Source organism: Mucilaginibacter sp. dw_454 (genome assembly GCF_018449775.1).
Classification (GTDB): Bacteria; Bacteroidota; Bacteroidia; order Sphingobacteriales; family Sphingobacteriaceae; genus Mucilaginibacter.
In genome coordinates, this window is the sequence record NZ_JAAVVB010000008.1 from 1 (window position 1) to 57,671 (window position 57,671).

46 protein-coding genes, 1 pseudogene and 1 riboswitch are annotated in these 57,671 nt (G+C 40.2%); of the genes and pseudogenes, 1 reads left to right on the forward strand and 46 read right to left on the reverse strand.

Annotated elements, in window-relative coordinates; genetic code table 11:
* From HB679_RS19165 to HB679_RS19200, 8 genes and pseudogenes are all read right to left on the reverse strand, one after another.
* Positions 1 to 252: pseudogene (locus HB679_RS19165) on the reverse strand (DUF5008 domain-containing protein); the annotation flags it as partial.
* A 54-nt stretch (positions 253 to 306) separates the two neighbouring features.
* Positions 307 to 1,128: a fasciclin domain-containing protein gene (locus tag HB679_RS19170; protein WP_214073644.1), complete on the reverse strand. Its 822-nt coding sequence runs from the start codon at positions 1,126 to 1,128 to the stop codon at positions 307 to 309.
* Between the two features lie 13 nt (positions 1,129 to 1,141).
* Positions 1,142 to 2,776, reverse strand: a complete 1,635-nt coding sequence (locus tag HB679_RS19175; protein ID WP_214073645.1) for a RagB/SusD family nutrient uptake outer membrane protein — start codon at positions 2,774 to 2,776, stop codon at positions 1,142 to 1,144.
* An 18-nt stretch (positions 2,777 to 2,794) separates the two neighbouring features.
* Positions 2,795 to 6,034: a SusC/RagA family TonB-linked outer membrane protein gene (locus tag HB679_RS19180; RefSeq protein WP_214073646.1), complete on the reverse strand. Its 3,240-nt coding sequence runs from the start codon at positions 6,032 to 6,034 to the stop codon at positions 2,795 to 2,797.
* Between the two features lie 28 nt (positions 6,035 to 6,062).
* Entirely contained in the window at positions 6,063 to 7,229 is a 1,167-nt protein-coding gene (locus tag HB679_RS19185) for a DUF5007 domain-containing protein (RefSeq protein WP_214073647.1), read from the reverse strand.
* 32 nt (positions 7,230 to 7,261) lie between these two features.
* The gene (locus HB679_RS19190) at positions 7,262 to 8,539 is read right to left on the reverse strand and encodes a hypothetical protein (protein WP_214073648.1); all 1,278 of its coding nucleotides are present in this window, start codon (positions 8,537 to 8,539) and stop codon (positions 7,262 to 7,264) included.
* 21 nt (positions 8,540 to 8,560) lie between these two features.
* Entirely contained in the window at positions 8,561 to 10,150 is a 1,590-nt protein-coding gene (locus HB679_RS19195; RefSeq protein ID WP_214073649.1) for a RagB/SusD family nutrient uptake outer membrane protein, read from the reverse strand.
* Positions 10,151 to 10,199: 49 nt separating this feature from the next.
* Positions 10,200 to 13,229: a SusC/RagA family TonB-linked outer membrane protein gene (locus HB679_RS19200; RefSeq protein WP_214073650.1), complete on the reverse strand. Its 3,030-nt coding sequence runs from the start codon at positions 13,227 to 13,229 to the stop codon at positions 10,200 to 10,202.
* Between the two features lie 873 nt (positions 13,230 to 14,102).
* On the opposite strand from HB679_RS19200, the gene HB679_RS19205 reads away from it, so the two are divergent.
* Positions 14,103 to 16,850: a carboxypeptidase regulatory-like domain-containing protein gene (locus HB679_RS19205; protein WP_214073651.1), complete on the forward strand. Its 2,748-nt coding sequence runs from the start codon at positions 14,103 to 14,105 to the stop codon at positions 16,848 to 16,850.
* 55 nt (positions 16,851 to 16,905) lie between these two features.
* Here HB679_RS19205 and HB679_RS19210 read toward each other — a convergent pair whose 3' ends face one another.
* The 38 genes from HB679_RS19210 to HB679_RS19395 form a co-directional block, all read right to left on the reverse strand.
* The gene (locus HB679_RS19210) at positions 16,906 to 17,412 is read right to left on the reverse strand and encodes a hypothetical protein (protein WP_214073652.1); all 507 of its coding nucleotides are present in this window, start codon (positions 17,410 to 17,412) and stop codon (positions 16,906 to 16,908) included.
* 64 nt (positions 17,413 to 17,476) lie between these two features.
* Positions 17,477 to 18,889 (reverse strand): glycoside hydrolase family 125 protein, encoded by a 1,413-nt coding sequence (locus HB679_RS19215; RefSeq protein WP_214073653.1) that lies wholly within the window; start codon positions 18,887 to 18,889, stop codon positions 17,477 to 17,479.
* A gap of 264 nt (positions 18,890 to 19,153) precedes the next feature.
* Entirely contained in the window at positions 19,154 to 21,088 is a 1,935-nt protein-coding gene (locus HB679_RS19220; protein WP_214073654.1) for a nucleoside-diphosphate sugar epimerase/dehydratase, read from the reverse strand.
* A gap of 156 nt (positions 21,089 to 21,244) precedes the next feature.
* A complete protein-coding gene (locus HB679_RS19225; RefSeq protein ID WP_214073655.1) occupies positions 21,245 to 22,378 on the reverse strand; it encodes a DegT/DnrJ/EryC1/StrS family aminotransferase in 1,134 nt (377 codons plus the stop codon).
* A gap of 1 nt (position 22,379) precedes the next feature.
* Positions 22,380 to 23,363, reverse strand: a complete 984-nt coding sequence (locus HB679_RS19230; RefSeq protein ID WP_214073656.1) for a ketoacyl-ACP synthase III — start codon at positions 23,361 to 23,363, stop codon at positions 22,380 to 22,382.
* 13 nt (positions 23,364 to 23,376) lie between these two features.
* Positions 23,377 to 24,114 carry an SDR family oxidoreductase gene (locus tag HB679_RS19235; RefSeq protein WP_214073657.1) on the reverse strand — a complete coding sequence of 246 codons (738 nt, stop codon included), beginning with the start codon at positions 24,112 to 24,114 and terminating at the stop codon, positions 23,377 to 23,379.
* Between the two features lie 12 nt (positions 24,115 to 24,126).
* Positions 24,127 to 24,357 (reverse strand): hypothetical protein, encoded by a 231-nt coding sequence (locus HB679_RS19240; RefSeq protein WP_214073658.1) that lies wholly within the window; start codon positions 24,355 to 24,357, stop codon positions 24,127 to 24,129.
* Between the two features lie 9 nt (positions 24,358 to 24,366).
* On the reverse strand, positions 24,367 to 25,011 hold the full coding sequence (locus HB679_RS19245) for a hypothetical protein (protein ID WP_214073659.1): 645 nt from the start codon (positions 25,009 to 25,011) through the stop codon (positions 24,367 to 24,369).
* 12 nt (positions 25,012 to 25,023) lie between these two features.
* On the reverse strand, positions 25,024 to 25,629 hold the full coding sequence (locus HB679_RS19250; RefSeq protein ID WP_214073660.1) for a sugar transferase: 606 nt from the start codon (positions 25,627 to 25,629) through the stop codon (positions 25,024 to 25,026).
* Complete coding sequence (locus HB679_RS19255; RefSeq protein WP_255547671.1) at positions 25,616 to 26,710, reverse strand: glycosyltransferase family 4 protein; 1,095 nt, start codon at positions 26,708 to 26,710, stop codon at positions 25,616 to 25,618. Before HB679_RS19255 ends, HB679_RS19250 begins: the two co-directional genes overlap by 14 nt.
* Before the next feature lie 92 nt (positions 26,711 to 26,802).
* On the reverse strand, positions 26,803 to 27,546 hold the full coding sequence (locus tag HB679_RS19260) for an SDR family oxidoreductase (protein ID WP_214073662.1): 744 nt from the start codon (positions 27,544 to 27,546) through the stop codon (positions 26,803 to 26,805).
* Positions 27,547 to 27,570: 24 nt separating this feature from the next.
* Complete coding sequence (locus HB679_RS19265; protein ID WP_214073663.1) at positions 27,571 to 27,801, reverse strand: acyl carrier protein; 231 nt, start codon at positions 27,799 to 27,801, stop codon at positions 27,571 to 27,573.
* Between the two features lie 3 nt (positions 27,802 to 27,804).
* A complete protein-coding gene (locus HB679_RS19270) occupies positions 27,805 to 28,812 on the reverse strand; it encodes a ketoacyl-ACP synthase III (protein WP_214073664.1) in 1,008 nt (335 codons plus the stop codon).
* Positions 28,813 to 28,853: 41 nt separating this feature from the next.
* Entirely contained in the window at positions 28,854 to 29,894 is a 1,041-nt protein-coding gene (locus HB679_RS19275; protein ID WP_214073665.1) for a GNAT family N-acetyltransferase, read from the reverse strand.
* 29 nt (positions 29,895 to 29,923) lie between these two features.
* Complete coding sequence (locus tag HB679_RS19280; RefSeq protein WP_214073666.1) at positions 29,924 to 31,291, reverse strand: right-handed parallel beta-helix repeat-containing protein; 1,368 nt, start codon at positions 31,289 to 31,291, stop codon at positions 29,924 to 29,926.
* A 7-nt stretch (positions 31,292 to 31,298) separates the two neighbouring features.
* Positions 31,299 to 32,270: a polysaccharide deacetylase family protein gene (locus HB679_RS19285; protein WP_214073667.1), complete on the reverse strand. Its 972-nt coding sequence runs from the start codon at positions 32,268 to 32,270 to the stop codon at positions 31,299 to 31,301.
* A gap of 7 nt (positions 32,271 to 32,277) precedes the next feature.
* Positions 32,278 to 33,306, reverse strand: coding sequence for a hypothetical protein (locus HB679_RS19290; protein ID WP_214073668.1), 1,029 nt, complete (start codon positions 33,304 to 33,306; stop codon positions 32,278 to 32,280).
* A gap of 146 nt (positions 33,307 to 33,452) precedes the next feature.
* Positions 33,453 to 34,556 carry a glycosyltransferase gene (locus tag HB679_RS19295; RefSeq protein ID WP_214073669.1) on the reverse strand — a complete coding sequence of 368 codons (1,104 nt, stop codon included), beginning with the start codon at positions 34,554 to 34,556 and terminating at the stop codon, positions 33,453 to 33,455.
* A gap of 109 nt (positions 34,557 to 34,665) precedes the next feature.
* Positions 34,666 to 35,397 (reverse strand): DUF2334 domain-containing protein, encoded by a 732-nt coding sequence (locus HB679_RS19300; RefSeq protein WP_214073670.1) that lies wholly within the window; start codon positions 35,395 to 35,397, stop codon positions 34,666 to 34,668.
* Between the two features lie 27 nt (positions 35,398 to 35,424).
* On the reverse strand, positions 35,425 to 36,735 hold the full coding sequence (locus HB679_RS19305; protein ID WP_214073671.1) for a polysaccharide biosynthesis C-terminal domain-containing protein: 1,311 nt from the start codon (positions 36,733 to 36,735) through the stop codon (positions 35,425 to 35,427).
* Entirely contained in the window at positions 36,732 to 37,256 is a 525-nt protein-coding gene (locus tag HB679_RS19310) for a hypothetical protein (RefSeq protein ID WP_214073672.1), read from the reverse strand. The genes HB679_RS19305 and HB679_RS19310 overlap by 4 nt, the downstream gene beginning before the upstream one ends.
* Positions 37,257 to 37,259: 3 nt before the next feature.
* On the reverse strand, positions 37,260 to 38,240 hold the full coding sequence (locus HB679_RS19315) for an SDR family oxidoreductase (RefSeq protein WP_214073673.1): 981 nt from the start codon (positions 38,238 to 38,240) through the stop codon (positions 37,260 to 37,262).
* Between the two features lie 14 nt (positions 38,241 to 38,254).
* On the reverse strand, positions 38,255 to 39,553 hold the full coding sequence (locus tag HB679_RS19320; RefSeq protein ID WP_214073674.1) for a nucleotide sugar dehydrogenase: 1,299 nt from the start codon (positions 39,551 to 39,553) through the stop codon (positions 38,255 to 38,257).
* 1 nt (position 39,554) lies between these two features.
* Positions 39,555 to 41,936, reverse strand: a complete 2,382-nt coding sequence (locus tag HB679_RS19325) for a polysaccharide biosynthesis tyrosine autokinase (RefSeq protein ID WP_214073675.1) — start codon at positions 41,934 to 41,936, stop codon at positions 39,555 to 39,557.
* A gap of 8 nt (positions 41,937 to 41,944) precedes the next feature.
* Entirely contained in the window at positions 41,945 to 42,763 is an 819-nt protein-coding gene (locus tag HB679_RS19330) for a polysaccharide biosynthesis/export family protein (RefSeq protein WP_214073676.1), read from the reverse strand.
* Between the two features lie 112 nt (positions 42,764 to 42,875).
* Positions 42,876 to 45,020 (reverse strand): TIM-barrel domain-containing protein, encoded by a 2,145-nt coding sequence (locus HB679_RS19335; protein WP_214073677.1) that lies wholly within the window; start codon positions 45,018 to 45,020, stop codon positions 42,876 to 42,878.
* Positions 45,021 to 45,397: 377 nt separating this feature from the next.
* The gene (locus HB679_RS19340; protein WP_214073678.1) at positions 45,398 to 46,744 is read right to left on the reverse strand and encodes a nucleotide pyrophosphatase/phosphodiesterase family protein; all 1,347 of its coding nucleotides are present in this window, start codon (positions 46,742 to 46,744) and stop codon (positions 45,398 to 45,400) included.
* Positions 46,745 to 46,757: 13 nt separating this feature from the next.
* Positions 46,758 to 47,963, reverse strand: coding sequence for a metabolite traffic protein EboE (gene eboE / locus HB679_RS19345; protein ID WP_214073679.1), 1,206 nt, complete (start codon positions 47,961 to 47,963; stop codon positions 46,758 to 46,760).
* Positions 47,964 to 48,192: 229 nt separating this feature from the next.
* Positions 48,193 to 49,356 (reverse strand): 3-dehydroquinate synthase, encoded by a 1,164-nt coding sequence (locus HB679_RS19350; RefSeq protein WP_214073680.1) that lies wholly within the window; start codon positions 49,354 to 49,356, stop codon positions 48,193 to 48,195.
* Positions 49,357 to 49,980: 624 nt separating this feature from the next.
* Positions 49,981 to 50,871 carry a UbiA-like protein EboC gene (eboC, locus tag HB679_RS19355; protein WP_214073681.1) on the reverse strand — a complete coding sequence of 297 codons (891 nt, stop codon included), beginning with the start codon at positions 50,869 to 50,871 and terminating at the stop codon, positions 49,981 to 49,983.
* Between the two features lie 4 nt (positions 50,872 to 50,875).
* Entirely contained in the window at positions 50,876 to 51,862 is a 987-nt protein-coding gene (locus HB679_RS19360; protein WP_214073682.1) for a TatD family hydrolase, read from the reverse strand.
* A gap of 14 nt (positions 51,863 to 51,876) precedes the next feature.
* Positions 51,877 to 52,707, reverse strand: a complete 831-nt coding sequence (locus HB679_RS19365; RefSeq protein WP_214073683.1) for an EboA domain-containing protein — start codon at positions 52,705 to 52,707, stop codon at positions 51,877 to 51,879.
* Positions 52,708 to 52,714: 7 nt separating this feature from the next.
* Positions 52,715 to 53,101 (reverse strand): transmembrane 220 family protein, encoded by a 387-nt coding sequence (locus tag HB679_RS19370; RefSeq protein ID WP_218625336.1) that lies wholly within the window; start codon positions 53,099 to 53,101, stop codon positions 52,715 to 52,717.
* A 156-nt stretch (positions 53,102 to 53,257) separates the two neighbouring features.
* Complete coding sequence (locus tag HB679_RS19375) at positions 53,258 to 54,643, reverse strand: voltage-gated chloride channel family protein (protein WP_214073684.1); 1,386 nt, start codon at positions 54,641 to 54,643, stop codon at positions 53,258 to 53,260.
* Positions 54,644 to 54,695: 52 nt separating this feature from the next.
* Positions 54,696 to 54,768: riboswitch (Fluoride riboswitch) on the reverse strand.
* Between the two features lie 114 nt (positions 54,769 to 54,882).
* Complete coding sequence (locus HB679_RS19380; protein WP_214073685.1) at positions 54,883 to 55,113, reverse strand: hypothetical protein; 231 nt, start codon at positions 55,111 to 55,113, stop codon at positions 54,883 to 54,885.
* Positions 55,113 to 55,463, reverse strand: a complete 351-nt coding sequence (locus HB679_RS19385) for a zinc ribbon domain-containing protein YjdM (protein ID WP_255547668.1) — start codon at positions 55,461 to 55,463, stop codon at positions 55,113 to 55,115. Before HB679_RS19385 ends, HB679_RS19380 begins: the two co-directional genes overlap by 1 nt.
* A 79-nt stretch (positions 55,464 to 55,542) precedes the next feature.
* Entirely contained in the window at positions 55,543 to 56,307 is a 765-nt protein-coding gene (locus HB679_RS19390) for a GDSL-type esterase/lipase family protein (protein WP_214073686.1), read from the reverse strand.
* Positions 56,308 to 56,493: 186 nt separating this feature from the next.
* Positions 56,494 to 57,477: a pyruvate dehydrogenase complex E1 component subunit beta gene (locus HB679_RS19395; protein ID WP_214073687.1), complete on the reverse strand. Its 984-nt coding sequence runs from the start codon at positions 57,475 to 57,477 to the stop codon at positions 56,494 to 56,496.
* Positions 57,478 to 57,671: the final 194 nt, after the last annotated feature.

Below are 57,671 nucleotides of genomic sequence, written 5' to 3' on the forward strand. Positions count from 1 at the left end.
AATTTTCGCTATCTGGCCGTTAAATAAAAACTGCAATTTATCTTTATATGGTAACAGCCCCGTAGCATTGATGCTTACTATCGTGCCCTCGCCGCCTGATGCCGGCACCGGTATTTGCTGAGGATCTGAAACTATGCCCAACGGTGCCTTCGCATCTGCATAAGGATCAGGGAAAACTGTTTGTGATTTCTTGCAGCTGCTTACCAATAGGGCGGCGGCTACTATCAACAGACTTGTATATTTAAATTTCATAACGTTTACTTTACTTTCCAAAATTCTATTAAAGGGAATTTCTGTGTCTTTATTTTAACGGTTCAAAAGAATTTCATTATCGAAATCCATAGACATACCAAATAGATTTGACATGATCGGATTTACCTGAAGCTCTCCAGTAAGATTCGGAGTGCTTGTTACCCCCGAAAAGTAAATGGCTAGTGTATGAATAACTCCGTTTGTCGGCTGTATATCTGATGACGATACCGCTGCTGCGCCATTATAATAATTCTGCGGGTTTCCCGGATCTGTCACACTTGCTATACATAACTGGCGATAACCAGAGTACCTAACGGTATTAGCGGTAGCATAAACTACACCTATATTAGCTAAATCGCCGTTATACCCCTGATAATAACCACCTGGGAAAAGTGGGCGTAGCGTAAAATCCAGTTGAGGATAGTCTTTCAATAAATAAGAACCTTTGAATACATAACGCATCAGATATTTCCTCCAGGTTGCTGCAGGTATTTCATCCAATGTTTGGATAGTGTCTTTACCGGCGTTAAATAATATCTGATTAAGTGCTGTATACCCTGGTCCGCCCTGCAAATCAGGGACAGTTGTGTGAACCGCACCAATAGTGGTCCTGATCACCTCATCTGTTGGAGCAAAGAAGGTTAACGTCTGCTTGGTAGTGGAGAATAAGGTATCCATGCCAGCCAAGTGTACAATCTTAGCAATTGTATCAAATTGTGGGTTTGATTGCAAATATTGAAGAATTGTGCCTTTAAAATGAGGATCTACAGTTCCGCCATCTTTGTAATAGTTATCTTTTGAACAAGATGATACCGTCACAATCAACACAGCTGCGCTAACTACCGGTAAAATATATTTTCTAATAGTGGTTTTCATGTTCGTATTTATATTATTGAATACCAGATCCTTGCCAATATGAATTCAAGGTCATATATGGATTATTATTTAAAGCACTAGGGTCAATTGGCCATGTCCAGCCACCTCTTTGAAATTTATCCTGAGTAAGAGGGTTATCTGTATATGTCTTGCTCAAAATTCTGTGCGTACGTACTAAATCAAAGTAGCGGCTACCTTCGCCCATTAACTCTTTAGCGCGTTCCCAAAAAATGGCATCTTTCAATGTATATTTTTCTGTGCTGCTATTTGGAGCAAAATCATTAGCACTCCACCTCTCTCTCACCATATTCAAGTAAGTAATAGCATCTGGATCTTCTAGTCCACCTATCTCTGCTCTCGCTTCAGCGCGTAACAAAATCGCATCTGGATAACGCATAATTAAGAATGTTGCATCCGGGATAGCGTTGTTATTTGGATTACTTGCATCAATGAATGTGTTACCTGCAAATTTTTTCATTTGGAAAGTCTCCGCATTTTGATTAAACGGATCGTCGAACCAAATTGTCAACCTGGAATCTGATTGATCAGGATACAGCTTCAACATATAATCGGCAGTAAATACACAAGGGCTGGTACGGTTATCGTACTCCGGCAACCTGTAAGGGAAGTGAATGAAGGTTTCACCAAACTGTGCATATTCGAATACTTGCGTAGTAGTATAGTTTACAGTAGTGAATAACTCAAACAAACTTTCGGCTGAACGACCTTTAGTTACGGTATTCCATTCGCTGGCAGGAAGTAACTGGAAAGCTTTACTATTCATTAACTCACCACCTACCGCATCTGTTGATTGATAGTATGATAGTTTGTGAGTCGGATCAAATCCTGCGTTCCACATGTACATGTTCATCAACAATCCGTCAACAGCACCTCTTGAAGCTCTAACACCTCTCAAAGAAGGGTCAGTTATAGCAGGAGGTAAATCGTTTCTGCCAGGATACAAGTCAGCTATACAGTTGTTAACAACATCAACCATAGCCATTCTCGGAAGAGGATCTTTTTGATAAGCTGTTGTATAATAAACAACATCTCCATATAATCTTACCATGAAGAAAAAGCAATAACAACGAATGAATTTAGCTTCTTCCAGATACTGTTTCTTTTGCGCGTCTGTTAATCCCGGCACACCAGCATTAAGCTTGCTCACCAGGATATTTGCTTGTTGAATAACTTGATAGTACTCATTCCAAACTTCCAGATGATAAAATTGATATTGGTTGGTGACGCCGTTATAGCTGGTTAATAATGAGTTGAGTAATCCGGTACGGTCATTTACCGCTGTGGTAGCGATGGCTTGAAAGCCTGTTGTTGTACCAGAAAAATCAACGTGTCTGCTATGGCCGCCTAGTTCTGCGACGTCATATCTCAGCTGTCTGGTACCTACTTGATTACTTGTAGGTATAACCTCTCCTGAACGAAACTCGCCTGTAGCACCTGCCGTATTTGTTTGCACATATTTAGCAAACAAAGCACCATACATGTCGTTAATGTTTTCCTCAACATCAGAGGCTGACTGATAAAAGTTGTTACCCGTAAGCTTATCAATAGGGGTGATGTTCAGGAATTTCTTACAGCTGTATTGTGAAGCAACCATCACAACCAATAAGCCAATAATAATCTTTTTCATATCTTATTAATAATTGAATTAAAATGTAACGTTAAATCCGAAAGTATAAGTACGCGGATTTGGATATGCTCCATCAACATCTTTACCCAAAGCATTTACGTTTTCAACGTTAGGTCCTGAGTAAGGCGTAAATACTGCCAGGTTACTTCCTGATACATAAGTTCTTATGTTATTTAAACCAATACGTTTAACAAAATTCTTTGGTAAGATATAAGATAACGTAACCTGGTTTATTTTGAAGTAACTGCCATTCTCCTGGAATAAGGTTTGCTCTGCTCTAAAGTTGTCTAAATACTGCTCATGAGCATAGTTATAAACGTTAGCATATTTGGCAGTAGCATCACCGGTACCTTGCCAGATACGTAAATCAGTAGCTGTAGGAACAGCTCTGGCTAAACTGGCGTTGTTAGCCAAACCACCATTGGCATTCTGATTGATTGCATTGTTTACTCCGAATGGATCACTTAATTGTGTTAAACGCTGAGCTAAAGAAGCATTAATGATTGAACGTACCGCAGTGTAAGAGGTATAAATGTTCACCGAAAATGCGCCATAACTAACGGTATTACTTACACCACCTGTTAACAGTGGCTGCGTGTTACCGTTTACTTGTCTGTCTCTTGCATCAATCACATAATCATGGTTGTAGTCAACTAACTTAGCGTCACCACCCTGGTATGATAAGTTTGGTTGGTTAGCATATAAAGGATTAGAGTTTCTTAATCTTATACCTGTAACCGGGTCAACTGGCACGTCGGCAGTAGTTGCATAAACGCCCTGGTTAGTAAATAAGTAGTTAGACAAAGAGTTTCTACCTACACGTTTTGCCAAATATTGACCAGATATGAACAACGGGTTAACTGTTGTAGTGTTATCATCAATATATTGACCATTGTATTGCGCAGGCAATTTAACTAATACGTCATAGTTTAACGCACCGTTCATCATGATTGTCCAGTTAACTTTGCTGCTTTTGCGTAACGGGCGAATAGTTAAAGACAATTCGTAACCGTAGTCAGAAAGTGAAGCATCATTACTTTGGTAAGTACCAAAGCCCAACACGTTTGGTAAGTTATTTGTGAACAAATCGTTTGTTACAGCTTTGTAATAAGTATCGAAAATCATGTCCAGTTTACCACCAAAGAATGATCCATCAAAACCTAAGTTGTACTGGATTACATTTTTTGATTTCAGGTAAGGATTCGGAATTTCGGTAAAGTCGATACCAACACGAGGCAGGTTATTGTAGAATCCGTTAGGATTGTACTTACCATAAATATCCTGTAAAGTACCTACCGGGTATATATTTTGACCGGCAGTTAACCTGATATCTGCATAATCTAACCATTTAGAAGTTCTATCGGCAATCCAATCTTCCTTATAAAGGTTCCATTTGAAACCGATTGAAGGGTTCTTAGTATACGGATCCGCAGGACCGTTTGCTGATGACCCATCTAAACGATAGGTAAGGTCAAGGATATACTTCTTTTTATAGTCATACGTGAACGCAGCAGCTAACGCAGCAGTTTTCAGGTTTGTAAATGTATTTAATACACCACCACCAGTAGACAAGCCTCCGTCATAACCAGTAGGACCTTCATATTGATCATTAGGGCTACCGTAGATACGGGTGTAGTTTGCCTGGAAATTAGTTATATAGATCTCATCAAATACGTTCAGGAACAAGTTGTGTGAACCAAGTGATTTAGTATATGATATATTGTTACGGTTATATAACACCGAGGTAGCTTGATACTCGTTGTCAATTTGTGCATACTGTGCGTTTGCAGCAGCTGGCAAAAATTTATCCGTATTATCAATCGTATAATCATAGTTACCAGATGTCTGTAAATTCAAACCTGGGAACAATTCATAGTTAGCATTCATGTTAACACTAATCTCTTTCGGACCCGCACTGTTTCTGATATCCAACGTTGACAATACGTCACTGCTAGCCAGTAAGAATGAAGGGCCGGGGTTAAGCGAAGAGTTATTAACACTATTTGCTACTATATTTTGTAATACACCTGTACCACTACCTGTCTTGATCTTACCTAATGAAGTTCTAACCGCACCGAAGAAACCCAATTTTGGAGAAGGTTTAAACTGCATGTTCATATCTAAACTATAGGTTTCAAAACCAGTGTTTTCAACTATACCAGTTTGAGAAAAATATTTCAAGTTGGCTTTGTAGTTAAATTTGTCATCACCACCGTCCAACTCAACGTTTTGAGTTGTATTGAATTGATTTGAGTAATAGATTGCTTGCCAGTTAGTTGAATTATTATAGAAAGCATTCAAACTATCTGCTAAGAACGGTGTATTTGAAAGTATAAATTTATCATTGTTTACGGCGTATTGATTGATTTGAGCAATTCTAAATTGACGTTCCGCATCACCACCCAAGGTTGAGCGTAATTTCGGAATCGCAGATACATAGTAGTTAGAAGTATACACTACACGAGGAATCTTAGATTTACCTCTTACAGTAGTAATCAAGATTACACCATAGGCACCCCTTGAACCATATAAAGCCGTCGCAGTTGCATCTTTCAAAACCTCCATGCTTTGGATATCTTCCTGAGGAATTAACGAAAGCGGGCTCACGCCAGATCCTTGTTGATCAAAGCCATATTGAGACGCCTGGTCAGCTGTCAACGGAATACCATCAATGATGTATAATGGTGATGTTGGTTGTAAGAACGTGTTATCGCCTGTACCAGTTGTTTGAATGGTAGAAAGACCACGAATATTAACACTACCACGTAAACCCGGAGCACCTGTGTTGTTTTGAATATTCAAACCAGCTACCTTACCTTGTAATAGTTGTTCAACGTTACCAACCGGGTTATCTTGAACCTCTTTACCAGTAACGATATACGATGCACCTGTTGTTTCTTCCCGGCTACGTTTAACGTAACCCCGAATTACAGTTTCATCAATCTGTCTGGTATCGGCATCTAGTGAAACATTTAGTAACACCTGACCCGGTTTCAGTTTAACAGACTGGGTAGTATAACCTACTATGCTAAATACCAGCGTTGACCCATCATCAACAACTACGGTGAATTTACCATCGACGTCAGCTTGTGACAAACCCTTACCACCTACAGATATAGTGGCACCCGCCATTGGTTCTTTTGTTGCTTTATCAATAACAGTACCTTTTACTGTTACCTTTCTAACTTGCGCTATCAAATTCTGGCAAAGAAATAAGCAACAGAAAAAAATTGACGGCCAAATAATTTGTTTTCTCATTGTATATTAGTTTTAGTCATTAGGGTTTCTAATCGTTATCAAACTTAGGATTGACTGTTTTGAAGTGGAACACAATCTCCCAATCGCCCTTTTCAAAAATTTGGAAAGCTTGCGAAATACTTCCTACTTCAGTTACGTTACCAAAACCAATTCGTGAGTAGGTTATGTTTAGCTGGGCACTGCCGCCGCCGGTAACGTTGGTAATTCCACCTGAAGTAAATTTGGTTGGAATGTTAGCTAATGGTATAGGATAAGCTACATTATATTCCACCCATTTGTGGTCTACAATATCGCCACCCGGCGTTCCATCCGCTTTAAATCCGTGAATCTGATCTTGCCATTTTGTAGTATTAAATTTAATAGGATCAATGTATGACGAATCTGTCTTTAAGAATATTAACCTTAATCTGTGCCCTACAGCTGCTTGATCAACAGGCGGATCGCCTGGTAAATCAACAAACTTTCTGATATATAAGTAAACAATACCTGTTTGGGCATTTTTTGGATCAGACATTAATTGATCGGTTGTCTCACCTTTAATACCACTCAAATTATCAGGATAATTGTATACTAATGTATGACCGCCCGGAGTAGTTGTATTAGGCTTGCCGGTATAGGTATTATAATCATTTGATGGCGTATAAGGAATGTCCCTTTGCGGAATATATGCCAAATTAGTAATTGTTCTGCTACCGCCAGTGTTAGTGATTTTAATATCAAATAACCGCTCTTGTTGAGGATAAACTACTGTATCGGTATTAGCTGGTTTGATTTTAGTTGTATCAGCTGTATACCAAAATACAAGGTCACCATTTCCTCTTGTTTCAAGCATTGGATGGTTTTCCAGATGTCTTTTAGCTTCAATTTGAGCCAGGCTGGTTTCTTTACCAGTATACTCCTGAGTCCAAACCAATGTCGGTTGCACCGCCAACATATCACTGGCATCACGACCGTCGCCAAATCTTGGATTTTTGACAGTGAAAGTCATCGGGAAGGTAGAACCCACCGGATTGAATATGTTTAATTCCAAAGTAGTTCTTCCCAGTACAGGAGAGAATTGCTTAGTAGTATAATCTGCCTGCGCACTCAAGTAGTCTTTTTCCGTTGGGAGGTTGAATATCTTTCTACATCCTCCCGAAAAAGCAACTACTGCGGTTAACAATACAAAAGCTCTATATTTTATTGTGTTTTGCATAACGTTGTTTACTTTAAACTTTTTGCCCCTGGTTAATTAGTTTTATATCTCATTGACCATTCAGAAATCTGGAACAGTGACTGGCTTGAGCTACCGGTACCTACTTGTAATATTACTAGTCTGTATCCTGTGTAAGCCGTATTATTCACAAAGTCAAATTCCTTTTGCTGATAGTTGGTTGTCCAATCCTGATCCTGACGAACATCCAATTGTACCCAAACCGCAGTAGGATTTGGTGCTTTTATTGGACCATTAGGACCACTTACTGTAATCCATGGATTAGGGTCAAGTGTAGCTTCTATTTTAAATGCCCGTGGATCACGATCTTGATAAAGCTTCGAGTCATTCGCCGTTGTCATTGTATAGGCATTTGAAACTGTCGGCTTAGCCGGAACCCAATACAATGACGGATAGTAGTTGGATGACGCATTTACATAGCAGATAAACTTAGTTAGTACAGAGTTATCAAATAGCTTTCTGAATACCTCACCTGCTGATACCTGGCCATCATAGTATTGTGAATTTGGTGGCCAGTAAGGGAACAATACATCATGAGCAAGGTCAAAAATAATAGGTGGCGGAGGTACCAAAGTCATTCTTGATACGTATTCATCAAATCCAAATACGTGGTCTGGGCTCAATAAATGGACTATACCATTTTTTGTTTTGATGTTAACAGATGTTGTTTGAGTTAATGACCAAAAAGAAACGAATAAACTTCTTTTCGTATTTGCGAAGTTAATAGCTTCAACCCCACCATTCTCAAAGCCCTCTGCGTTAGCAAAAATACGCTGGCCATGCATTGGGTAACCGCCGCGTACACTATTTATGGTTTGTCCGTCACCGATGGCAAAATCATTAGCTACATATAAGCCTCTGATAATATATTTTGAAACCATGGTATCAAGGTTGGCGCTATCGCGTTGTGCTTTAGCAATTGCCTGAGCACCTACCGTGCCTTTTGCGCCGGTAGCTAACTGGGCTAAGTAAACCGGACCTTGGCCGGCATTTTTGCGTATAACGTTCAAGTTTTGAACCGCTATCTGGAAGCTTGCATTTGAGGGAGCAAACAACGTAACTGTACTATCAGTTAGTATTGTTTTCATTCCTGGGAATGTATTAACCAGTAACAATAGCGAGTCATAAACTCCGGTTTTACTTTTTAAATAATCGTAAGTGGTAAGATTACTAGTATTTACAATCGGCGTAGTGTTGTAATAAGGATTTTCACGTTTACAACCTGTTTGAACTATTGCAGCAGCAATAACCATTGCCACCAAACATTTTCCGAATAAAATTGATCTTTTCATATCTCTATTCTCTTTCTTATATTACTTCCAATATCCGTTTTGAACTAACAGAGGGTTCTGTGCTATTAAATCGCGAGATATAGGCCAGTAAATACCACCTTGATTAATTAATTTAATAAAGTCAGGATTATTCTGTTTGATCTTCTCATATCTCACTCTGTCATAAAAATGATGACCCTCGCCCATAAACTCTTTTTGGCGTTCTTTGAATATACCTTCAATAACACTACCATCAGCAGTAGGGTTATAAGCAACGTAATCTGTTGCGCTGGCATTTGTCAAACCTTGTTGATCGACATTGTATCTTTCTTGTCTGATGGTATTCAAGTCTGTTATAGCAAGGTCATCTTCACCTAATACAGCGTATGCTTCTGCACGTAATAAAGTAACATCTTCCAAACGAGTTAACAATACCGGACTTCCGAATATTCTAAAGCTTGGATCACCAGAAACACCACCCATGATAACTCTTATTTTAGCAAAGATTGGATACTTACCAAGGAAGTTGGTAAAGTAGCCCGGAGTGCTTGCGCTTAATGCGTCTGAGTGAACGGTACCGGTAGTATCTATATTGAAACGTGCATCGCCCGCCTCGTTAAAGATTGACAAAATCGAATCTTTAGGTACATAGATATCAGGAACGTTTTTATTTACTACCGGAGAAGCCAATGTTAATGACTCAATGTTACCAGTAAATGATGCATCCTGGAAATCCCAAATGAAGCCAAATGAAACTAGTTGGTTATCGTTATTACCTGTAGGATTGGTGTAGAAAAAGCCACCGGCTGCATCTAAAGTAGATGTGTTTGTGTATGACAAGTCATCTTTAGTGTTGTAGTTTGTCAATACAATATTGGTGTATCTGATAACATCAACATATTTTCCTTGCCATGCAGCTACGTGGCCCAATATTGCATAAGCACCTAATTTAGTAATTAGGGCCCCGCTCCAACGGTTTCTGGTTTGGTTATAATATAAGCCAGGCTGTTGCAAGTCGTTATTGCTAAAATAGTATGGCAAGTCAAGCGCTGCAGCTTCCATTTCAGATTGCACGAAAGTTAATACGGCGTTCTGATCTGTTCTTGGTCTGTTTTCAAACGTACCATCGCGCGAGGTTAGGATCAAAGGCACATCACCCCAGATTCTTACCATGTAGAAGTAAGCAAAAGCTCTTAAGAATCTAACTTGCGCAACGTCTACAGTCATGTTATTTGTAGTATATCGCGGATCTTTAGCTTTTACTTCGCCAATACGCTCTAAAAACACGTTTGCAGCGTTTACAACAGCATAAAATCTTCTCCAGTTTGATAGTTCATTAATAACCGGATAGTTAGCGTTAAGGTTGTTAGCGATAACTGCTTTTAGATCCTGGCGAATAGGGCTAACAAAGTTGCCCATACGCACGTCACCGTATATCCAGTGGCCATTGTCGTCTGCAAGCGCCGCACGGGTTAAGCCGTATACACCCATGATACCTGCACGGGCATCTTCTAATGTATTCCAATAGTTGGTCTCACTTACAACACGTGATGAAGTCACATCCAATGTTTTCTTACAGCTATCGGCAATAACGGTAAGAAAGATAAGACTCAGCAAAATTATTTTTTTCATTTCATCTCTGTTTTAACGGTATTCAATATTATTTGTCTACACCTATGAATTAAAAGTCTACTTTAACTCCAACTGTAAATGTTTTTGGAATTTGCATTCCATAACCTGTATCATAACCGGTATAATCTACCAGCTCCGGATCAGGACCTGAGTATTTGGTTAATGTAAACAGATTGTTTACACTGCCGTATACATAGAATTTGGAAACATTTGGAGATTTCTTTTTCATTATGTCGGTTAAATCGTAACCTAATGATAAGGTGCGCAGTTTAATAAATGAGCCATTTTCTAAGAATAGGCTTTGGTTAACCTGGTAAGGAGATACCGCACTTGCTGGGTTGTAGATTGGATATTTAGAATAATCGCCTCTTTTCTCCCAGAAGAAGATTTCTTTTACTGAGCTGATATCATTTAAGCCTTCACGGTTGTAGAAGTCAAATCTGTTAGCCATTTCCTGGTTTAACAATTGACGACCCAGATTATAATAAAAGTCAACGCTTAAGCTCCATTTTTTGTAACCAACGGTGTTTGACCAACCACCAGAAACTGTTGGTAATGCATGACCTTGTAAAGTTCTGTCAGCATCAGTTATTTGATTATCACCATTAACGTCTTTCCATTTAGGATCGCCGGCTTTCATTGTGATACCATTATAAGTCATGGTTTTACCACCAACTACAGGTACTTCAGCATCTGTATTGTAGATACCATTGTTAGTTAACAACCAATAGCTATCAACAGATTTACCTACCTGCAACAATCTCTCGTTACCGTCAGCACCGGTTACCATAATTTGGCTTAAACCATCAGGTAACGCAGTTAACACGTTGTGGTTAAAGTTGGCATTGATACTGGTAGTCCATGAGAATGTATTTTCATGAGGGAAAACAACAACACTCAAGCTTGCATCAACACCTGTGTTACGAACAGCCATACCATTTTGGATAACACCTGTGTAACCATATTCGGCAGCAGAAGGTACATTTAACAACATGTTTTTATCATGTTTATAGTATCCATCTACTGATAAGAATAAGCGTTTGTTTAAGAACGTTCCGTTGATACCAAGGCTTGCTTGATCTGTATAAGCCCATTTAAGGTTATAAGGAACATAACCTTCAGTATAAGGGCGGGTTAATGTAGCCAAACCATCATATCCCGGAGAGATCAGGTTTCCAGTAAATCCGATAAACGCGGTGTATTGAGGGCCTTGTGAGTAATTATCAAAGTACTCGTATTTGCCCATTCTGCCTGCGCTTGCATGCAATGACAGGTCAGAAACGCTGCTTGAGCTATCAAAGAATTCTTTTCTCAAATCCCAGCCTGCAGAAAAAATCGGCGAGTAGAACCAACGATCAGTTGGTTGTTGAGTTGAAGCTCCATCTGCTCTCAAGGTTGCAGAGAAAGTATACTTGTCATCTAACAAGTAATCAACTTTTCCATAAAATGCGATCTGATTATTCCTGGTATGATCCAAAAATTTATAGATCAACTCGCTTTGATAGTTTTGCGAAGTCAGGTAGTTACCCTGATTAGGGTCTGAGTTTAACAGGTTTATTTTGATAAAGTCATTACTTCCCTTGTAAGCATATGCATAAGTATATCTTGAGAAATCATATTGGAACATGTTACCAACTGTGAATTCAAATTTATTATCCTTATTTGGTGCATATTCATAGGTTGCAATATTGTCAAGAGTTGTACGGTCATTATAACCGAAGTAATCTGACGCGTAGTTAACTGTTTCCAATAAGCTACTTGGGTAGAAAATATTGCGGTAACCTTCGTTATAATCAATGTTATAAGTAGTAACGAATTTAAATTTACCTAAGTCAATAGCAAATTTAGCGTAGCCATTAACCAGGTTGTTTGTGTTTTTGTCAAACCCGTTACGGAACTGAGCAAGGTAATCTGCGTAGTTATCTTTATTAGGTGCCAATGGTGTGCTCAAGTCAGGAATGTAGTTCATTTGAGCTAACCTGTCACGAACGTTTTTGTTACGATCGCGCAGTATGCGGTTTGCATTAACCATAGCACTGAATGTAAACCAGGAAAGAGGTTTCATATTCAATAAGAAACGAGCATTGTATTTATCCTCGCTGGTATTATCACCAACACCGCCGCTTTTGGTATCACCTAATTCAAAGTTGAAGTTAGCACGGTCATCGCCGCCACTAATACTTGCGTTTACACTGTAAACAGCCTTACTTTTATAGTAAAGGTCACTCCAGTTAGATGGTCCATAAAATGCGTTGTTTAATGAGTCGCTCAAGAACAGAGGATAGCTATCATCACCTGTAAATGATCCGTTAGCAGCATATTTATTGTAAAATTGCTGTCTGAATTTGTTTTCGAAGTCACCATTGATAGTTGTAACTGCGTTTGGTGTTACAACACCCGCATAGCTATCAAAAGTAATTCTTCTTTTAGATGACGCGCCTTTACTGGTTATAACAATCACGCCATTGGCACCCTTAGGGCCATAAATAGCGGTTGCGTCTAAACCTTTAAGCACTTGAACAGACTCAACGTTTGCCATGTTGACGTTTTGCAACAAGTTAGTGGCAGGGCCTATTCTGTCATATTGATATTGTTGAATATCAAAAGCATAAGGGTGATCGCCAATTAATTCAACTCCATCCAACACAACCAGTGGTTGGGTTGCATAAATTTCACGCGCCGATAGCAAAGGCTGTGAAGCACCATGAATAAACATGGTTTGAATAGTTCCGGGCTCGCCTGTTGGCTCATTAACATACACCCCCGCAGCATTACCTTTTAGATATTGCTGCAATGATGTCACAGGAAGCTTTGACATTCTGTCCGGATCAACACTATTGGTTCCAGACAGTAGTCTTTTAGCAATAGTATTTTTTGGCGGTCTGATAGCAACAGACGTATCGTCTTTTGCCGTATCCTTACGAGTAGTATCGCGTCCCACTCTGGCAGCACCCCTTAAATGGATACCCCCTTTTGTTTTGGTGCGATTTGATACACGTGCATTCATGGCGGGGTCGCCAAATGAGTACGTTGTAGTACATAATACACCCAGGAAAGTTATAATTGCAATAATGCGCATAACAGATAATTAAGTATTAACTGATTAAAAAACTGGTTATTAATTGATTGTTGGTAATGGAATATACTTGAATAGCTAACGCTTAGACAATCAACCTTCTTCAAGGGCTGAGAGTTCAACGCAGATATTTAAATACCGATAAAAATCTTTTAGTACGCCAGGACGTCTATCAGAATTTACCCGAAGAATCTGCACCAACACGCGTCAGTCGATTATTCAGAATTTGATAGTAAGCAGCGCCGGGGGGATTTGCTCCAAGGGTTGTGTGTAAAATTTTGATCATAGCTGGTTTATAATAGTAAATAAATTGATTGTTAGGGCAATAATTAAATAAACTTAAATAATTGGTTGTTATAAAATTGGTTGTGAAGGCACCGAATCTTGCAGTGGGTGGCTATTCACTTTGACAATGATACAAATTTTAATTTAATATGTTCAAAATAAATTTTAAAATATTCTGATTTTTTTAGGTAAACAATATAATAGGGAACATTTACGGCCTAAAAGGGTGATTTTGAGCAAGAAATGACCTAAAAACCGCACAAAAACACTGTCGGTATTCCTTCGAAATAATCGGTTTTAGCCAAATATATTTTAACAAGTGATACACTTTAGGATTGCAAGCATATTTGTGCGCTTATTTTAAGCGTGTTTTGGTTGTTTTTAAGACGGGATATTTACATCAAAACGCAAGTGTTGACGAATTGATCTTCTCATTTCCCTGAAAATTAGCCTATTAAAGCTAATTGTATTGTTTTTGATACCTTATATAAGATATTAATTAATTTACTTTCTTTACTAACGTATTAGTTAGTGACAAAATCAACTCTATCAGTTAACTTGCGTTCATTAAACCTAACACCTAAATACTAAATGAAACCTAAAAAACTCCTTCTTAAAATTGGGCTGTTATGCTCAGCTGTATTGCTTTTCGCCTTTATCCCAAAATCTGATGACCCTATAGATAAACTGGTGGCCGCATTACAAAAATGGGCGGACACAAATCCACAAGAAAAAGTTTATTTACAAACAGACAAACCTTACTACGCCTTAGGCGATACCATTTGGTTTAAAGGGTATGTAACGGTAGGCAGCAGGCATCAACTTTCTGCATTGAGCCATGCGCTGTATGTTGACCTGATAACTCAAGGTGATTCATTGGTACGCACGCTAAAATTGCCTATAACTACCGGTATGGTAATAGGCGATTTTGCCCTGGGTGATGATTTGAAACCGGGAAGTTACCGCATCCGCGCTTATACGCAATGGATGCGCAATGCAGGAGATGAGTACTTTTTTGATAAGACCTTTACCGTTGGTGATGTTGATAATATTATAACCAAGGCAAACTATCAATATAAAACCATTGGAGGCAAAACCATATTGACGGCACTGCTTAGTTATACTGATGATGCCGGAAAAGCCTTTGCCGAAAGGAAGGTTAAATACCAGATAGTTATCAATAAACAGGTGGTAGATACCAGGGTTGTACAAACTGATGCTTTGGGTAATCTTTCAATTAGCATTGAAAACGATAAGAAAATTGACTTGTCAGGCGCTTACATACGCACCATTTTAGATGCAAAAGACAACAACCCTATTGTAAGAGATTTCCCGATAAAAGCCATGCTTTTTCAAAGCGATGTTCAGTTTTTCCCGGAAAGCGGCAACATGGTTAATGGTGTAGCTTGCCGCGTGGCTTTTAAAGCTGTTGGTGTGGACGGATTGGGAGTTGATGTAAAAGGCAAAATAGTCGATGATGGAAATACTCAGGTTAGTGCTTTCGAATCTTTTCACGCAGGGATGGGTAGTTTTATTATGCATCCTGAAAAGGGTAAAAATTATACTGCACAAGTAACTTTTGCTGATGGCAGCACTAAAAATATAGCCTTACCCAAGGCAGTTGACGATGGTTTTGTGTTGGGGGTATATCAACCTAATAAAGACAGCATCCTGGTAAGGATCAATGCCTCGGCCAGCCAGGTTGCAGCTACTCCTACGCTAAATTTTATTGCACAGACAAACGGCGAAGTAATTGTTGCATCGCCGGTTAAAATAGCCCGTGCAAGTAATTCTATATGGCTTGAGAAAAAACTATTCCCAAGCGGTATAACACAATTCACCATATTTACTGCTGCCGGCGAGCCTTTAAACGAGCGTATTGCCTTTATTAAAGGCAATGACATGATGCAGTTAAACCTGCAAAGCGACAAAAAAAGCTACAAGCTTAAAGAGCCTATAAAAATTGACCTAAATGCTAAAGACAGTAAAGGCGCGCCAACATTAGGCGGCAATTTTTCCGTTTCGGTAATTGATGAAAGCAAAGCACCTATAGACGAGAGCCAGGAGAGTACGATATTCTCAAATCTTCTTTTATCGTCAGATATCAAAGGGTATATAGAAAAACCTAATTACTATTTTGCTACTGAAGGTGATGATGCAGACAAGGCACTAGACAACCTGATGCTTACACAGGGCTATCGCCGTTTCCAATGGAAAGAAATTTTGGGTGGTAATATTACCAAACCAAAATACGAGGCTGAAAAGCTGGGTGCTACTATCTCAGGTACGGTTTATAACCTGGGTAACAAACCATTGGCAGCAGCCAAAGTGACCTTACTATCAGTGCGAGCTAATATCGCTCAGACAACCACCACTGATGCTGACGGCAGATTTAAATTTGAGAACCTGGTAGTTTCTGATAGTATAAAATTTGCTATTCAAGCGCGCCAGGCTAACAATAGCGATAAAACACTTTTAAAACTTGACTCTATACCGCATCAGTGGGTTACCAAAAACAAAAATCTGGCTGATGTAAGCACAGACATAAACGCCACACTAAAAGCCTATCTGGACAATGGCAAAAAGCAGGATGCGATTTATGAAAAAAGCGGCCAACTGGATAAAGTTCAAAGACTACGGGAAGTACGCATCAAAGCCAGACGCGTTAAGGAGGATGCAAATATAAACCCACAGGGAATGTTTAAACTTGGCGACGAACAATCCGCCGACCAGATTATCAAATTCTCTGAGGATGATGCCCAAAACGCAGTAACCCTTGGCATGGCTTTACAGGCCCGGATACAAGGTGTAATGATACAGCCTGATGCACACGGCCAGTCTGAATTATATGACATGAAAGAAAAAGCAACGCTGACTATGATTGTGGACGGCAGACAGGTTGATGGTGCAGAAGCCAGTGACATATTGGATGGTAGCGTACAACCATCAGACGTAGCTAAGATAGAAGTGGTAAGAACCAACATGGCTGCAAAAAATATGCTGGGAAACAACCCGGCAGGCTATTTACTTATTCTGCTTAAATTAGGTTCGTCACGCAGAGAATACAATCCAAGTATAATAAACACCACGCCAAAGGGATATAATAAAGTGCGGAACTTCTATTCGCCTAAATATGATAACCCGAACGCTGCCAGTTATAAGCTGCCTGATTTACGTACCACTGTTTATTGGAACCCGTTTGTAAAAACAAACGAGCAGGGCCAAACTTCTTTCAGTTTTTATAACGCTGACGGCCCCGGAACCTATAAAGTGGTTGTCGAAGGTATAAACGCTGCGGGCGAACTGGGCCGCCAGGTTTATCACTATACAGTGGAATAATCTAAGTTAATATAAAAGCAAGGCCTGCAGTTTATAGCTGCAGGCCTTGCTTTTATTAGTGCGTGCGGTTTTGGCTGATGATCTCAAAGATCTGCTCTGGAGTTTGATCGGCATCTACAAACGGAATGTCTTTTTCTTTAGCCATTTGTTCAAACCAGTCTCCCCAGATCACAAAGCCTTCGTCATTCATATCCATTAAAGGTGTCGGGCGATGCGGACTCATTAGCCGCTGCCTCTGTAATTGGGGCTCAATCTTCAGAAAGTAAACTTTATCGAACAGATCAAACACGCTCCAAACATTGCCAGATCCGCCGAAAACATACACATCATCAAACTGATCAATAAATCCGGCCATAGCCTTTTTACTCCACAAGAAAGAGTAGTGTTTCGCTGTGGCTTCATCAGCAGTGGCAGGCGCGGTTACCTTGCGCCCGTTTTGATCATACCAGTTTGATAGCCCTTCTATATCAGCATCATCATAAGCATTAATGCCTGCATGCTGTAAGACCTTCGTAATATAAGTTTTACCAGACCCCGACGGACCAAAAATCAAAACTTTCATCATCAATAAGCTTTAACCAACAATGGCTACCGGTTGCTGGTAGCCATTTGTAGTTGTATTTAGATTACGCCAATAATTGCGGCTTATTTTTATAAGTTTCCCAAAGAAACTCGCCAAACAGTGTATTGGCCCAGGCAAACCACGGGCGGCTAAAGTGCTTAGCATCGTCTTTATGGAACGACTCGTGCATAAAGCCCGTGCCCGCATTGCTGCTTTTAAGGATCGCTATGCACTTTTTAATTTCTTCATCATTATTACTGGTCAGCCCGCGCATAATGATACCAAGGGGCCAAATCATGTCTTTACCGGCATGTGGGCCACCTATACCCTCGCCTGCTTTACCTTTAAAGAAGAATGGATTCTCTGAAGACAATAATAGCTTGCGCGTGTTCTGGTAAATTGGATCAGTTACAGGTACAGCATCTAAATAAGGTAAACCTAACAAGCTTGGCACGTTAGCATCATCCATTATGTTGTAGCTACCGTAACCATTTACTTCGTAAGCGTATATTTTACCATATACGGGGTGGGTAATAATAGCATGTTGTTTTAAAGCAGCTTCAACTTCTAACGCCAGCCCTCTCAATTCAGCGGCCAGGGTTGCATCTTTAGTGATGGCTGTGATCATTTCGGCAGCGTGCCTTAAACTAACTACCGCAAAGAAGTTTGACGGCACCAGGTACATATAAATGGTAGCATCATCGCTAGGGCGGAAAGCAGAGCAAATCAAGCCATTGGGTTTTACCGGATAGCCGTAACCATTCATCGGCACACCATCGGTAGCCCAGGCGGTTTTACGCTGAAAACTATAAGGACCCTGATTGGTTTTACGTTGCTGCTGTATAAAGGTTTTCAAAGTAAGTTCAATAGCCGATTTCCAATTGGCATCAAACGGACTAGTATCGCCGGTTGTTTTCCAATATTTATAGGCCAACCGTATAGGATAACATAACGAGTCTATCTCCCATTTACGTTCATGCAGGCCGGGCTGCATTTTAGTTTCGTCGTGAGCCCACTCTCCTACTTTATTTGGATCATTATAAAACGCGTTAGCATAAGGGTCTTTTAATACACAGGTAACCTGATGATTAATTACGCCGGCTACCAGTTGCTGCAATTTTTTATCTTCTTTGATAAAGTGCAAATAAGGATAAACCTGTGCGCTGCTATCGCGCAGCCACATGGCATCAATGTCGCCTGTTATTACATATGTATCTGGCCTGCCATCTTTTTCGGTAAAAGTTACGGTGGTATCTAGCGTGTTAGGAAAACAATTGTTAAATAGCCAGGTTAGCTCCTGGTCTTTTACGTTCTTGCCAAACTCCGCTATGGCATTTTCAACAGCTGTACTGTTAAAATTTCTCTTGGCAACTCTAACTGTCGGAAAAGCGGCATCAGCGCCAAAAGACGGCATCTTGGTAAGCATTAAGGTAGCGCCCAATAAGCCGCCATTTCTAATGAAAGTTCTTCTTTGCATATTGTTTGGGTTAAATAACCGGCTGCCCCGAAACGGATCTAAATCGGCTAAATTTAATGAGCCGGCTATCAGCCTTATATTTATATGTTATGGTTTAATAATCTGCCGGATAATTGCCTGGTCAAGCAATCTAAAATCCATTCAATACTAAAAACTTTAAAGCACTTAAACAAATTATATTTAGCTAATAAAGCAATTAAAGGTGGGACAGAATTTGTGCCTATTGATATTGCGGGAGCTGTTATTAAAAAAAACAGGGGTGGATTATTGCAGAATAGTGTCTTTCGCGTCCTTTATTTTCAGCTGTGTATCCAACGTTTCGTATTTTGAATTCTTACTTATAAATTCAGGAACTATCAATTTCATTTTATTAACAACAGCAAGTTCACTATCCTGATCATTCAATAACAATAGTTCTTTAATATTATTAACCACTTCCTGGTATGGATAGGTGATTACCTTTGCGATATTAATTTTTTCGTGATGGGTTGGCAGAGAGTACTCTCCATCATTTAAAAGCTCTTCATAGAGTTTTTCGCCTGGGCGCAAACCCGTAAATACTATTTTAATATCTCTCTCAGGTTGTAGGCCTGCCAGCTTGATCATCTTGGTAGCTAAATCAGTAATCTTAACCGGTTCGCCCATATCAAATGTAAATATTTCGCCACCAACACCCATGGTACCAGCTTCCAGCACTAACTGGACAGCTTCAGGAATGGTCATAAAATAACGTATAATTTCTGGATGGGTTACGGTAATTGGACCCCCTCTTTGTATCTGTGCCTGGAAACGCGGTATAACAGACCCGTTTGAACCCAACACATTACCAAACCGGGTAGTAATAAAGGCCGTACCAGAAATATTACGGCTACTGTCTTTTAACGATTGAATATAGATTTCGGCAATACGTTTAGAGGCCCCCATAACATTTGATGGATTCACTGCTTTATCGGTAGATACCATCACAAATTTTTTGCTGCCAAACTCCATTGATAGGTCGGCAATGTTTTTTGTACCTAACACGTTGGCTCTTACTGCTACTGACGGGTTTTCTTCCATCATTGGCACGTGTTTATACGCCGCCGCATGGTAAACTACCTCAGGGTAATAATCATTAAATAACCGGTACATTCTGCGGTAACTTCTGACATCGCCAATAAATATTTTGGCAGCAATATGTGGGAATTTTTCTTCAACTTCCAGCTGCATATCATGCAGTGGCGACTCGGCCTGATCGCATAAAATTACAAGCTCGGGTTTGTATTGCAATACCTGTTTTACAATTTCAGACCCTATTGATCCAGCTGCGCCGGTAACCAAAACGCGTTTGCCTGCTATATCTTTAGATATGCTGCTGGTATCAATTTTAATAGGCTTACGTTGTAACAGGTCTTCAATTTTAAGATCTTTTAACTGATTAAGATTGAGCTTTCCGTAAATCCATTGATCTGACGGCGGAACAGTTAATACCTGGATACCCAGGGCAAGACAGGTTTCTAAAGCGGCCTTTTTCTCCTTTTCATCCAATTGATTGTTAACCACGATCAGCTTTTCGACCTTATGTTTTTTCTTCAGTTGACCTAGCTTAGCGATGTGATAGATCATCGTCCCGCTAATCTCCTTGTTGATTTTTTTTGTATTGTCATCAACAAAACCAATTACAGAAAAACTAGACTGCGCACTGTTAACCAACGCTTGCTTGAGCAGTATGGCATTATTATCTGAGCCATAGATAACAATTGCTATCTTTTTGTCTCCAGAGTAATTTACCATATAGTGATATATTGTCTTCGCTGCAGCCCTAAGCAAAATCAACAATGTACTCGAAACTGAAAAGTTAACAAGTAATATTAAGTTTAGCGAAAACACGTCTGTTTTTAATACCGGTATAACCCAAAAGTAAGCAACGATACCATATATAATTGTGGTTATAAATGTAGCTGCAAATATGCGCAGCATATCACGGGTATTCGAGTAGCGTATCAGCCCTGAATGTATCCGCATACTAAACATAACTATTGCTGCAACAATTACGTATAAGCCTGTATAGATAAAGAAAAAGCCTCTTAATATGCCAACAAATTCAAATCTATGAACGATAAAATATGCCGTTGTGAATGACCAAGTGATAATGAAAACGTCTAGCAACATAATCATCCACCTGGGTACCACTTTATCAAATAATAGATATTTCCGCATAGAAAATTTATGAAAACTTGGTCACAATAATTCAGGTTAAATATAGGTATTATTTTAATTTAGCAAATAAATATAGTTTGGCATTAATTATACCTGCTTCATTATCAAGCTAACAACACCAATTACAACTTTAGGTTTTATTTAATTTAAAATTTATTACGGTTGAAAAACTCCTTTAATTATAGATATAACACGATCTTGCTCACTCTCCATTAAATTTGACCCGGAAGGTAAACAAATACCTCTATTAAATAAATCTTCGCTTACGCCGTTTTTGTATGATGGAGATGATTGAAATATAGGCTGTAAGTGCATCGGTTTCCATAATGGCCTCGATTCAATATTTTCTGCTTCAAGAGCTAGCCGGATAGTCTCGCGTGTTATGCCGCCACTTTTTACCGGGTCTATTAAAATAGTAGTAAGCCACCGATTGCTCTTGTAGCCCAAAGGTTCGGATAGAAACGAAACGCCTTGACAGCCTTGCAATTTTTCAAGATAATTATCGTAAACAGCACGTCTTTGTGTAACCCGGTCTTTTAATACCTGCATCTGCCCGCGGCCAATGCCAGCACAAATGTTACTCATTCGGTAATTATAACCTATATGCGAATGTTGATAATGCGGCGCTGCGTCTCTTGCCTGTGTAGCCAGAAAACGTGCCTGATCGATGTATTCTTTATTATCAGAAACTAAAGCTCCGCCCCCGCTGGTTGTGATGATCTTGTTGCCATTAAACGATAACACACCCATTGCACCGAAAGTGCCCGTTGCTTTACCGTTAATTGTTGAACCCAGCGATTCTGCCGCATCTTCAATAACCGGAATATCATATTGATGTGCTATTGCTAAAATAGCATCCATCTTTGAAGGCATGCCGTAAAGATGCACCGGAATAATTGCTTTAGGTTTTTTGCCTTTTGCCAGGCGGTCTTTTATAGCAACCTCAAGCAAATCGGGGCTCATGTTCCAGGTATCCTCTTCACTGTCAACAAAAATTGGAATTGCGCCCTGATAAACAATCGGATTGGCCGATGCGGAAAAAGTAAAACTCTGACAAATGACTTCGTCGCCTGCTTTAACACCCAGCATAATCAACGCCAAATGGAGAGCTGCCGTACCAGAACTTAATGCCGCCGCATATTTGGCGCCGGTAAATTGCTCCAGATCATGTTCAAAGTTATTTACATGTGGCCCTAAAGGAGCAATCCAATTGGTATCAAACGCCTCTTTAACAAAGTTAAATTCTTGCTCACCCATATGCGGGCTGGAAAGCCATATTTTAGCGTGCATGTTATGATTTGATGATTACAGACCCCCAAGAATATCCCACACCAAAGCCAGCAAGCAACATATTCATTTTCTTTTTTACTTTACCTTGTGTTAATGCCTCTTTTAAAACAATAGGAATTGTAGATGAAACGGTATTGCCACAGTCTTGCATATGATATACAAATCGATCTTCGTCAATACCTATTTTTTTTCGCAAATGATTTAACATATATTTATTAGCCTGGTGAAAAAAGAAAAGGTCGATATCACTCATGGCTAATTCATTTTTTTTTATCACCGAATTAACTAATCCAGGAATTGCCTCAATAGTAAAATTAAAAATTTCCGGGCCGTCCATATAAAGGTAATTGCCACTGTCAATATTAGTAGATGATGTCATATGATAGCGCATTCCACTATTTTTTACAATCAAGTTTTGAGCTCCCCGTCCATTAGTACCTAGCACAAAGTCCCCAATCTCCCACCCGTTTGTGTCAGATATTAACGTGGCGCTAGCGGCATCTCCAAATATAGATCTGTTACCGCGATCTTCTTTGTGAATGTATTTGCTATATGTTTCAGAAGTAACAAGCAACACATTCTTAGCTATGCCGGCAGTTATTAACCCTTTTGCCAAACTTAACCCATAAATATACCCCGAACACCCCTGATTAAAATCCAGCGCGCCTGCAGAGGTAGGAATACCCAATTTATCTTGAACCAAACAAGCTGTGGTCGGTATATGATAATCAGGGCTTTGCGTACACAATAAAATATAGTCGATGATTGCTGGTGAAATATTGTATTCATTGAATAACTTCTCACAGGCTTTGACAGCCATATCCGAAACAAACTCATCATCTGCGGCAATATGTCTTTGATTAATACCAATCTTGTCGGTTATCTTATTTATTGGCCAATCGGGAAATTCCTGCGAAAGTGCCTCGTTACTTAAAATACTTTCGGGAAGATAATAAGCAATACAGTTAATTTTAGCACTTTTCATTATTATAGAATTTTTAACTTAATGTAAATCCGCCATCCATAACTAAATCTGATCCTGTAATCCAAGTCGAATTATCGGATAATAAAAATGCAACATAAGCAGCTACATCTTCGGCGTTTCCATACCCCAATGGATAAGCATTTTCTTTATTGTCAAAGTCTTCGTCTGCTATAGAAGTTTCAGAATTAGTAAAAAGCGGTGTCCTTATTATTCCTGGGCTGACCGTGTTCGCGCGTATTTTTTGTCCCGCCACCTCGGTCGCCAACACTCTAACAAATGCAGATAGTGCCGACTTTGAAGCAGCGTATACTGATGTGCCGGCCACCCCAAGTTTTGATGAAAGTGAAGAGATGTAAACTAATGAGCCTTGCTTATTGATTTTTTTTTGTTTCAACAATTTCTGAGTTAGTATTACCTGACATTTAAAGTTCACATCAAATATGTCATTAATTTTATCGTTCGATAAAAATTTAATGGGAATATAACTGATTATGCCGGCACAAAACACAGCTCCATCAATCTCTTCAATATTTTTCACCAATTGATTAATATCACTTTCTACCGTCATGTCAGCTATCAGCGCAGTATGCCCTCCTTCTTCACAAAGTATTAGTGTTTCGCTTAACCGTAGTTCATTACGGCCAGTGATAATTAGCTTAGCTCCAAGTTGTGAGAGTTGTATGGCGATTGATTTGCCAATACCTGATGAAGCGCCCGTCACTAATACTTTTTTGTTTTTTAAACTAATCATGAAATTGAAAGTTTATCTCTTTTCTTTTACTATGTTAAACAAATCCTCAATCGTTTGAGCCTGTTTAATCTCGTTGCCGGTAAGTTTTACGGTATATTCTTCATCAACCATAGCAATCATTGACAATGCGATCATCGAATCCCATTCTTCAATTTCCTTAAAAACAGTATAAGCATGAATGGGTTCTGCCAGTTCATCGTCGAATTGTTTCTCGAAATTTTTAATAAAAGCATTTAATTCCATAATCAATTTTTATAGTGAAGATTTATACCCTGGCACACCAAAATAGAACTCATTATTTTTTATATTTCTTATTATCAGTGTGGAGGCACCTATCTTATTTCCAACACCTATTTTCTTGTTTTGGATGACCGATGAACCGAGTCCGAAAAAATTTTCATCTTCGATTTGTACGTTTCCTGATATTGCTGTATTGGGGTTAAATACATTATAGTTCCCAATTTTGGCATCGTGCCCAACGGACACATTTAAATTAAAGACATTAAAATTTCCTACAGAAACATTATCGGTAAAAATGCAACCTGACGCTATAATATTGCCTTTCCCAAGCATCAAGTTTTCATTATTAAACCAAACATCTGATGCAACTATATTGGGGAATGTTATGTTTATATTTACGATTTTGTTCGATATTTTTTGTAAATGTTCGGGGGCACCCACGGCCACTATTATTGCAAGTTCGGAAGCATATTTATTTAAATCATCAATGTTTCCCAAATAGTTTAAAGGAACAGTGCTTTCCCGAAAATCGACGTATGGATTATCATCAAAAAAACCAATAACATGCCACTGTTTTTTTTCTAGGTTAACTTTTTCAATGAGTCGATATACTTCTCGACCAAATCCACCTGCTCCAAAAATTGCGATATCTTTCATAGCTGAATTATATTAATGCTTGACAAATTTCTTCGCCGTTGCGAAACCTTCCTGATTGACACCTTCTGATTTAAATACTTTTATTAAGGTTAGCCACAAGATCTTTATATCCAACGAAAAACTTATATGATCGACATACCACACATCAAATTTAAATTTCTGTTCCCAGCTTATTGCATTACGGCCATTTACTTGCGCCCAACCAGTAATACCTGGTTTTACCTCATGCCTACGTTTTTCTGTTTGATTATACAAAGATAAGTATTCTACCAACAAAGGACGGGGGCCAATCAAACTCATATCTCCTTTTATGACATTTAACAGCTGCGGCAACTCGTCTAACGACGTTTTACGAGCAAATTTACCTATTTTGGTGAGGCGTATTTCATCAGGCAACAAATTCCCGGAAGCATCGCACCTGTCATTCATAGTTTTGAATTTTATAACTTTGAAAATTCTCGCATTTTCGCCCGGGCGGGGTTGAAAGAAAAACGGCGAGCCCTGGTTAGCTATACAAAGCAATAAAAGCACCAACACAAATATTGGCAAAAGAATAACAAATGCAATTACAGAAATAAACAAATCAATTACAGGTTTAAAAAAATCACGATATACCATGCTGTTTTGATTGATGTTGATATTCTTGCAATAATAGTGACCAAAAATGAGTCTGTTCGTAGCGCTCGACTATTATTTTCCGGGCGTTGCCTTTAAGCATTTCATAAAGTGGCTTATCGTTTATAAAACGTTCCATAGCATTTAGCAATACTTTAACGCTTTTAGTTGGGATGATCAGACCGTTTATTTCATTTTCAATTATCTCATTACAGCCATTAATATTGGTTACAATTGAAGGTAAATCAAAACAACCAGCCTGCATTGGGACATTTGGAAAGCCTTCCCGATAACTTGGAAACACCAACGCCGAACTTAGCTGCAAATATGGCCGCACATCATTTTTAAAACCGGCGTTTATAATAGCCGGATTGTTCTCAATTTCCTCTAGGCATTCTTTTGACAACGGATCTCGTTCTGGCTCAAATGGGCCAACAAGCAATAACCGAATATGCGGATACTTTTGATTTAAATTAGAAAATGCGCGTATAAGTTCTTCGATCCCCTTATCTTTTACCAATCTGCCGATAAAAATAAATGTAAAATTATCTTCTGCAATCAAAAATTCTTCTTTAAGCCGGTTAGCTTGTTCAATAATATCAGCAGTAGCTTTAAAATAATTGGTGTTTATGCCATTGCTACTTCCCTTGCCAATTACTTTAAGTTTATCGGGCTTGCAAAAGTTGTTTTTCAGAATAAATTTCTCCAGATTTTGTGAATTGGGGTAAACCTGACTTGCGCAGTAATACGTCAATTTCTCGGTTAATTCTAAAATTTTACGCTTAAGTCCACTTGTCTCCATTAGTGGTAACCCAGCTACAGTATGCAGTCGTACCGGTACGTTGGTAATTCGAGCGGCTAACATTCCTAAAAGGCCCGCTTTAGGTGTATGCGTATGAACAATACCGGGCCTTAATCTTTTAAAAGCTTTAATTAACTTAATTAACGAAACCACGTCATTTAACGGCGATATGGTTCTCTTCATGTTTATCGCCGTATAAGAGCTTGCTTCCCGTTGTGCTATTAAAGGCAATTGCTCATCTTCAGAGCTTATCATATGCACGTCAAAATTATGCTCATGCATATATTTGAGCTGGCCGGTTAAAAGCTTATCAAGCGATAAGGGAATAGTGGTAATACGTATAAGTCTACGATTTTCTTTTTGTTGACGCGTAATCACTTTACTGAATAACCTCCATCAATTTTTATATTTTGCCCGGTAATCCATCTGCTGTCATCTGATAAAAGAAAGGTAATTAACGGAACAATATCCTCTGTTTTTCCTATCCCCAATGGATGCATGTCGATGATAGCCTGTTTATTGCTATCGTCTATTAAAGTGAATAATTGTTGAGCCATGGGTGTATCTACTATTCCTGGAGAGATAGCATTTACTCTTATTTTTCTTGACGAAAACTCTAAAGCCGCCGCTTTTACTAAACCAAGTATAGCTGCTTTAGTAGCACAATAACCGGTTTTTCCTGCCTGGCCAAGTTCGCCCATTACCGACGACAAGAAAACAAACGAAGACATATCTTCGCATGATTTTTTTCTTGAAACTAACCGGAATATTTCAAATAATGAGTTAAAGTTGATATTAAATAACTCGGCAAGTTTGGCCGGAGTGTACATGCTAAGTGGTAAAGTTTCTTCTTTCCCGGCACAATAAACCATCCCATTAAATTTACCGTATTTGGCAACAAATTCTTCTACAGCATTTCCAAGATCCAGTGGGGCGCCAAGGTCAACCGATTTAAAAAAAAAATTATCGGGATATTCTTCAATAATTTCCTGAACTTTTAAATTATCGCGACTTATCCCAAAAACATTTGAACCTGAATTTAGCAAAGACAGCGTAAGTGCTTTCCCAATACCAGATGAACAGCCGGTGATCAGATAATTCTTATTTGAGTTTATCATTTTTTATTACAATTTGATAAATCACTAATCAAATTTATCCACGCCAATCTTTTCAATAAGCGATTTTATTGTACTAATTTCTTTGATATCCTGGGCATTTAAGCCTACTCCAAAATTTTCATTTACATAAGCTATCAGAACCATTGCACCCATTGAATCCCATTCTTCGAGTTCCTTGATATTAGTATCTGCGGTTAAAGCAGAGGCTAGTTCCAGTTGCTCCTGTAAGTCGGCAATAAATTTTTCCTTTGTCATATATTAAAGTTTATTATCAATATTAATTAAGCCACCAGACCAGGATAGCCCAACACCAAACCCTAAAATAATTACTTTTTTTAATTCATCAGAGTCAAGCGATTCTGAATATCTTTTAAGAGCTATAGGTATTGTACAAGATACGGTGTTGCCACCATCCGATAAATCGTTATAGAAATTTTCAGGATTTACACCAATTATTTTCCTTAAAGATTCAAGCATAAAAGAATTAGCCTGATGAAAAAGAAAAAGGTCAACAGCCTCTTTTTCTATATTATTTGCAGCTAACACTTTTCTGTTAAATGCCGGAATTACAGACGATGTAAAATTAAATATCGCCGGCCCGTCCATAAATATGTCGTTGTCTGTATATAAGTTGCCAGAACCATACTGTTTATGTTCAGAATCAACATTAACCGCATTTTTAGCTCCTCCGTTTTTTATGATCAATTTATCATAACCAGAGCCATCTGTTCCAGATAAAAAATTACCTATTTGATCATTCTCTGCATAAGAAATCATTGTTCCTGCCGCTGCATCTCCAAATATTGCTTTATTTGACCGGTCTTCGTAATTTAAATGTTTTGAATAAGTTTCTGCGGTAACCAATAACACCTTTTTGGCCTGATTTGACTGTATTAGTGCTTTAGCCAGGCTTACACCATACGTAAATCCCGAACAACCTAAATTAAAATCAAGGGCACCTATGTCTGTGCGTAAACCTAACCTGTTTTGCAAAATGCAGGCTGTAGTGGGCAAAAGATATTCCGGACTTTGCGTGCAATACAGCAGGTAATCGATCTCGCTTTTATCAACCCGGTCAAATAATTTATTACATGCCCATTCTGCCAGGTCAAGGGCTGTCTCGTTTTCTACTACGTATCTTTGTTTTACGCCTATTTTCTTTTCAAATCTTAAAAAGTCATAGTCAGGATGGCTTTCGCCTAAATCTTGATTAGTAACGCATTTTGACGGAAAAATAAATTCAATTGCCTCAATTTTTGCCCCCATATTGTGATTATTAGCTATTTGGTGTGCAAATATAGGTATTGTTATACTGTATCAGAGTCTGCATAGCTCAAATACCAATTACTTCTGTTTTTTATTAAATGCTCATATTCGAGATTGAACGGGCGGGCACCAAAGTGCAATTCAATAGGTCTGAATTTTTCCGGAAGATCAAAAAATCTCATTTTTTTATAGACTTTATAATTTGGCGAATGTTCTAAGCACCAGTTTAGTATGCAATCAGCCTTCTCTTTTTTAATTTGATTAATGGCGTAATTAAGTAATGTACTTGCTGCTTGTTCTTCTTGCGGATCATAAATCAGATCCATGATATAACCTATTTTACCGCCATGCTTACCTTTTACTGTGTAAATAATAAAACCCTGATATGTTTCATCTAAATAGCAATGGGCAATCTTGTAGTTTTCATTCGGTTTTTGGTTGAACCTCCAATCCAAATACTCTTTGTCACGGTTAACACTTACACTAAAGCTCTCTGAAAATTTGGCCCACACTAAATTGACATCATTTGGAAATACCGCTGATTCTTCAATTCGATATCGCTTGTCTTTCCTGTAAGAAAAAGGTGATAAACTGATATCCGGTAAAAATTTCAAATATTTAATTCTGCTTGTAAAGTATTTTGTCCTGAGGGGTTTTATCAGAAATGGCAAAGGGTCTAATACATGCCATTTTAACAGTTTTTTAAAGCCTTTAAATGAATGTTTATTGGGGAAGCCGTATACTAAGTCTACCTCACCTTTCGCCCTGTTATAGGCTTCATTAGCAAGCTCAAAAAACAACCCGCTACCCCTATAGTCATGATCAATCATCGTGTCCATTGACTGCGATCCCAAAACGATAGCGTCGCCCATTTTGAACTTAACAAAAGCCATCGCATAGATGCCTGCAACTTTACTGGAAATCTTATTCTTAGCAATTAAAGCAGCCGACTTCTTTTCGGTATTATTGAGAAACTGCCATCTTATATTTTCTTCGTTTTTTGAGCTGCCATTATCGTCAAAGCACTTTTTAAGATCTTTTACAGTTGTTTCTTCTAGCTGGCTAATTAACAAGTCTTTCAAGTGCTAAGGTTTTTAAATGGTGAGCTGGGTTAGTTTTTATCCTGTATATCTTTAGTTCCTTCATAAGAGACGCTAACCTTTTTTCCACCGTCTGTAATGAAAGAGTTTCCTTGTGCTTTTAATGCGTTACCAACCATCGCCGAAGGCCCGACCATTTTAAGTGTGCCAGAAGGTATATGAACGTTGTTATTAAGAAATACGGCGTTAGGATTTTTAATAAAAATAAAGTACGATTTAATTCTTGCGCTACCAGTATAATAAAAAGTATTATCAGTAATTTTTACGATGTCTACACCCTTTGCATCCGGAGTAGAAACAACGCCGCTGGAGCTGCTTTTAATGATACAATGCTGTATTGTTACGTTTGCCCCGGCCACGCCATTAAAGCCGGCATAAACGCTACCTACACCACAATCAATCTCACAGTTTATCAAGTTAACACTATCCGCAGCAAGTAACATTGTACGAGCCGAAGTGCTGCCTTGCGCAGATATTTTACAATCTTTTAAAATAACCCCAGAACAATCCTGAGGTGCTGAGCATGCAAACTGATCGCCAAAATTATCTGTAAAAAAACATTGTTCAAAAACTAAGTTACTGGTCCTTTGAGCAGGCGTAGCCTTTCTGCATTCAATATCTACCCCTGCGGCCGGAGCATGAAATCCATAAGTACCTTCACTTTTACCCGTGTTAGCAAATCTGCAGTTTTTAAAAAGGCCATTTCTTAACCAGGTAATAGACATACCTTGCCTTGCATTATTATACGACTTGATATTATTAAAGTTGAAATTGCTTGACAAAGCGCCGCCAATATAAATTCCGTCCACCTCTGCATGATGGACAAAAACGTCGCTGATTTTAACATCCTGGCAGTTTAGCAATGAAATCAGATGGCCTTCCCCTTCAGCAACATCGTTATTTCGTGTTGTTTGGTTCACATTCCCGTTTATCTCCAGCGATTGAATAGTTAAGTGCGCACAATTTTCAAAGGCCAACGGTATAATTGCGTTTGTATTGCTATACCAAAACTTACTCCCTTTATGATCTGCATTCCTAAAAAAATTTCCGTTAACCGAAATTACAGCATGATCTCCCTTAATAGTCAAATTGGTACAGTTTTTAAACAGGATATCTTTTACATTACTTTTATCAGTATGATATTCAGCTATATAATAAGTGCCTGCAGGAATAAAAACAGTGCCCCCTTTATGTAAATTAATATAATTTGCAACGGCTATAAAAGCATTATAGTCATCTGTTTTCCCGTCGCCTTTAGCTCCGAGACTTTTTACATTTATAGAACCTTCCTGCCCTGGTGTATTAGCTTTTACCAGTGTGCTTAGAAAAGGGGCAAAGCAAAAGCATATTATAAAAATCTTTAATCTTAAATTTATCATAACTGAGTTATTTAGTGATTACATTGTATATATCATTCATAGATAAACTTTTCATACCGAATTTGTTTTGTAAAGTTTTATAATGGCTCACTATTATTTTCAATTCTTCATAACTCTCGGCCGGATAAAAACCAAAATTATGCGGGTGCCACCACAAATGATAACATTTATTAGACTTCGCAGCTACTGTCATTTCGCTTAAAATATGCTTTAATCGCATTTTATTTAACAGCTGATATTTTTGATTGTAGGGCCGTAAAAACCTGGATGCCGGTATTTGAACCGGCATACCTTCATTGGTAGCAATTTTAGTGATGTCAAAACAAGTGTTTATTGGCAAAAGACCATATGCATCTCCTGTTCGTAATATTTTTTTTAGTAACAACGCATTTGTACCCGTTTTCCAATGCCATGATGCCGGGTTACTTCTAACGGAAGTTACGCCTTGCTCCCAGCAAATTTTCAGATATTCGAAATTAATTTGATTTCTGGGAAATACCAGCGATTTTAATTTGACCCCTAACTCTGAAGCTAATTCTGCAGCAACAGCTAAATCTCTCGAAAAGTCCGCCGGAGTTTGCCCTGGTTCTAAACAGTAATAATGCGAGTATGTATGTGTGCCTAATTCCTGGTTTTTTGCATTTATTATCTGTGACACCAGTTCGGGTGCGAATAACAACTGTTCAAGTTCTGCATTATTAAAGTTAGAAGAAAACCATTCATAAGAAGACACTCGCTTGTTTTGATATTGAGGTAATTCATTGGGTTTCTTTTCTACCCATTGCTCTTTGTTCTGCAGAAACAACATGCCAACTGTGGCCCATGTTACATGTATGTCATTTTCTTCAAACAACGACAGCAACTGAGGGATCACCTTTTTTGTATTATGAAAATAATATGGTTTGTTAAAGGCTGTTTCTTTTTCGAAAACGCCCCAGTTTAATTCAAAATCCAGTGATATAATAAACGCTGATTCCATTGTGTTTTTATAAGTTCTGCATTAACTTAGCTCTTCTTATATCCAGTATTTTTCGCTCTGTTGAAAGTGCATACAACAGAATCAACAATAAGAATATCATAACCATGTTCTTCTCTCTTATAATGATACCCAGATTCGACAACGATGAAGATAACATCAATGTGCCGATTATAAAAAACATTGCCGAGAAATATATCTGAAAATTGTGCGCCCGTACTACTAATAACCTTCGCCTGGAGAACAATACTTTTATAGTTAAATAAAGGATGAGCAAATTTTCAAAAGAAGATATATAACCCAAAACGTTAGGAGAATCAATAAATAAAGGCCTGTACAAAAAGGTAAATATTTGTACAGGTAATGAATACGAAGCAAGATTTACCCCCGATCCGGAATTAGAAGAAAGCCGTTGAGAGCGATCCAGAGAGGTGGCGTTAAAACTTTCAATAGGGTCATTTATATCCACCTTTGTATACTCGAAAACCTTACCAATAGATAATGAAATTGCTATTATCATGAAAATACCTATGCCTATCCGCTGGGCTGTTGTTATCTTACTTTTCATAAATAAAATAACCAGCATTATGGCAACAAAAACGCCGAACACTATATGGGGCCTTATAAAAAACATAAGCAGCAATCCCAATACTATAACAATTAAACGTCTTCCAATTTTTTCCATTCCCCAAAAAACCACTCCTAACCCCAAAAAAAGTAAGGTATCCTTTCCTAAATAGCAGGTCCAAAAATGCATGTTAGGCAATAAAAAAACAAGGTATAATGCGTCTATCCTCAATATCTTTATTCTTCTGGAGGGAAGCAAATTATTGATAGCTATAAAAAAGAACATTGCGCCTAAAAAGCCGAACCAGCAAAAAGTAGCCATCACATCATAGTAATTCATACCTAACCATTTAATAAACGGATAGCCCGCGAAAAACATAAATGTGGTACCTATTCCAAAAAAGTCGAAAATATCACCAGAACGAGAATTCGCCACTTCATTGTAATAACGAACTGTATCAGACCCACTCATAGCTACGATACAATAGAGACCCCAAAAAAGAAAATGATAAATATTTAAAAAATTTAAAAACGTTTTATCTTTTCCGGAGATATTTAGCCTAGCAACTATAAAATACGTCAAAAAGCAAAATGTAATAATTATTAAGAGCGTTGAAATCATGTTAGCTTTAATACTAAATTATGCCATTTGTTACAAACAACGGCTTTGTCAAATTCACCAGATATTTTCTTTCTGCCGTTTTCTCCCATTTTTTCTCTTTCCTTAGTTGTTAATCTCATCATTTGCTGCATAGAATTCGATAAGTCTGTCGCGTCGCCGGCATTACATAAAATTCCGGTAGACCGGTCTTCAACAAGGTCTAAAACACCACCAACCTTTGTTGCAACTATAGCAAGCTCAAGGCTCATTGCTTCCATGATAGCGTTGGGCAAACCCTCAGATATTGAGGATAACACGAGTGAATCTGCTGCCAGATAAAAACGGTCAACGTCATCCCGTTTACCCATTAAGTCAATTTTGGTACTTAAACCCAGTTCATCAATGCGTTGCGAGGGCCACATCTGTCCTAATAAATTACCAATCATTATCAATTTAAAATCGCCCTGTAATTGCGCTATTGCCTGAAATAGTGTTTCATAATCTTTTTCAGGCCGGCAGTGGCCGACAAATAAGAACACAAAGGTATCGCCACTAATTTTCAATTCATTTCGTAATGCCTTCCTTATCTGTAATTTTTCATCATTGCTATAATTAGGCAACTGTATGATATTGGGGATATTGAGTGATTTATTCTTATCGACCAGCCCGTTCTTTATCATATTTTGTAACACAGAAAACGAATTCAATACCGTAAAGTTATCTGCATTGGTAGTTAGCTTACAAAGCACGTTTCGGGCTTTACTTCCAAAGGTGCCGCTTCTGATGGATGTGATCAAAGGATACTTCATTCGGTATTTACCTATTCTGGCTAAAATATTGGCGGTATATAGAAACGAAATGACAACATCAGGAGCAAATGATTTTACTATAGAAAAGTATTTGAAGATGTTAAGCTTAGACTCATCCATTTTTAAGGGTATAAACCGGATGTCAGACTCGCTAAGTTCTTCTTCAAACATATTCAACTTTAACATACTGATTATTAAAACTGAAAAACCTTCTCCATCAAAATATTTTGCCAGTTTAAACAATTGCTTTTCGGCCCCGCCTTTTCCAAAAGCAGTTGTAACAAACAATATTTTGCGTTTCTCGTCCTTCATTATAAAGAATCCTATTTAAGTTTATTTGCAAACAATACTCAATGTCAATAATTATCATTGATTTGAGGCGCCGAGGTTATTAAAGAGCCTAACTGCAGGCTGCAGAGTTTTATTTGCTCCGTTTTTTTATTTTATAAAGCTGCCACCAAATCCACGAAAAAATAATATCGGCCGCATTTTTTTTACGATTATATTTTAGTGCAAAATCGGGGGCAACAATATTTTTTTTAAATTTTATTATATCTTTTTCCAAAGCATCAAAATCTTTGGGCTTCATAACAGCGGGGTGCAAGCAGATAGTAAAAATGCCAAATGGCATTTTTTTAAATCGCCATAGTTGTTGCGGTACCCAATTAAATCCCTTATCCCGATAAGGTAATAACGATATACCGTCGCTTACCGTAGTTATGCTGGTTTCAAGACGTAAAGCCTCCAGCGTATTTTCGTCAAAAGAATGGGCCGGAGCAACCCAGGTTGTTACCGGGATTTCATTATCCAAAAATATTTGCCAGCCTTTCTTTATCTTTTCTCGCTGCTCTTCTATTGTAAGGCCCGTAAACTCTGATTTATTGTTAATTGGTATTAAGCCGCCGCCTGTGGTTTTGTAAACATGATCATATCCATGCAGTGCAATTAGCCACCCCTTATCCTGCCATTTTTTTACGCGCTGCCAAAAATGCGGGTCAACAGGTCTTGACAAAAAAGCCTGATCTTTATTATCTGGTATTACCGCAACTATTGGTTTTACCTCATATTTGTCCAGCAAAGTTTCTATAATATCCCAATTTATAGACATGGTGGGGCAAGCGTCGTCCATGCGGATTATATAGGAAGCACTCATAATATATTAATTGGTGTTATTAAGGTACTATTTTATGTTAAACTTTTTTCTTAAAGTATAATAATAAGCTACAACTATCGCTCTATCTTCTTTATTTGGTCGAAAGATCTCTTTTAATGATATATTGACTTCTTTTGAATAAACAATAATAAAAATTATGGTAGCTATGCTATAACTGATTGTCGACGCTAATGCCGAGCCGTTGGCCCCGTATTTTGGTATTAATATATAATTTAAAATTATATTAATTATAGCGGCAGGAATCATAGCCCGCATAGATAACCAGGGTTTACCCTTTCCGGCCAAGTCCATATTTAATATTCGCAACACTGTCAATAACAACACGCCGGGTATTAAAAGCCTAAGCACCGGAACGCTTAATGCAAATGCATTACCATACATCAAATTGATTACTATTCCTGATAACAAATAAAGCGCTATCGAGGCAATAATGATAGCGATGCTTGCGAATCTTAATAAACGACATACTTTAACTGAAAAGGCTTGTTTATCTGTTGCGCCGGCGCTTCTGGAAAATATAACCGCACCAACGAATAACGGTATTTGCCATAAAATCTCAACAATATTTACCCCTTTTGAATATATCCCAATTTCAAACGGGGTCGACATTTTTTCGAGCAAAACAATATCGGCCCTATAATTTAAGGCAAATATTAAAACCTCAAGTGCGTATAACAAACCCAAACTTAGCATTTGCTTAATTATTTGAACATCAAAAATCAAATCAAATGATACGATTGCTCTTATCTTGAAAAAAACCAGGATTGAAAGTATAAATGCCCCTGTAAAAGTTGCCCATAGGTATCCGGCAATACCTATATGAAATATAACTAATAACAAAACTGATAAAAAGAATGTCATTACAGCCGGGATCCAGCTAACTTTATTATACTCTTTAAGGTTTTGCTGCCCCAAAAAAATGCCGGAGCTGTAAGTAGTGTATAAAGAAAACGGAATAGTTATTATAGCCAATGTTATTAAGTACAACGGATAATTACCGGTAGAAAAATATTTGATTAAGATAAAGCAAACAGCGGTACAAAATACAGTCGTGAAAGCCCAGATAACGACAATAGCGCTGTAAACAGATTTTAACTCAAATTTATTTTGTCCAATAAAATAAGTTGCCGATTGCTGTATACCCATAGAGCCAATGCTCATAAAAAATAAAGGATAAACGGTCAATGCAGCTATAATTCCATTTTTTTCAGGGCCAAGGTATCTTGCTGTTAAAATAGATGTTGCAACGGTGAGTATTGTAACAACAACCCGACTACTCGCTAACGAAATTATATCTCGCAAAAAAGATGACTTCATCTTTCAACAATTTTGGCTGGGTTTCCTACTGCAATGGCATTTTCAGGCACGCTTTTGTTAACAACCGCGTTTGCGCCTACCTTCGCATTTTTCCCAATTGTGATGGCTCCGAAAATTTTAGCACCTGCAAATAGCTGGGCACTTTCCTCCACTACCGGATACCCGTTCTCCTCGCCCTTTCGCCCGCTCCGCCCCAATGTCACCTGCTGATATATCTCAACATTGTCTTTTATTATAACACCTTCACCTATAATTATTCCTAAAGGATGGTGTAAAAGCAAATTCTTACCAATGGTACATTTAAAAGAAACCTGGCAACCTCTTCGAATTTGTCGGTATTTGTAGTATCGATGAAGAAAATTCAGGGTCTTATGTTCAAGCAAATACTTTCCAATACGGTAATTTAGCAAGATCCTGAATGCAGGATTAAACAGATACACTCCAATTGCCCTGGCAAAGCTATCACCCCGATGATATAAACAATCAGATTTAATATCTTTTAATGTTTCTCTCAAGCGCATTGCCTAATGATTAGTATACCAATCGACCGCTATTTTTAAACCTGCAGCAATGGAAAATAGTGGCTTATACCCTATCAGAATTTCGGCTTTTTGTATGTTTGCCAAACTATGTTTAACGTCACCTTTACGTTCGTCTTTATAGGTGGGCTTAAAACTGGTTGCCGTAACTTTGCTTATTTGATCCCAAAGTTGATTAAGTGTTGTACGTTCGCCAAATGCAATATTTATAACCTCGTCGCGGAACAAATCATTAAACAACATTGCCTTGATATTAGCCTGAACAGCGTTTTCAACGAAGGTGAAATCGCGGCTGGTTTCTCCGTCGCCATTAATAACAGGGCCCTCGCCGTTAATAGCCGATTGTATGAATAAAGGTATAACTGCAGCATAAGCCCCATTGGGGTTTTGCCTTGGGCCAAAAACATTAAAATAACGCAAGCCTATAGTATGAAAATCATATGTTTTTGAAAACACCGATGCATACAGCTCATTTACATATTTAGTAACTGCGTATGGCGACAACGGATTACCAATCTGGTCTTCAATTTTGGGTAAGCCTGGATGGTCTCCATAGGTACTGGAACTTGCCGCGTAAATAAATCTTTCAACTTTGGCGTCTCTGGCCGCAACCAGCATATTTAAAAAACCGGTTATATTAACCTCATTCGTTGTTATTGGGTCATTAATAGATCTTGGTACAGAACCAAGGGCCGCCTGATGGCTAACATAATCAACGCCCTCAAGTGCTTTATGGCAAGTATCCAGATCCCTTATATCGCCTTCAAGCAGTTCAAAAGCAGGGTTATTAATAAAGCCTTCTATGTTTTTTTTACTGCCTGTAGAAAAATTATCTAAAATGCGAACTTTCCCAGCCCCGTACTTCAACAAATATTCAACAATATTCGACCCAATAAAGCCGGCCCCTCCTGTTATCAAAAAGGTCTTTTTACTGATATCTTTTAAATGATATTTAGTTTCGTACATACTATTTTCGTTCGTTATAATCTTGCGTCAGCAACGCCCTTTGGTAAAATTCCTTTCACATCATATACCACGCTATTGGTTTTACATAATGATGGAATATCAAGTTCTTTAAATTCGGTATGACCAACTGCCAGGATAACAGAATCGAATTTTTCACCACCGGCTAATTGTTTCACAGATGCCCAACCGTACTCGTGCTTAACTTCTTTAGGTTCGGCCCAGGGGTCATAGATAGAAATATTAACGCCGTAATCTTTTAGTGTATTTAATATATCAATAACCCTGGTGTTTCTCACATCAGGACAGTTTTCTTTAAAAGTTATACCTAACACCAAAATATTGGCATCCTTAACCGGTATATCTCTTTTTATCATCAGCTTCACAACTTCATGTGCTATATATTCGCCCATACCATCATTTAAGCGGCGGCCGGCTAATATAATTTCAGGGTGATATCCTACTTCCTGGGCTTTCTGCGCCAGGTAATACGGATCTACACCAATGCAATGCCCGCCAACCAGGCCTGGTTTAAATTTCAGGAAATTCCATTTAGTGCCTGCAGCTTGTAATACGTCATCTGTATCGATGTTTAGTTTATTGAATATTTTAGCAAGCTCATTGACGAAGGCAATGTTAATATCGCGCTGAGAGTTTTCAATTACTTTAGCGGCCTCTGCAACTTTAATAGACGTTGCCTTATGCGTACCAGCTGTAATAATTGATTTATAAAGTTGATCGATTTTTTCTGCAGATTCGGCTGTGGACCCTGAGGTTACTTTTAAAATTTTTGCAACGGTATGCTCTTTATCTCCAGGGTTGATACGTTCTGGCGAGTATCCGGCAAAAAAATCTGTGTTAAATTTCAAACCGGAAATTTTTTCCAAAACAGGCACACATTCATCTTCTGTAACGCCCGGATATACCGTCGATTCATAAATTACGATATCTCCCTTTTTTAAAACTTTGCCAACTGTTTCACTGGCTTTATATAATGGCGTTAAATCAGGGCGATTGTTTTTATCGACTGGTGTTGGAACCGTTATGATAAAAATATTGCAAGTCGTTAATTTTTGCAGTTGGTTGCTAAATATCAGTCCTGTTAAGCTGGTGTCTGTAGCAATTACTGCTTTAAGGTAATCTTCAGACACCTCAAACGTTCGATCATGTCCTGCACTCAATTCAGCTATACGGGTTTCGTTGATATCAAATCCAACCACAGCATATTTTTTCGCAAACTCAACCGCTAAAGGTAAACCAACATACCCTAGCCCTATAACGGCAATTTTTAAATTTTCAGTTGTTTTAAAATCCATATTAGTTAGCCTTGCTGCGTTTGCTTTTCTTTAGTTTAGACAGAAAACCTTTCTTTGGTTTCTCCTCGATATAATAGCCTCCGGTATATCCGTAACCGTATCCATAACCGTATCCATAACCATACCCGTAACCATAACCAGAACTGTAGTCAATAGCATTAAAAACGATACTAAGATTGGGGAACTTATTATTTCTATACAAATCATCAATCAAATAAAGCTGATTCTTTAAAGTATAATTATGCCTGATTATAAAAGCGGTAGCATGAGCAAATTTCCCAAGTATTTGAGCGTCTGTAACCAGGCCTATCGGCGGCGCATCAATAATTATATAGTCAAACTCTTTCTTTAAATCGTTTATCAGAACGTCAATCCTTCCGTTTAGCAATAACTCGGCTGGATTAGGCGGGATAGGCCCACTAGGAATAATATAATAACCAGCCTGCTGCGGCACTTCTTTTAATATGTCGCCATAACTACATGCACCAACCAAATAATTTGATAAACCTTTACTATTATCAACATTTATTGCAAAGTGAAGCTTAGGTTTTCTAAGGTCGAGCTCTAAAATCACCACTTTTTTTGCTGACATGGCTAAGCTGGCTCCTAAATTAAGAGAGATAAAAGATTTGCCCTCGCCGCTGACGCTTGACGTAAATAGTAAAATTTTACTGGTTTCGCCCGCTCCATAAAATTGCAGGTTAGTACGAAACGCTCTTACTTGCTCAGCAATCATAGAGCGTGGTTTTTCAACTACAATTAATTGATCAGATTCTGTTGAATGTCCAATTTCAGCTATTACGGGTGCTTTGGTTATCTTATCTATATCTTCTCTTTTAGTAATCCTATTATTTAAAATCCCTTTTACATAAATGATAGTAAAGGGTATAATCAAACCCAAAGCAAAAAAGATGGCCATAGTTATAGGCACAACTGGCTTAATTGGATTTGGAGTACTGCGCGCCGTGTCAACGGTACGGCTATCTGCCAAATTTGACGCCAATGCCATTTCTTGCTCTTCGCGTTTTTGAAGCAAGAAGGTAAACAGTGTATTTTTGATATCCTGCTGACGCATCACGTCTAACAACCCGCGTTCTTTTGATGGAACTTGCCCAATTATTGAATCGAATTTGCTGTTTTTTGATTCCAATTGTTGTTTGGTAACCAATAAAGCAGCTCTAAGGTTCTGCACAGATTGATTAATAGACGCTTTAAGAGAAGTAATTTGATCATTAAATGAATGGATAATGGGATTTGTTTCCGGAACGGTTTGCAATAAGCTAATACGCTTAAGCTCAATTTCTGCTAATTGATTAACCGATGCCAGCAATGTAGGGTCCTCTATACCCATCATAGAAGGCATTCTGGTTTCTCCGCGACCCGGGTCATTGGCAAATTTAACCAAATTGTCAAGTACACTTAATTGAATATTCAGTTTACCTAATTCAGTATCATTTTGCTGAACGCCTTGGATAAAGGCTTGAGATTGTGCACTTATATCTGCAATCTTATTGGTTGATTTATAGCTTTCTACTTTATTTTCTGCAGCGCCCAACTCATCGGCCAACTTTTTAAGTCTTTCTTCTATAAATGATAATGTACTTGCAGTAACTTTATTTTTATCCTCGACAGAAGCGCTATTGTATTCCCTGATCAGCGTGTTTAAAATATCTGCTCCGCGTTTTGGAATAGCGTCCTGATACGTAATAATCAAAACTGTACCTTCTTTACTTACCGGTACTATACTTAATATTTTGCTGTATTCTTGAAAAGAACTGGCAAGGTTATTAAATTTTATAATTATTTGTTTGTTATAAAAATTAGCCGGAATGTGGTTTGACGTAATAACGATCAACCCCACTTCTGATTGAAAAGGCTGGTTCACGGATACCTTTTTTCCACCAATCTCAACCTCAGTGTCAGTTAAAGGGACAATTGTCAAATCCTCAGTGAACGAAAGCGAATTGGGTCTTATTAATTGAATCCTAAAAGGCAATGATTCATATATCGGATACCTCCTGGCGCTTCCTTTTATAAAATAAGAAATATCTAATCCTAAATCTTTTACAACCTTATCAAATAAAGTGTAAGATTTTAAAATCTCAATTTCGTTATCTATTATTTTGTTTGATGAAAATAAGTCTAAGCTTTTTAGAATATTGTCGCTCGCGTCATTTGTATTGCCTTTGTCCTGTTTAATCAAAAGGTCTGATTCTATTTGATATAATGGGGTAGTGGTTTTTATATACAAATAACCCAACGTTAGCAAAACTATCATTGATAATACAAACCACTTCCAATAATAGATATACCGAAAAAAAAGCTCTCTAACGTCTACTTTTTTCTCTTCTAAACCTACTAATTTATCTATGTCTTCAGTCATTCGTGCTATTAATGTTTTGAGTAATAAAGTGCAATTACCAGTACTGAAATTGCACTTAATGCTATTGGTATTATTCTAAAAGCTATTGATGCCTGCTCTGTGCGATCTTTGCTTGGCTCTATATACACTACATCATTAGCATGTAAATAATAATAGGGCGAGTTGTATACTTCTCTGGTAGAGAGATCTACATGACCAAACACTTTTTTTCCGTCTACATCCCTAATTACAAGAATATTATCTCTGCGTCCAAAGGGCGTTAAATCACCGGCGATACTTAAAGCTTCAGGAAGTGTTATACGTTCATTAGGAATTACATAAACTGAAGGCTTTGTAACTTCTCCTATCACTGAAATTTTATAATTCAGAAACCTGACGTTGACAGTAGGTTCTTTAAGGTAAATTTTGAGTCGATTTTTTATAGTATCCCTGGCAGTTGATGTAGTTAAGCCCGCTACTTTAATTGCACCAATCAAAGGCAACTCCACTATACCGGCCGAATCAACCAAAAAACCGGATGCGTTTGTTGCCGTTTGCACCCCGTTAGACAGGCCGCCAGAACCACCACCCGCCAAGTTATCGGCACCAACCGGAACACTTGAAAAAGGGTTAAAAAAACTGCTTGCAGCAGGATTTAGTGAACCTACAGTTATAGACAAAATATCACCTTGTTGTATTTTAGGGACATAGGCTTGTGCAACATTCATGGTATCATGTCCGCCTATATTTTTTTGGAAATACGTTATGCGTTTTTGAGTAACACAAGATGTAAGGAAGGCACCAACTATTAGATAAAAAAATAGATTTATGGGTAGTATTTTTTTCATTTCAGCGCAGGGCTTCTTTTTATGCGACCGTAAAAGTACTCTTTTTTTCCAAAACTATCGCTTTCGTACGATTTAAGTTAAACATGTTACAACTTTTAACAGCAACTTAATATTAAATTTTTATCCACGTATTTACTATGAATTTCTGTGTTTTCAGATTGCCTTTACGATTCACTTTTCCCTTATTACTTCGCCATTCCATAAACAGTAAGTTGTATTGTCCTTTATCAAAGTCGAACGTTACTCCGTCATCTTCAAACAATTCGGCTGGCACCGGATTGCTTCCATAGACATAGCATGTAATCTCAAATTTTGTAGCTGCATCAACATGTTCTATGGGTTTGGCCATTGGTAAAATAGTGCCTTGTTTGATGAAGATGGGTATCTGTTCCAGGCCGGTTTCTATCGTATAGGTTTGGCCGCCTGTGTATAACTTATTGGTGTTATAATCATACCAATTGCCTTTAGGCAAATACACCCTTCTTGATGATGCACTATCGGCCAGCGGCGCGGCCAATACATTATCACCAATCATATATTCGTCCCAAACGTCGTAGGTTGCTTTGTCTTCAGGATAATCAGTTACCAATGCTCTGAATGGCGGTACACCCTCCCGGTTGTATTTGGCAAATGCCGTATATAAGTATGGGATGAAGCTCATTCTGAAATTAAGCAGCGCGCGTATATGAGCCTCGGCTTCTTTGGCGTTAGGTAGCATTTCGCCGCGGTTATTCTTGTCCCTGTCATATTGTAACCATGGCGGGCTTTTCAGATACCAGCTATTAAACACGGTTTGTGCCGATAAAATAGCTGTCTGGGTACGGCGGCAAAGCTCTGTTACCGACGATGATTCCCTTACCTCTGGCGACCAAAGCAAGCCCGAGAACCCAGCATTACTGATCATCCGGATATACTCTTTATGCACATAAGTGTCACTATATAAGGCCACCGGGTATGACGAGGCAAACCCGTTTAACGACCGGATATTAAAGAACGACCGCTTGTTGGATCGTTTGTAGTTGCCATACATGGTCTGAAAGTACAGTGTCCCAAACTGCTGGTGCATCTGCTCTCCATCTATACCCGACGGGAACTGTGACAGCTCCGGGAAGGCCCAGGTTGCGTCGCCGGTGGCCAGGTTAGAGTTATCGCACTCATCCATTTTGAAGGCAGCTATGCCTTTGTCTACGAAGGTTTGCTGGTGATAATCTGCAAAGATCTTGGGGGCTACCTTACCTGCAAAGTCGGGCACCAGGCCGTTCCATACTTTGTAGTCACCCGCGGCATTAGCTAGTGCACCGTAAATTGGCGAGGCGGGTGACGTATAAGCATGTTCCCATAAGTTCAGTTTGATACCCTGGGCCTTCATCTTATCAATCAACTCCTGCGGAGCAGGGAAGTACTCAGAACTCCAAACGTACGAGCATGAGTAAGCCGCCGTTTGCCATTTAGGCTCCAGGCCAAATACATCAACCGGGATATGGTTATCACGGAAGTAGTTCGCCATCTTGTAAACGTCCGCCTGTTTACTATCGGCTTTCATTCGATATTGTACACCCAGGCCCCACATAGCCGGCAATGCGCCGCCACCGGCAAACAGGTTGTAGCGCTGCAAAGCATTCTTTAGCGTCGGGCCATTAAAGATGAACACATCGCCACCCTTAGCGCCGGGGATGTCCACGATCACCTCGCCCGATTGTTTATTCGAGTTCTTATACAAATCCTCGACCGACTGCCCGTTACCATTACCGGCACCTGTATTAACATTGACATTGCCTTTTACCTGCTTATGCGTACCGCAGTAAAAAGTAGTGTAGCGGGATGTATTGATAAAGATACCATAGCCTTTGGTTGATAGATAAAAGGTAGTTGGCGCATGGGTATAACCCAAATCATTCAGCGGGTTATCATTCACTATGGGGCGCCTGCGCAGGCCGCGCTGCCTGAACGAGTTCATCTGTAGGCCAAACCCGTATAACTCTTCGTCGTTTCCTAACGGGATATGCACCACCGCCCCCCTGGCGTTAAGCTCGACACGGATAGCTTTGGGGTCGATACCTGCTTCGGTGGCAGGCAACTGATTCATAGCTTCAACTTTAGGCTTCTCTTGCAGCAGGTTATAGGGCGAGAACTGGTCAGCCTCACCAACGGTTACCCGCGTAACGCCGGGTGCCATTTCTTTGATTTGCTGGGCGTTTGCCGTTATAGCAAACAAGGTTATAACGGCTATGATCTGCAACGACAACTTATGGTTCATGATTATGCAATTGGGGCCGTAAGTTACGCCGAATGGTGCAATAAACAAATTGATGCGGTCCAGGCTACTGTTTCAACCGGGTAAGGGCAGCTCTGTTCTGTTTCACGTGGGTGTGAAACAGTTGAAATAAGCAACAAAGAAATTTACTCCAAAGACCTGACAATCAAAAATTTGACGATTTAAATTGAAACAGAATGAAACAGTAAAAATGACTTATAAGTGTTTTTTTGTTTCACGTAATGGGTTGGATAGCTCTCCCCCATCACGTCATCGTGAGCGAGGTACGAGCGTGACGATCTATAGCCTCTTGCAATCTATCGTGTAGAGATTGCCACGCTACGCTCGCAATGACGTGGTGGTGAGCGTTACAGGAAAGTTTACTTCTTCAAACTCTTCCAGATAATATCAAAAACATCTGTAGGCTGCACTTTACTTTCCGCATCGTCAGTGATCAGTATCGCTTTATATTCATCAGGGATATTGGTGCGGCCATGCGAGCCTTTAATCAGCGTAGCGTCCAGCGGAATCACGTCCATTACATACCTGAAACCGGCCAGTTTACGCGCCAGTTTGTACGCCGCACGGGCTTTTGAGGTCATGAACATTTCAACCGGATCGTAACCCGGTTTTTTGTGGATATCTACGCAACGGGCATAATCGGGCGCTACAGCATCGTCCAACCAAAAATAATAAGTGAACCAGCTTTGCGCATCGGCCACAACAATTATGTCGCCGGCGCGCTCATGGTCTACGTGGTATTTTTTTTGTGCTTCGCGATCTAATACCAGTTCAATACCTTTTACATTTTTTAGCAATGCGCTTACCTTTTCAGTTACCGAGGGGTCATTGATATAAATATGCGCAATTTGGTGATCGGCCACCACGAATGCTTTCGACGCACCCGCATCTAACAGTTCCAGTCCACGCTCTACACGGATTTGTAGTAAACCATTCTCGCGGAACAGCCTGTTTAGATGGATTGGGTTGCTTACCGGCGCAATACCGTACTCAGACAAAATAATGATTTCGGCACCTTTCTTTTGGTAAAAGGTTACCAGTTGCTCAACCACCTGGTCAATCTCCGTCAGCTCTTTACTGATCTTCGAAAAATCAGGTCCGAATTTTTGCAGGCAATAATCCAGGTGCGGCAGGTAAATGGTAGTCAATGTCGGGTTATAAAGATCATCATTCAACATCGATGCATCGGCTATCCACTGCGTCGATTTGATGTTAGCCCCTGGCCCCCAGAATTGAAACAGCGGAAACTGGCCCAACTTCTCCTGCAAGGTATCTCTTAGTTCGGCAGGTTCCGAATAACAATCGGGCATTTTACGGCCATCAGCCAGGTATTGCGGGCGGGGCGTTACCGAATAATCCGCAGTCGAATACATATTATACCACCAAAACATATTGGCACTGGTAAATGATGGATCTTCTTTTTTCCCTTTGTCCCAGATCTTGTCGCCATTAACCAGCTTGTTTGATTGTTTCCAGAACTTCACTTCCGAATCAACCCTGTCATACCAGCCATTGCCTACAATGCCATTATCAACCGGCCATTTACCGGTTAAGTAAGTCGATTGTACCGAAGTAGTAACCGCAGGCAGCACCGGCTCAATGGTGGTGATGTGCCTGTCGGCAATATATTTTTGTAAGAACGGCGTATGCTCGCCAATTACCGATTTTGATAAGCCGACAACATCTATAACAACCGTTTTCTTCATGATGATTTGATTTTTATAATTGATCTTTAACCCAGTTCAACTCGCGGGCAATGGAATCATTAATAGGCAATTTCTTAGCGTCGGGCAATACACCCCAGGTATAGGTTTCTACCTCCAGGTGATTGGTAAAACCTGACTTTTTCTGGATTTCCAACACTTTAATAATATCAGATTGGGTTGATTGCACCAGCCCGTATTCTTCTGTAAATATCGGCACATGAAAATGCGCGCGCCAATGTTCTACCAGCGGATTATCAATGTCGCTCAAAGCTTCCGGCAGATCCGGGTATCGGATAAATTTGCCATTCACCTTTTTAGCAACCACCTGGTGCAGGTAGGTCGACTCGTCAAAGCGGGCAAAAGCATCTCTTATACCGTCACGCTCATCGACATCCTGAGGCAACACGGCTTTCAGCGCAGCGCTAATCTGGATCTTGCCTACTTCAATGCCTTTTTCGGCCAATTTATCTATAACGTCCTGATGCTGTTCGTAGCCTATAGCAAAATGGCAAACGTCATAACACAAAGTAATATGTTGTTTAATCAGGTTCTCGGCTTCGTCCTCATCCACATCAAACTGTTTGGCAATGATGCTTCGGCCCATGGGCAAAAGCGCTTGCTCATACCAGGCAATAAACTCTTCGCCGGTTTCCAAAATACCATCAGGCTCAGGTTCTATGTCCAGGTGCATGATGACACCGGTTTCTCGGTATTTTTTAATCAGCGCGCCGGCTACCAGTAAAATATTGTGTGTGGCAATGCTGGTAGCTTCCTGTAATTCGTCAGCAGTGGTATACCAATGGCGATAACTTAATGGCGATGTAGAGATACCGCCATCCATACCTTTTGGTAATAGTTGAAACAAAATGCGGAACATCCGCTGGGTATAATCCACGCGCAGTTTAGTCGTCCAATCGGGCGCATGCACCTGGTCCTTCACTGCTGTATGGTGAAATTCGCCGTAAGGGAAACCATTCATGGTGAAGACATAAGCGTCGTTATCGGTTAGCCACTGTTTAAACTCGGTAAGGTTGCTAAATTGATCAAGCTCAACACTGGCAACATTAGATAACCGCAGACCGATCCCCATCGGTGCATCGGGCGATAATTGCTTTTTTATCCCCGGGAAATTCTGCTTCAACGCAGCAAAATGCGACGGCCAGTTTTCGCCGGGATGAATATTGGTACAGTAAGTTAAATGTCCGGTCGATGTTTGCATAGGTACTCTTGGTTTCGTTGCTTTTATGGCGATAACTCACCCGGTCGTCGCTTCGCTCGACCACCCTCTCTTCGCCTTCGGCGGAAAGAGGGTTATTTTCTTTTTCATCACCCTCTTTCCCGCTTGCGGAAGAGAGGGTCGACCATCCGCCGTTAGGCGGAGTAGTCGGGGTGAGTCGACGGCGCTTAATTTGTTATCTCCCTCTCCTTTGGAGAGGGCCGGAGAGAGGTCACGCGCTTATTGCCGCATGCTCACTCTTCAATATTTCGCCTGCTTTTTTTACCAGCAATGGGTTAATTTCGTGCACCTCTTCGCCTACGCCAATCTGCTCCAACAGCATAATGGTTAGCTCACCGCCAAGATGTTCACGGAACTCCTGCAAGCCTATCAATATCGGGCTATCATCGCCGGTAACTTCCAGCAATGGGTGTGTAATCTCAAACCCTATTTTCTTGATCAGATTAACCACCCGGTTAGCATCTTCGGTCGAGATTCTTCCCGAAAGACTTGAATACACTGTATCCAGCGCAATACCCATAGCCACTGCCTCGCCGTGTAATACTTTAAAATTGGTTAACTGCTCCAGTTTATGCGCACTCCAATGCCCAAAATCCAACGGACGGGATGAGCCTTTTTCAAACGGATCCAGACCGGCAATATGGTTCAGGTGCAGCTCGGCGCAACGCTTAATCAGGTATTTCATGGTCGGCATGTCGCGGGCCACCAGGGCATCGGCGTTTTGTTCCAACCATTCAAAAAATCCGGCATCTTTAATTAATGATACTTTGATGGCTTCGGCAATACCTGATCGGTAATCGCGGTCGCTTAGTGTCAATAAAAACTGATCGTCATTAAACACCGCTACCGGAGGTACGAACGTCCCCAGGAAATTCTTTTTGCCGAAATAGTTGATACTATTCTTTACTCCCACGCCCGAGTCGTTTTGCGACAGTACGGTAGTTGGAATGCGGATATGCTTTACACCCCGATGCGCAACTGCCGAAGCATAGCCCACCATATCTAATATTGAACCGCCGCCTATAGCAGCCACATAACTGTGGCGGTCGATCTTGTATTGATTGATGATTTCCAGCACGCGGCTAAAATAGCTTTCGTCATTTTTAATGATTTCGCCACCCGGCATCGCGATAATCTCCGGGATCAATTGCGCAGCTTTATGAATGGCAAAGTAGCGGCGTATTTTATCAGCAAGCTCGGGCTTTGCCTTCAACACGTCCTGATCTACTACAAACAGGATCTTTTTTATCGATGCTGATGTTGAATCTGCTTCAATAAAATCATTGAACCCTATATTAGATAAATCAAAAAGACCCGAGGTAAAAAAGGTCTTGTACTCAAACCTCACACTAAACGACTGCTGTAAATATTCCATATCAAAAAGCGAATATCTAAAACATTAATTTAATATGAGTTACCTAACTAAAATTTGACGGAAATATTGAGGTAGGATTAGAGGGGGATTAGGGTACGGATGATTAACAACACCACTAAATCGTCAATTTGCGAATCCCTTGGTTATTAATCGCTCGTATAGCGCTCATGGCCGCTAAGGCCTAGTTCTTTTTCCTTAGATGAAAAAGAACCAAAAAATCAAGTCAGCAAAAACCTTCCCCCCACAGGCCAGACTCCCAGGCCCGGTTTGCTGACAGGCCATTGCGCGCTTTTTTGATTCACACAGTTGCAGTAGCTTCAATAGAATGAAAACGTCAGACGCAGAGCTTCAGGTGAAGACGGTAAAACGATGGTGGGCCGTGCGGCTGCAGGGCTGTTGGGAATGTTGCCTGAAGCGCCGGCCCATGTGCGACAATAGGCGGCAACAGGCCCCTGCCCAGGTTTTATCGGCTTGCAGCGCAAAGGCCATGAGCGCAAAGAAGCCTTGCGGGTGACTTGATTTTTGGTTACTTTTCATCAAGGAAAAGTAACAGCCTTAGCGGCAATTGAGCGCTAGACGAGCGATAAGTAGATTGCTCGCTACTTAAAACGAAAAGCGAATGCTCTACGTAACCGCAAACCACTTAGCAAACCGCATAGACACCGGCAGTAAGCAAGCAATAAACACCGCGGCCCACATCGCACCAAAAGCTGCGGCCCAGGCGGCATCCATCAAGATTAACGAGATAACACCGGCTTTAACCGCTTTGCCAATATTAGGGCCGATAGGATCTTTGATTGCGTTGGCCAATGGGCGATAGATCATCCAGATAAAAGGCAGCAAAAACAAAAATGCTTCTGATTTACCATTTGCCATGGCAAAATAAGAAATGGCGCAAATCACGATAGCATAAAGCACGCCGCCGATATACAGGTTGCGTTTATTACCGCCATGCACCTCGCCCTGGCTAATCATGGTGATGGAGAATATGTAGATGATGGGCACTATGGCCAAATAATAAAAATCCATCAGCATCGGCACCGAAATACTAATACCCAACAGCAGGTTCAGTCCGCGGCACAACCCCATATTTAACGGGCCGACAAAAGCATAGTGCTTACTCACTTTATTATACAATAACGCCGCAAAGGCGATAGCCACAGCCAACGCACCGGCATGATTACTATAAGAGAATGCAAAGCCAATACCCCAAAGCAATAGGACGATGCCTAGCAAAGTGGCTTCGCGTAAACTCACCGCTCCGCTGGGGATGGCGCGTTCGGGGCGTTCTACTTTGTCCAACTCGGCATCAAAAACATCGTTAAACACAATGCCGCCGCCGTAAAGTCCGATAGTTGAAAGGCAAAGCAATGCCACCGGATAAAAGCTATTAGCGTTAAACGTCAGGTGATAAAAATAACCGGCTATGGCAACGCCTGCCAGCACATCGGCAACCGAAGTGACGATATTGGCCGGACGCATCAGCCTTAAATAAACGGTTAATTTACCTGCCATGTGTTTAGCTTATAATGATAGATGATTTATCAACGCGTGGCTGCTGGCCACCACGTAAAATAGTATTGCCTTCAAATTTTTGGCTTTGGTCTATAGTGCCGCCTACATTAGCAAAATCAGCCTCATCGATTTGTCCGCTTTGCGCGAAGGCCGTAATGGCGTTGCGATAAGTGATCAGCTCGATATCGGCATCACTGATACCGCGGATCTTCATCAGCGCAGCGGTCTTTGGTACGGCCAGCGGATCGCTGATCCCCCAGTCGGCAGCCGAATTAACCATAATGCGCTCTGATCCGTATTGTTTGGCAATCTCTACCATGCGCTCATTACCCATTTTGGTGAATGGATAGATGGTAAAAGCCGCCCAGAAGCCACGATCCAGCACATCTTTCACCGTCTCCTCATTATTATGGTCGACGATGACTTTATATGGGTCAAGGCCATGCTCTAAAGCAATGTCCATGCTGCGTTTGGTGCCGCCTTTTTTATCGCGGTGCGGGGTATGGATCTGTACCGGCAAGCCAGATTCTTTAGCCAGTTCCAATTGCAGGCGGTAATATTTTTCCTCGGCAGGGGTTTGGTCATCAAAACCAATCTCGCCTATGCCTACTACACCTTCTTTGTATACAAACAGCGGCAAAAGTTCCATTACCTGTTCGGCCAAAGCTTCATTATTTGCTTCGCGACTGTTGAGACCGATGGTGCAATAATGCTTAATGCCAAACTGCGAAGAGCGGAAACGCTCCCAGCCTACCAAACTGCTATAATAATCGCGGAAGCTATCAATCCCCGTACGCGGCTGACCCAGCCAAAAAGCAGGCTCTATCAGCGCTACTACACCGGCATCGGCCATGGCCTGGTAATCGTCGGTAGTGCGCGACGTCATGTGCACGTGCGGGTCAAAAAACTTCATGCCTTTAATGCCATCCAGGCTAACGGCCGGCGAAAGCGGCTCGTTCTTTACTTCTTCAAATGAATGGGTACAACACATATCTTTCTCTATTTTTAGCCGAGTATAGTATCCCAGCTCAGGTTCTTATTTTCTATAACTTTTTCAAGCTCGGGATATTTAGTTAATAACGTTTTAGCCGGTGCGTAGTTTGAGGCGATGATGGCCAGCGCAGCAGCACGGCGGTCAGTTAGTTTGCCGTCATCAAACAGGCGTTGAATATCTGCAAACAACTTATCATCAATAAACGGACCAACCAGTCGCCACATGTTCGGGTTTAACTCGCGCCCCGCGGCCCAGCGCTCATGCGCGTAATCGCTGATGACGTAGGCCAGATCTTTATTGGCACGGGCATCGATGCCTGTTATTTTGCCAATCTCTTTATCAGTAAAAAATGCTTTCAACACCAATTGGTTCCACGCAGCCTGATCCAAATTTTGCGATGGATAAGGATTGTTATACATGATAGCCTCTAACACAGTCGCGATATTACTGCGGATGCCTTCAGAGCAGCGTTTGATCCAAAGCTCATGATGCGATAACAGTGGTAGGCTTGAATACAAGGCCACTTGCTCGCCCATCTCCGCAGCCAGGAACAGGTTTTCTATCTTGCGGAAATATTCTTCTTTGTTAGAGCTGTCCAGGTTCATCAACAGGTAGGCGCGGCCCAGATGATCAACCGTCCAGTCATCAACAGAAAAACCCGGAATAGCCTGACTGATAGCAGTACTTTGTTCTGTAGTAATATTCAATGGTGCCTTACCGGTTTTGCGCGGCAATAGCATAAAGGCATTATTAAGCGGGCGGTCCTCCTCAATCCAGCTAAAAACTTCTGGCGAAGTGTTGGCCTGCAGTATCTCTTTTAGGGTAGATTTAATGTCTCGCACGATGGTATTAAATATGAGAGATATGAACCACCACGATATAATCAATAATCAGGGCTGCCGAGATGATCAGCAAGCCAAAAAACTCACGCGTGTTTTCAATGAATGGCTTTTCGGCCTGCATGGTTTCAACCAGGCTGGGTTTGTTATACTTTACTATCCAATCGCGTACACCATCTTTTTCAAAGAAAAGTTTAACAGCATACACCAGGTAAAAACCGGTTAAGAACCCGTAAACTTTGGGGTAATACAGGCCAAAGCAAGCCAAACCGCAGCAAGCGGCAACCGCTACATAAATCGGCACCCAAAGGTACCAGTCTATATCGTTCAAGTTTAAATAGGCAAACACCAGGAACGACAGGCAAAAGATCACGTTTATAATAATGAAGGCAATCATGGTCTTGAATTTTTTTAAAGATCTAATAGGTTTTATGGATGAGCCATGACGGCCATCACAATTTGTAAAATTACAGTACTAACGCGCAATTATACCAATAAAATGCAAGGCTTATGTAAAAAAGCAATTACGTGTGTTTGAACTTAAGACCGTGAGTTATTTCTTTCGGTTAACACGATATTTGGCGATCTTTTTTTGAACGTACTTTTGCCGGCGGTGCTCGGCCTCGGCAATGCTTTCGGTAGGGTCTCCTTCATCGTCAAAAATTTTAGGCACTGCTATGCGCTGCGAACTGTAAATGCCCGACTCGCCGCTAAACAAATAAGCAGTAAAACAAGCTACCGCGAAGAACAAAGCATACTCGCTGCCAAACAGTTCAATACCCATAAAGGTGCTGGCCAGCGGGGTATTGGTAGCTCCTGCAAATACAGCGATAAAGCCCAATGCTGCAAACAAACTTACCGGGGCATTCATTAAGGTAGACAGCGTATTACCTAAGGTCGAACCGATATAAAACAGAGGCGTAACCTCGCCACCTTTAAAGCCGACACCTAAAGTAAGCGTAGTGTAAATGGTTTTCCATAACCAGCTCATGGGGTGCGCGCCGCCTGCTTGAAAAGCCGACGATATCGTAACCGCCCCGGGATAAGGCGCTCTAACACCCAAACCCAAATAATCAGGCTTGCCAATGATTAAGGTTAAACCGATAACTATCAATCCACCCAAAAAAGGGATTAGCCATTTTGTGGCTATAAAGCGATTAAATATGGTTTTAACACCATGTACCGACTCGGCGAATAAATAGCTGGTTAGCCCAAATGCAATAGAAGCCACAATCACCTTGGCCAGCAGCACCACATCCAAAGGCAAATAGGCAGATAACACATTATGACCCGCAGGCACAATAGCAATATGATAAGTTTCGTGATGTACGCCCCATGCCAGTACGGTAACGTCGCCAACAATAGCGGCAACCAGGCAAGGTATTAACGCCGTGTATTGTATCCGACCGATAGTCAACACCTCCATAGCGAAGATGGCACCCGTTAAAGGCGTACCGAACACCGCACCGAAACCGGCGGCTATACCTGCGGTCAAAATTACACGGTTATCTTCGGGGCTTAGTTTAAACCATTTACTAAACATCTGCGCCAGGCTGCCCCCAATTTGTACTGCGGTGCCTTCGCGCCCAACGGAGCCGCCAAATAGTTGGGTAACTACCGTTGTAATCAAAATTAGCGGAGCCATTGCCTTTGGAACACCACCGCCGGGGTTGTGGATCTCGTCCATAATCAGGTTATTACCTCCGGCAGATTTTGAGCCCCACCACTTGTAGGCAAAATATATGGCGATACCGGCCAATGGCAAGAAATAATAGATGTATTGATGCCCGAACCGAAAGTTAATAGCCAGGTTAAGCAGCCACAAAAACAGCGTGATCATACAACCAATTACAAAAGCAATGGGTAGGGTAATTGACGTCCAGCGGATTAAATGCTTAAGGGTAAGGAACTGGGAAGATTTAAAAAGTTGATTTTTCATATTATATCCTACAAAAAGTTAAACGCAGCAGCTTTTAACTGCCAGTGATTCAGTTTTTGTAGGCGCCATCAGTCTGCCGGAAGGCAGACGGTTTTGATACGGAAGACACCATTTCCGTTTTAATACAAGCCAAAAATAATTATAAAAACCAATAAGGCGCTTTTTTTGCAGGTAAAAATTTTGCTGTCAAATTCAGACCGACAGCAATGCCCTTTTTTGCCGGCCCCGCAAACAATATTCTATTTGGTTTTTGGCACTTTTACCGGCTCTGGTATGTAATACTGTTTAACCAGCTTGGCAACTTTATGGCGTATATGGGTTGATATATTCTTTACCCACTTTAAATTGTAAGTGCCGTTTTCTTTTTTTAAAACCTCAAAGTAGTCGGCCAGATCGCCATTGATCTCGCTTGGGTTAGCTTTTTCTATTTCTTTAATTGCCTTGTTAAAGGCATCCATTTTACCTGCCATTATTTCTTTCTTAAAAATTCGGTACGTAATACAATGCTCATTCCGTCAATCTTGCAATCTACCTCTTCGTCATTATCCGTAAGGCGGATTTTTTTAACCGTAGTGCCTTGTTTAATGGTGGTACCACCACCTTTTACCTTAAGGCTTTTGATAACCGTTACCGAGTCGCCATCATGCAATTGGTTACCGTTGCTATCCTTTACTATTAATTCGTCCATTGTTGTTATTTCGGCGCAAGTTACAAACTTATAATCAGACAGGCTGACAACTACAAGCATATCCCCCATATTGAGGTCGCGGGGCAGTTTCTGGATGCTTTGTTGTGGTAGATGTAAGAAAAATATTGTCATTGCTGAGCGTAGCGTGGCAATCGCGAACTTTGCAGCGTGCGATTGCTTCGTCGTTCCTCCTCGCAATGACAAAAAGCTCTTACCTCACCACCTTCGCAATCGCTTTACCCCAAAACTCACCCAGCGCTACTGCACCTTTTGGATTTGGATGGAGGAAGAAAACACCCTGGCGGCCATTTTCGTGCTGCAAGTCGGTCTCCGCATTTTTCTTGAAATAATTAAAGGCTTTGGTATCGCCAACAAATACCTGCTTCGGATTGGTGGCTTTATAATCGGCTACCAGTTTGTCCATAGCCGGAATATAGGTTTGCAAGCGGGTTAAACCTTCCTGCAGATACATGGAACCATTGTAAGTATTGGGGCTATACCAGATAGGATGCTGAATGATCACCTTACTGCCCGGGAAATCTTTTAGTAGCTGGTCGATGATGATTTTCAGGTTAGTGCGGTAATCATCTACCGAAACCGGCGCACCGTGCGTGCCATGCATAGCGCTGTCATTAGTGCCAATTTTTATAGAGAACAATAGTTGCGCATTTTGATTGCCGAATGCTTTAGCTGCAGCCTCGGCATCTATAAATGCTTTAGTGCCGGGCAGCCAATCAAGCGTGGTGTAACCGCTGTGGCCCTGGTTAGAAAAATCGACTTTACCAAAACCGGCTTCGGCATGCAGATAGTTAGCGCAAATCACCGGCGGGGCCTGGGTATCCCTATCAGGCAAACCTGCCCCGTAAGTAATGCTATCGCCGATGAACACAATGTTAAGATCCTTTTTGTCTTTGAACAGGGTAAAACTGCTTAGCAGGATTGTGGCTATAAGCAGCAGGGATGCTTTGATTTTCATTAATGTTGGTGTAATTGGTGATGCAATATACGAAACCTGTTTGTCATTCCGAGCGGAGCGTGGCAATCGCACGCGTGCACCCGTTCTCCTTGCGATTGCCACGCTCCGCTCGCAATGACAGTACAACTTGAAACAAAAAAAGCCCCGCTAACGCGAGGCTCTTCTTAAATATCTATTCTTTACCAATTATTTGGTAACGTACAATACTTCTTTTACAGCTTTAATAACACGCTCCGGGTTTGGCAGGTACTCCTGGATCAATGTAGGTGCGTAAGGCAACGGAACGTCGCCACCCATAATGCGTAATATAGGTGCATCCAGATAATCAAACGCATCTTTTTGTACTTTGAAGGCAATCTCGGTAGCTATAGAGCCTAATGGCCAGCTTTCTTCAACCAATACTAAACGGTTAGTTTTTTTAACCGAATTGATCACGGTTTCATAATCGATAGGGCGCACGGTGCGCAGGTCGATCACTTCGGCGCTGATGCCTTCTTTCTCTAACTCTGCAGCGGCAGCGTTAACCACTTTCATGATCTTGCCAAAACCCACCAGGGTAACATCTGTACCTTGTTTGGTTACGGCAGCTTTACCTATCTCAATATAATATGTTTCTTCAGGAACAGGGCCTTTATCGCCATACATTAACTCCGACTCCATGAAAATAACCGGATCAGGATCTATGATAGCCGATTTTAATAAACCTTTTGCATCGGCTGGGTTTGATGGAACAACCACTTTTAAGCCCGGGCAGTTAGCATACCAATTTTCGAAACACTGGCTGTGCTGCGAGCTTAGCATACCTGCGTTACCGGTAGGGCCGCGGAATACAATAGGAACAGAAAACTGACCGCCACTCATTGACATGATCTTGGCAGCGCCATTAATCACCTGGTCTATAGCAACCAGCGAAAAGTTAAAAGTCATGAACTCAATAATTGGTTTCAAACCATTCATGGCCGAACCAATGCCGATACCGGCAAAACCTAACTCAGAGATTGGCGTATCAATAACGCGTTTTGCTCCAAACTCATCTAACATGCCCTGGCTAACTTTGTAGGCACCGTTATATTCGGCAACCTCTTCGCCCATCAGGTATATATTTTCGTCGGTACGCATCTCTTCTTGCATTGCTTCGCGAAGCGCTTCTCTGAATTGTATTTCTCTCATCGTATGTTTTTAATAAATGATGCTTTAGCAGGCGCAAATATAAGCACTAATGTGTGATTTGCAATTGTGCCCTTATGTAATGTTTTATGTTACAATTGGTCAACAAATTATGGCGTTACCTTCGGCCCAGTCCGCTATCGGGCGGATCATACTGCGCAGGCCTTATCCGCCTTTAGGCGGACGGTATCCGCTAC

Bases quoted from the DNA above. Each gene is read 5' to 3' on its own strand.
- HB679_RS19335 (WP_214073677.1), bottom strand. From the start codon at position 45,020: ATGAACCATAAGTTGTCGTTGCAGATCATAGCCGTTATAACCTTGTTT.
- HB679_RS19245 (WP_214073659.1), bottom strand. From the start codon at position 25,011: ATGAAAGATATCGCAATTTTTGGAGCAGGTGGATTTGGTCGAGAAGTA.
- HB679_RS19305 (WP_214073671.1), bottom strand. From the start codon at position 36,735: ATGAAGTCATCTTTTTTGCGAGATATAATTTCGTTAGCGAGTAGTCGG.
- HB679_RS19250 (WP_214073660.1), bottom strand. From the start codon at position 25,629: ATGGTATATCGTGATTTTTTTAAACCTGTAATTGATTTGTTTATTTCT.
- HB679_RS19300 (WP_214073670.1), bottom strand. From the start codon at position 35,397: ATGAGTGCTTCCTATATAATCCGCATGGACGACGCTTGCCCCACCATG.
- HB679_RS19320 (WP_214073674.1), bottom strand. From the start codon at position 39,553: ATGGATTTTAAAACAACTGAAAATTTAAAAATTGCCGTTATAGGGCTA.
- HB679_RS19390 (WP_214073686.1), bottom strand. From the start codon at position 56,307: ATGAAAATCAAAGCATCCCTGCTGCTTATAGCCACAATCCTGCTAAGC.
- HB679_RS19255 (WP_255547671.1), bottom strand. From the start codon at position 26,710: ATGCATGAGCATAATTTTGACGTGCATATGATAAGCTCTGAAGATGAG.
- HB679_RS19370 (WP_218625336.1), bottom strand. From the start codon at position 53,101: ATGATTGCCTTCATTATTATAAACGTGATCTTTTGCCTGTCGTTCCTG.
- HB679_RS19200 (WP_214073650.1), bottom strand. From the start codon at position 13,229: ATGCGCATTATTGCAATTATAACTTTCCTGGGTGTATTATGTACTACA.
- HB679_RS19295 (WP_214073669.1), bottom strand. From the start codon at position 34,556: ATGAAGGACGAGAAACGCAAAATATTGTTTGTTACAACTGCTTTTGGA.
- HB679_RS19385 (WP_255547668.1), bottom strand. From the start codon at position 55,463: ATGACAATATTTTTCTTACATCTACCACAACAAAGCATCCAGAAACTG.
- HB679_RS19290 (WP_214073668.1), bottom strand. From the start codon at position 33,306: ATGAGTGGGTCTGATACAGTTCGTTATTACAATGAAGTGGCGAATTCT.
- HB679_RS19270 (WP_214073664.1), bottom strand. From the start codon at position 28,812: ATGGGGGCAAAAATTGAGGCAATTGAATTTATTTTTCCGTCAAAATGC.
- HB679_RS19285 (WP_214073667.1), bottom strand. From the start codon at position 32,270: ATGGAATCAGCGTTTATTATATCACTGGATTTTGAATTAAACTGGGGC.
- HB679_RS19340 (WP_214073678.1), bottom strand. From the start codon at position 46,744: ATGAAGAAAACGGTTGTTATAGATGTTGTCGGCTTATCAAAATCGGTA.
- HB679_RS19360 (WP_214073682.1), bottom strand. From the start codon at position 51,862: ATGTGTTGTACCCATTCATTTGAAGAAGTAAAGAACGAGCCGCTTTCG.
- HB679_RS19325 (WP_214073675.1), bottom strand. From the start codon at position 41,936: ATGACTGAAGACATAGATAAATTAGTAGGTTTAGAAGAGAAAAAAGTA.
- HB679_RS19350 (WP_214073680.1), bottom strand. From the start codon at position 49,356: ATGGAATATTTACAGCAGTCGTTTAGTGTGAGGTTTGAGTACAAGACC.
- HB679_RS19380 (WP_214073685.1), bottom strand. From the start codon at position 55,113: ATGGCAGGTAAAATGGATGCCTTTAACAAGGCAATTAAAGAAATAGAA.
- HB679_RS19280 (WP_214073666.1), bottom strand. From the start codon at position 31,291: ATGATAAATTTAAGATTAAAGATTTTTATAATATGCTTTTGCTTTGCC.
- HB679_RS19260 (WP_214073662.1), bottom strand. From the start codon at position 27,546: ATGATAAACTCAAATAAGAATTATCTGATCACCGGCTGTTCATCTGGT.
- HB679_RS19215 (WP_214073653.1), bottom strand. From the start codon at position 18,889: ATGCAAAGAAGAACTTTCATTAGAAATGGCGGCTTATTGGGCGCTACC.
- HB679_RS19195 (WP_214073649.1), bottom strand. From the start codon at position 10,150: ATGAAAAAAATAATTTTGCTGAGTCTTATCTTTCTTACCGTTATTGCC.
- HB679_RS19220 (WP_214073654.1), bottom strand. From the start codon at position 21,088: ATGCGGAAATATCTATTATTTGATAAAGTGGTACCCAGGTGGATGATT.
- HB679_RS19175 (WP_214073645.1), bottom strand. From the start codon at position 2,776: ATGAAAAAGATTATTATTGGCTTATTGGTTGTGATGGTTGCTTCACAA.
- HB679_RS19310 (WP_214073672.1), bottom strand. From the start codon at position 37,256: ATGCGCTTGAGAGAAACATTAAAAGATATTAAATCTGATTGTTTATAT.
- eboC (WP_214073681.1), bottom strand. From the start codon at position 50,871: ATGGCAGGTAAATTAACCGTTTATTTAAGGCTGATGCGTCCGGCCAAT.
- HB679_RS19235 (WP_214073657.1), bottom strand. From the start codon at position 24,114: ATGATTAGTTTAAAAAACAAAAAAGTATTAGTGACGGGCGCTTCATCA.
- HB679_RS19240 (WP_214073658.1), bottom strand. From the start codon at position 24,357: ATGGAATTAAATGCTTTTATTAAAAATTTCGAGAAACAATTCGACGAT.
- HB679_RS19180 (WP_214073646.1), bottom strand. From the start codon at position 6,034: ATGAGAAAACAAATTATTTGGCCGTCAATTTTTTTCTGTTGCTTATTT.
- HB679_RS19265 (WP_214073663.1), bottom strand. From the start codon at position 27,801: ATGACAAAGGAAAAATTTATTGCCGACTTACAGGAGCAACTGGAACTA.
- eboE (WP_214073679.1), bottom strand. From the start codon at position 47,963: ATGCAAACATCGACCGGACATTTAACTTACTGTACCAATATTCATCCC.
- HB679_RS19210 (WP_214073652.1), bottom strand. From the start codon at position 17,412: ATGAAAGTTTTGATTTTTGGTCCGTCGGGGTCTGGTAAAACTTATATT.
- HB679_RS19395 (WP_214073687.1), bottom strand. From the start codon at position 57,477: ATGAGAGAAATACAATTCAGAGAAGCGCTTCGCGAAGCAATGCAAGAA.
- HB679_RS19330 (WP_214073676.1), bottom strand. From the start codon at position 42,763: ATGAAAAAAATACTACCCATAAATCTATTTTTTTATCTAATAGTTGGT.
- HB679_RS19190 (WP_214073648.1), bottom strand. From the start codon at position 8,539: ATGAAAAGATCAATTTTATTCGGAAAATGTTTGGTGGCAATGGTTATT.
- HB679_RS19230 (WP_214073656.1), bottom strand. From the start codon at position 23,363: ATGAAAAGTGCTAAAATTAACTGTATTGCTTATTATCTTCCCGAAAGT.
- HB679_RS19205 (WP_214073651.1), top strand. From the start codon at position 14,103: ATGAAACCTAAAAAACTCCTTCTTAAAATTGGGCTGTTATGCTCAGCT.
- HB679_RS19375 (WP_214073684.1), bottom strand. From the start codon at position 54,643: ATGAAAAATCAACTTTTTAAATCTTCCCAGTTCCTTACCCTTAAGCAT.
- HB679_RS19315 (WP_214073673.1), bottom strand. From the start codon at position 38,240: ATGTACGAAACTAAATATCATTTAAAAGATATCAGTAAAAAGACCTTT.
- HB679_RS19225 (WP_214073655.1), bottom strand. From the start codon at position 22,378: ATGCACGCTAAAATATGGCTTTCCAGCCCGCATATGGGTGAGCAAGAA.
- HB679_RS19185 (WP_214073647.1), bottom strand. From the start codon at position 7,229: ATGCAAAACACAATAAAATATAGAGCTTTTGTATTGTTAACCGCAGTA.
- HB679_RS19170 (WP_214073644.1), bottom strand. From the start codon at position 1,128: ATGAAAACCACTATTAGAAAATATATTTTACCGGTAGTTAGCGCAGCT.